Source organism: Enhydrobacter sp., from assembly GCA_025808875.1.
Taxonomy (GTDB): domain Bacteria; phylum Pseudomonadota; class Alphaproteobacteria; order Reyranellales; family Reyranellaceae; genus Reyranella.
This window is the reverse complement of the sequence record CP075528.1, coordinates 4220748-4275889: the sequence shown is the minus strand read 5'-3', so window position 1 is coordinate 4275889 and position 55142 is coordinate 4220748. Positions and strand designations below refer to the sequence as shown.

Annotated in this window: 59 protein-coding genes and 1 riboswitch (1 of these 60 only partly in view); of the genes, 37 read left to right on the top strand and 22 right to left on the bottom strand. The window is 66.9% G+C overall.

Annotated features, from left to right (window positions below; genetic code table 11):
• Window positions 1-8: 8 nt before the first annotated feature.
• Both KIT25_21210 and KIT25_21205 read left to right on the top strand, forming a co-directional pair.
• Window positions 9-299, top strand: coding sequence for a copper-binding protein (locus KIT25_21210; GenBank protein UYN94521.1), 291 nt, complete (start codon window positions 9-11; stop codon window positions 297-299).
• Window positions 300-312: 13 nt separating this feature from the next.
• Complete coding sequence (locus tag KIT25_21205) at window positions 313-762, top strand: cytochrome c (GenBank protein UYN94520.1); 450 nt, start codon at window positions 313-315, stop codon at window positions 760-762.
• 14 nt (window positions 763-776) lie between these two features.
• On the opposite strand, the gene KIT25_21200 is transcribed toward KIT25_21205, so the two are convergent.
• The gene (locus KIT25_21200; GenBank protein UYN94519.1) at window positions 777-1760 is read right to left on the bottom strand and encodes a tripartite tricarboxylate transporter substrate binding protein; all 984 of its coding nucleotides are present in this window, start codon (window positions 1758-1760) and stop codon (window positions 777-779) included.
• A 66-nt stretch (window positions 1761-1826) separates the two neighbouring features.
• Here KIT25_21200 and KIT25_21195 point away from each other — a divergent pair, with 66 nt between their 5' ends.
• Together KIT25_21195 and KIT25_21190 are read left to right on the top strand one after the other, a co-directional pair.
• Window positions 1827-3035, top strand: coding sequence for a CoA transferase (locus tag KIT25_21195; protein UYN94518.1), 1209 nt, complete (start codon window positions 1827-1829; stop codon window positions 3033-3035).
• Window positions 3036-3137: 102 nt separating this feature from the next.
• On the top strand, window positions 3138-4499 hold the full coding sequence (locus tag KIT25_21190) for a DUF3987 domain-containing protein (protein UYN94517.1): 1362 nt from the start codon (window positions 3138-3140) through the stop codon (window positions 4497-4499).
• A gap of 161 nt (window positions 4500-4660) precedes the next feature.
• Here the strand turns inward: KIT25_21190 and KIT25_21185 are convergent, their stop codons facing one another.
• Window positions 4661-5374 (bottom strand): alpha/beta fold hydrolase, encoded by a 714-nt coding sequence (locus KIT25_21185; GenBank protein UYN94516.1) that lies wholly within the window; start codon window positions 5372-5374, stop codon window positions 4661-4663.
• Between the two features lie 60 nt (window positions 5375-5434).
• Here KIT25_21185 and KIT25_21180 point away from each other — a divergent pair, with 60 nt between their 5' ends.
• Together KIT25_21180 and KIT25_21175 are read left to right on the top strand one after the other, a co-directional pair.
• Window positions 5435-6592: an OpgC domain-containing protein gene (locus tag KIT25_21180; GenBank protein UYN94515.1), complete on the top strand. Its 1158-nt coding sequence runs from the start codon at window positions 5435-5437 to the stop codon at window positions 6590-6592.
• Window positions 6589-7329 carry an SGNH/GDSL hydrolase family protein gene (locus KIT25_21175; protein ID UYN94514.1) on the top strand — a complete coding sequence of 247 codons (741 nt, stop codon included), beginning with the start codon at window positions 6589-6591 and terminating at the stop codon, window positions 7327-7329. The genes KIT25_21180 and KIT25_21175 overlap by 4 nt, the downstream gene beginning before the upstream one ends.
• 10 nt (window positions 7330-7339) lie before the next feature.
• Here the strand turns inward: KIT25_21175 and KIT25_21170 are convergent, their stop codons facing one another.
• From KIT25_21170 to KIT25_21160, 3 genes are read right to left on the bottom strand one after another with little or no spacing between them, the layout of a single operon-like run.
• Window positions 7340-8659 (bottom strand): TRAP transporter large permease subunit, encoded by a 1320-nt coding sequence (locus tag KIT25_21170; GenBank protein ID UYN94513.1) that lies wholly within the window; start codon window positions 8657-8659, stop codon window positions 7340-7342.
• On the bottom strand, window positions 8656-9156 hold the full coding sequence (locus KIT25_21165) for a TRAP transporter small permease subunit (GenBank protein ID UYN94512.1): 501 nt from the start codon (window positions 9154-9156) through the stop codon (window positions 8656-8658). The genes KIT25_21170 and KIT25_21165 overlap by 4 nt, the downstream gene beginning before the upstream one ends.
• A 7-nt stretch (window positions 9157-9163) precedes the next feature.
• A complete protein-coding gene (locus KIT25_21160) occupies window positions 9164-10243 on the bottom strand; it encodes a C4-dicarboxylate TRAP transporter substrate-binding protein (protein ID UYN94511.1) in 1080 nt (359 codons plus the stop codon).
• 104 nt (window positions 10244-10347) lie between these two features.
• Between KIT25_21160 and KIT25_21155 the strand changes: the two genes are divergently transcribed.
• Window positions 10348-11124, top strand: coding sequence for a cyclase family protein (locus tag KIT25_21155; GenBank protein UYN94510.1), 777 nt, complete (start codon window positions 10348-10350; stop codon window positions 11122-11124).
• Window positions 11125-11127: 3 nt separating this feature from the next.
• Here KIT25_21155 and KIT25_21150 read toward each other — a convergent pair whose 3' ends face one another.
• The 4 genes from KIT25_21150 to KIT25_21135 form a co-directional block, all read right to left on the bottom strand.
• Window positions 11128-11751 (bottom strand): LysE family translocator, encoded by a 624-nt coding sequence (locus KIT25_21150; protein ID UYN94509.1) that lies wholly within the window; start codon window positions 11749-11751, stop codon window positions 11128-11130.
• A 191-nt stretch (window positions 11752-11942) separates the two neighbouring features.
• Window positions 11943-12491: a carboxymuconolactone decarboxylase family protein gene (locus KIT25_21145; protein UYN94508.1), complete on the bottom strand. Its 549-nt coding sequence runs from the start codon at window positions 12489-12491 to the stop codon at window positions 11943-11945.
• A 33-nt stretch (window positions 12492-12524) separates the two neighbouring features.
• Entirely contained in the window at window positions 12525-13106 is a 582-nt protein-coding gene (locus KIT25_21140) for a hypothetical protein (GenBank protein UYN94507.1), read from the bottom strand.
• 10 nt (window positions 13107-13116) lie between these two features.
• On the bottom strand, window positions 13117-13860 hold the full coding sequence (locus KIT25_21135) for an aldolase (protein ID UYN94506.1): 744 nt from the start codon (window positions 13858-13860) through the stop codon (window positions 13117-13119).
• A gap of 90 nt (window positions 13861-13950) precedes the next feature.
• On the opposite strand from KIT25_21135, the gene KIT25_21130 reads away from it, so the two are divergent.
• Window positions 13951-15333 carry a hypothetical protein gene (locus tag KIT25_21130; GenBank protein ID UYN94505.1) on the top strand — a complete coding sequence of 461 codons (1383 nt, stop codon included), beginning with the start codon at window positions 13951-13953 and terminating at the stop codon, window positions 15331-15333.
• Here the strand turns inward: KIT25_21130 and KIT25_21125 are convergent.
• The 3 genes from KIT25_21125 to KIT25_21115 form a co-directional block, all read right to left on the bottom strand.
• A complete protein-coding gene (locus KIT25_21125) occupies window positions 15287-16033 on the bottom strand; it encodes a DUF1194 domain-containing protein (GenBank protein ID UYN94504.1) in 747 nt (248 codons plus the stop codon). The two genes, KIT25_21130 and KIT25_21125, sit on opposite strands and share 47 nt — an antisense overlap.
• 74 nt (window positions 16034-16107) lie before the next feature.
• Window positions 16108-16749: an RNA-binding protein gene (locus KIT25_21120; protein UYN94503.1), complete on the bottom strand. Its 642-nt coding sequence runs from the start codon at window positions 16747-16749 to the stop codon at window positions 16108-16110.
• Between the two features lie 259 nt (window positions 16750-17008).
• Window positions 17009-17230: a hypothetical protein gene (locus KIT25_21115; protein UYN94502.1), complete on the bottom strand. Its 222-nt coding sequence runs from the start codon at window positions 17228-17230 to the stop codon at window positions 17009-17011.
• Between KIT25_21115 and KIT25_21110 the strand changes: the two genes are divergently transcribed.
• The 3 genes from KIT25_21110 (at window position 17229) to KIT25_21100 (ending at window position 20902) form a co-directional block, all read left to right on the top strand.
• Entirely contained in the window at window positions 17229-18914 is a 1686-nt protein-coding gene (locus KIT25_21110; GenBank protein UYN94501.1) for a thiamine pyrophosphate-binding protein, read from the top strand. The two genes, KIT25_21115 and KIT25_21110, sit on opposite strands and share 2 nt — an antisense overlap.
• 35 nt (window positions 18915-18949) lie before the next feature.
• Window positions 18950-19025: riboswitch (SAM riboswitch) on the top strand.
• Window positions 19026-19070: 45 nt separating this feature from the next.
• Entirely contained in the window at window positions 19071-20285 is a 1215-nt protein-coding gene (locus KIT25_21105; GenBank protein ID UYN94500.1) for an O-succinylhomoserine sulfhydrylase, read from the top strand.
• A gap of 5 nt (window positions 20286-20290) precedes the next feature.
• On the top strand, window positions 20291-20902 hold the full coding sequence (locus KIT25_21100; GenBank protein ID UYN94499.1) for a TenA family protein: 612 nt from the start codon (window positions 20291-20293) through the stop codon (window positions 20900-20902).
• A 2-nt stretch (window positions 20903-20904) separates the two neighbouring features.
• On the opposite strand, the gene KIT25_21095 is transcribed toward KIT25_21100, so the two are convergent.
• Window positions 20905-21348, bottom strand: coding sequence for a winged helix-turn-helix transcriptional regulator (locus KIT25_21095; GenBank protein ID UYN94498.1), 444 nt, complete (start codon window positions 21346-21348; stop codon window positions 20905-20907).
• Window positions 21349-21433: 85 nt separating this feature from the next.
• Here KIT25_21095 and KIT25_21090 point away from each other — a divergent pair, with 85 nt between their 5' ends.
• The 6 genes from KIT25_21090 to KIT25_21065 all read left to right on the top strand — a co-directional run bounded on the left by KIT25_21090 (window position 21434) and on the right by KIT25_21065 (window position 26073).
• On the top strand, window positions 21434-21916 hold the full coding sequence (locus KIT25_21090) for a PaaI family thioesterase (protein ID UYN94497.1): 483 nt from the start codon (window positions 21434-21436) through the stop codon (window positions 21914-21916).
• 193 nt (window positions 21917-22109) lie between these two features.
• Window positions 22110-22502 carry a Co2+/Mg2+ efflux protein ApaG gene (gene apaG / locus KIT25_21085; protein ID UYN98012.1) on the top strand — a complete coding sequence of 131 codons (393 nt, stop codon included), beginning with the start codon at window positions 22110-22112 and terminating at the stop codon, window positions 22500-22502.
• A gap of 36 nt (window positions 22503-22538) precedes the next feature.
• Window positions 22539-23156, top strand: coding sequence for a GTP cyclohydrolase I FolE (gene folE / locus KIT25_21080; GenBank protein UYN98011.1), 618 nt, complete (start codon window positions 22539-22541; stop codon window positions 23154-23156).
• A 15-nt stretch (window positions 23157-23171) separates the two neighbouring features.
• On the top strand, window positions 23172-24341 hold the full coding sequence (gene argE / locus KIT25_21075) for an acetylornithine deacetylase (GenBank protein UYN94496.1): 1170 nt from the start codon (window positions 23172-23174) through the stop codon (window positions 24339-24341).
• 10 nt (window positions 24342-24351) lie between these two features.
• A complete protein-coding gene (locus tag KIT25_21070; protein ID UYN94495.1) occupies window positions 24352-24891 on the top strand; it encodes a GNAT family N-acetyltransferase in 540 nt (179 codons plus the stop codon).
• Between the two features lie 12 nt (window positions 24892-24903).
• Window positions 24904-26073, top strand: a complete 1170-nt coding sequence (locus tag KIT25_21065; protein ID UYN94494.1) for a mandelate racemase/muconate lactonizing enzyme family protein — start codon at window positions 24904-24906, stop codon at window positions 26071-26073.
• Here the strand turns inward: KIT25_21065 and KIT25_21060 are convergent, their stop codons facing one another.
• The 3 genes from KIT25_21060 to KIT25_21050 are packed head-to-tail and all read right to left on the bottom strand — an operon-like array spanning window position 26074 to window position 29184.
• Window positions 26074-26994 (bottom strand): Hsp33 family molecular chaperone HslO, encoded by a 921-nt coding sequence (locus tag KIT25_21060; protein ID UYN98010.1) that lies wholly within the window; start codon window positions 26992-26994, stop codon window positions 26074-26076.
• Between the two features lie 53 nt (window positions 26995-27047).
• Entirely contained in the window at window positions 27048-27986 is a 939-nt protein-coding gene (gene argF / locus KIT25_21055) for an ornithine carbamoyltransferase (protein UYN94493.1), read from the bottom strand.
• A 4-nt stretch (window positions 27987-27990) separates the two neighbouring features.
• Window positions 27991-29184, bottom strand: a complete 1194-nt coding sequence (locus tag KIT25_21050) for an aspartate aminotransferase family protein (protein UYN94492.1) — start codon at window positions 29182-29184, stop codon at window positions 27991-27993.
• A gap of 190 nt (window positions 29185-29374) precedes the next feature.
• Here KIT25_21050 and KIT25_21045 point away from each other — a divergent pair, with 190 nt between their 5' ends.
• From KIT25_21045 to KIT25_21000, 10 genes are all read left to right on the top strand, one after another.
• On the top strand, window positions 29375-31117 hold the full coding sequence (locus KIT25_21045) for a fatty acyl-AMP ligase (GenBank protein UYN94491.1): 1743 nt from the start codon (window positions 29375-29377) through the stop codon (window positions 31115-31117).
• A 9-nt stretch (window positions 31118-31126) separates the two neighbouring features.
• Entirely contained in the window at window positions 31127-32062 is a 936-nt protein-coding gene (locus tag KIT25_21040) for an NAD-dependent epimerase/dehydratase family protein (protein ID UYN94490.1), read from the top strand.
• Between the two features lie 176 nt (window positions 32063-32238).
• Window positions 32239-32469: an acyl carrier protein gene (locus KIT25_21035; GenBank protein UYN98009.1), complete on the top strand. Its 231-nt coding sequence runs from the start codon at window positions 32239-32241 to the stop codon at window positions 32467-32469.
• A gap of 7 nt (window positions 32470-32476) precedes the next feature.
• Window positions 32477-33700, top strand: coding sequence for an aminotransferase class I/II-fold pyridoxal phosphate-dependent enzyme (locus tag KIT25_21030; protein ID UYN94489.1), 1224 nt, complete (start codon window positions 32477-32479; stop codon window positions 33698-33700).
• 10 nt (window positions 33701-33710) lie between these two features.
• Complete coding sequence (locus tag KIT25_21025) at window positions 33711-34631, top strand: metallophosphoesterase (GenBank protein UYN94488.1); 921 nt, start codon at window positions 33711-33713, stop codon at window positions 34629-34631.
• A gap of 8 nt (window positions 34632-34639) precedes the next feature.
• Window positions 34640-35788 carry a dATP pyrophosphohydrolase gene (locus KIT25_21020; protein ID UYN94487.1) on the top strand — a complete coding sequence of 383 codons (1149 nt, stop codon included), beginning with the start codon at window positions 34640-34642 and terminating at the stop codon, window positions 35786-35788.
• Window positions 35785-37032, top strand: coding sequence for an MFS transporter (locus KIT25_21015; protein ID UYN94486.1), 1248 nt, complete (start codon window positions 35785-35787; stop codon window positions 37030-37032). The genes KIT25_21020 and KIT25_21015 overlap by 4 nt, the downstream gene beginning before the upstream one ends.
• Before the next feature lie 420 nt (window positions 37033-37452).
• On the top strand, window positions 37453-38583 hold the full coding sequence (locus KIT25_21010) for a type III PLP-dependent enzyme (protein UYN94485.1): 1131 nt from the start codon (window positions 37453-37455) through the stop codon (window positions 38581-38583).
• 94 nt (window positions 38584-38677) lie between these two features.
• Window positions 38678-40111, top strand: a complete 1434-nt coding sequence (locus KIT25_21005; GenBank protein UYN94484.1) for a homospermidine synthase — start codon at window positions 38678-38680, stop codon at window positions 40109-40111.
• 19 nt (window positions 40112-40130) lie between these two features.
• Window positions 40131-40958, top strand: coding sequence for an FkbM family methyltransferase (locus KIT25_21000; protein UYN94483.1), 828 nt, complete (start codon window positions 40131-40133; stop codon window positions 40956-40958).
• Here the strand turns inward: KIT25_21000 and KIT25_20995 are convergent.
• A complete protein-coding gene (locus KIT25_20995; GenBank protein UYN94482.1) occupies window positions 40936-41859 on the bottom strand; it encodes a LysR family transcriptional regulator in 924 nt (307 codons plus the stop codon). The genes KIT25_21000 and KIT25_20995 overlap by 23 nt on opposite strands.
• 236 nt (window positions 41860-42095) lie before the next feature.
• Between KIT25_20995 and KIT25_20990 the strand changes: the two genes are divergently transcribed.
• The 5 genes from KIT25_20990 to KIT25_20970 all read left to right on the top strand — a co-directional run bounded on the left by KIT25_20990 (window position 42096) and on the right by KIT25_20970 (window position 45832).
• Window positions 42096-43007 (top strand): hypothetical protein, encoded by a 912-nt coding sequence (locus KIT25_20990; protein UYN94481.1) that lies wholly within the window; start codon window positions 42096-42098, stop codon window positions 43005-43007.
• 11 nt (window positions 43008-43018) lie between these two features.
• Complete coding sequence (locus KIT25_20985; protein UYN94480.1) at window positions 43019-43378, top strand: group 1 truncated hemoglobin; 360 nt, start codon at window positions 43019-43021, stop codon at window positions 43376-43378.
• A 10-nt stretch (window positions 43379-43388) separates the two neighbouring features.
• On the top strand, window positions 43389-44411 hold the full coding sequence (locus KIT25_20980) for an adenylate/guanylate cyclase domain-containing protein (protein ID UYN94479.1): 1023 nt from the start codon (window positions 43389-43391) through the stop codon (window positions 44409-44411).
• Window positions 44412-44492: 81 nt separating this feature from the next.
• Window positions 44493-44909: a DoxX family protein gene (locus KIT25_20975; GenBank protein ID UYN94478.1), complete on the top strand. Its 417-nt coding sequence runs from the start codon at window positions 44493-44495 to the stop codon at window positions 44907-44909.
• An 83-nt stretch (window positions 44910-44992) separates the two neighbouring features.
• Entirely contained in the window at window positions 44993-45832 is an 840-nt protein-coding gene (locus tag KIT25_20970; protein ID UYN94477.1) for a universal stress protein, read from the top strand.
• A 12-nt stretch (window positions 45833-45844) separates the two neighbouring features.
• Here KIT25_20970 and KIT25_20965 read toward each other — a convergent pair whose 3' ends face one another.
• Entirely contained in the window at window positions 45845-47263 is a 1419-nt protein-coding gene (locus KIT25_20965) for a sodium:proton antiporter (GenBank protein ID UYN94476.1), read from the bottom strand.
• On the bottom strand, window positions 47264-48040 hold the full coding sequence (locus tag KIT25_20960; GenBank protein UYN94475.1) for an SDR family oxidoreductase: 777 nt from the start codon (window positions 48038-48040) through the stop codon (window positions 47264-47266).
• 40 nt (window positions 48041-48080) lie between these two features.
• Between KIT25_20960 and KIT25_20955 the strand changes: the two genes are divergently transcribed.
• From KIT25_20955 to KIT25_20935, 5 genes are all read left to right on the top strand, one after another.
• Window positions 48081-48773 carry a glycerophosphoryl diester phosphodiesterase gene (locus KIT25_20955; GenBank protein ID UYN94474.1) on the top strand — a complete coding sequence of 231 codons (693 nt, stop codon included), beginning with the start codon at window positions 48081-48083 and terminating at the stop codon, window positions 48771-48773.
• A gap of 120 nt (window positions 48774-48893) precedes the next feature.
• Entirely contained in the window at window positions 48894-50210 is a 1317-nt protein-coding gene (gene ugpB / locus KIT25_20950) for a sn-glycerol-3-phosphate ABC transporter substrate-binding protein UgpB (GenBank protein ID UYN94473.1), read from the top strand.
• 82 nt (window positions 50211-50292) lie between these two features.
• Entirely contained in the window at window positions 50293-51174 is an 882-nt protein-coding gene (gene ugpA, locus KIT25_20945) for a sn-glycerol-3-phosphate ABC transporter permease UgpA (protein ID UYN94472.1), read from the top strand.
• The gene (gene ugpE, locus KIT25_20940) at window positions 51174-52025 is read left to right on the top strand and encodes a sn-glycerol-3-phosphate ABC transporter permease UgpE (GenBank protein UYN94471.1); all 852 of its coding nucleotides are present in this window, start codon (window positions 51174-51176) and stop codon (window positions 52023-52025) included. Before ugpA ends, ugpE begins: the two co-directional genes overlap by 1 nt.
• Window positions 52026-52028: 3 nt before the next feature.
• Window positions 52029-53120, top strand: a complete 1092-nt coding sequence (locus tag KIT25_20935) for a sn-glycerol-3-phosphate import ATP-binding protein UgpC (protein ID UYN94470.1) — start codon at window positions 52029-52031, stop codon at window positions 53118-53120.
• A gap of 7 nt (window positions 53121-53127) precedes the next feature.
• Here KIT25_20935 and KIT25_20930 read toward each other — a convergent pair whose 3' ends face one another.
• The 3 genes in view from KIT25_20930 to KIT25_20920 are tightly spaced (at most 16 nt apart) and all read right to left on the bottom strand, a layout consistent with a single transcriptional unit that may run on beyond the window.
• Window positions 53128-54207, bottom strand: a complete 1080-nt coding sequence (locus KIT25_20930) for a DUF3500 domain-containing protein (GenBank protein UYN94469.1) — start codon at window positions 54205-54207, stop codon at window positions 53128-53130.
• Between the two features lie 16 nt (window positions 54208-54223).
• Window positions 54224-54859, bottom strand: coding sequence for a thioredoxin family protein (locus tag KIT25_20925; protein UYN94468.1), 636 nt, complete (start codon window positions 54857-54859; stop codon window positions 54224-54226).
• Between the two features lie 9 nt (window positions 54860-54868).
• Window positions 54869-55142: the 3' end of a thioredoxin family protein gene (locus tag KIT25_20920; GenBank protein UYN94467.1), read on the bottom strand. The gene runs 1850 nt beyond the window's last position; only the last 274 of its 2124 coding nucleotides appear in the window; the start codon falls outside the window, past its right edge; its stop codon occupies window positions 54869-54871.

Here is a 55142-nt window from a genome sequence, read left to right as displayed (position 1 = left end):
AGACTGACATGCTGAGGAGAATTCTGGCCGCCCTCGCCGCGGTCGCGCTGTTCGCCGCACCGGCATTCGCCCAGGGCGACATGGTGAAGGGTGAAGTCACCAAGGTCGACAAGGCGGCCGGCAAGGTCACGATCAAGCACGGCCCCATCAGGAAGCTCGACATGGACAGCATGACCATGGTGTTCCGCGTCGCCGACCCGGCGATGCTCGACAGGATGAAGCCGGGCGACAAGATCGAGTTCGAGGCCGACCGCGTGAACGGCGCCATCACCGTGACCAGGCTTGGCAAGGGCGGCTAGCGGGACGGGAGCGATGGCGAAACCCATTTGGCTTGTCGTCCCCGTGGCCGCGGTCGGCGTGGCGGCCGCGGTCTGGTACTTTGGTTCAGACCGCGAGGCGGCCGCGACGATGGATCCGCGCGATGGCAGGGCTGTCGCGCTGGGCAAGCAGGTTTACGCCCGCGAATGCGCATCGTGCCATGGCGTCAATCTGGAGGGGCAGCCCGACTGGCGTGTCCGCCTGGCCAACGGCCGCATGCCGGCGCCGCCGCACGACGTGTCGGGCCATACCTGGCATCACAGCGATCGCGTCCTGTTCGACATCACCAAGCGCGGCCCCGCCGCCTATCCGGCCGGCTACGTCACCGACATGCCGGCCTACGCCGAGCGGCTGAGCGACCGCGAGATCGCGGCCGTCATCGCCTATATCAAGAGCACCTGGCCGGCGGATATCCTGAGCCGCCAGCAGCGCGCCACGCACTAGCGTGGCGCCCGCGGTCACTGCGGTTCGATCCTGGCGATCCTGACGTAGTCGGCCCACTTGGCGCGTTCCTCGCGATCCTGCGCGGCGCATTGCGCGAGATCGGAACGACGCGGCGTCAGCGCGAACTCCTGGGTCAGCCGCTTGTGGATGTCGGGCGAATGCGTGGCCTCGACGATCAGCGCGTTGAGCTTCTGCTTGATGTCGTCGGGCACCGCCTTCGGCACGGCGATGGCGAGGAAGCCGGTGGTCGTCATGCCCGGGAAGCTCTCGGCGAGTGTCGGCACGTCGGGATAGAGCGGGCTGCGCTCGGGCAAGGTGATGGCGAGCGGCCGCGCCTTGCCCTGCACGATCTGGCCGCGCGACGCCGTCAGGTCCACGAACATGAAGTCGATGGTGCCGGCATGGAGGTCGTTCCAGGCATTGCCGATCGCCTTGTAGCCGACCGCCTGCCAGTCGACGCCGGCGCGCGCCGCCAGCACCGCCGCCGGCACCTGCGAGCTCGCATTGAAGTAGGCGGCGTTGAGCTTGCCCGGGTTGGCCCTGGCGTGGGCCAGCAGGTCGGCGAGCGACTTGAAGCGGCTCTCCGCCGGCACCACCAGGAAGGCGCCGCTCGAGCCGATGATGCCGACCACCTGGAAGTCCTTCTCCGGGTCGTAGCCCGGGTTCTTGTACATGTGGACGTTGGCGGCGTTGGTCGAGGTGGTGGCGAGCAGCAGCGTGTAGCCGTCCGGCGCCGCGTTCTTCACCGCCAGCGTGCCGACGATGCCGTTGGCGCCCGGCTTGTTCTCGATCACGAAGGTCTGGCCGGTCTTGTCCTCGATGTACTTGCCGACCATGCGCGAGGTGATGTCGCCCGAGCCGCCCGGTGCGAAGGGCACGACGATGCGGACCGGCTTGGCGGGCCAGGCCTGGGCGAGGACGGGAGTGGCCGGCAGCGCCAGAAGCGCGGGTGCCGCAAGAAGCGCACGGCGAGAGAGCGGCATGCGAAACGTGGTCATGCGCGAAAGTCTATTCCAAAGCGGGCGCATGGACAGCGCACCGCACGCAGCCCTACCTTGCATTCCATGCCACAGTCAGGTCGTCCGCCGCTCCAAGGCGTCAGGGTCGTCGATTTCACCCGCGTCATCGCCGGTCCGCTCTGCTCCCAGATCCTGTCCGACATGGGCGCCGAGGTGATCAAGATCGAGAATCCCGACGGCGGCGACGACACGCGCAAGGGCGCCGGGCCGCGCGCCGGCGGCCCGAACGGCGAGAGCCACTTCTTCATGACCTACAACCGGGGCAAGAAGAGCGTGGCGCTCGACTTCACCAAGCCGGACGGTCAGGCGGTCGTGCTGAAGCTGCTCGAGAAGGCCGACGTGCTGCTCGAGAACTTCCGGCCGGGCGTTCTGAAGAAATACGGCCTCGACCATGCCAGCCTGCAGAAGAAATTCCCCCGGCTGATCTATCTTTCGATCTCGGCCTACGGCCAGGTCGGGCCGCTGGCCGACCGGCCGGGCTACGATCCCGTGCTGCAGGGCGAATCGGGCATGATGAGTGTCAACGGCGAGGCGGACGGCGAGGGCCTGCGCCACGCCATCGCCATCGTCGACACCATGACCGGCATCCATTCGGTGGCAGCGATCAACGCCGCGCTCTATGCCCGCCACGACACCGGCAGGGGCCAGTACATCGACCTCGCCCTGTTCGACACCGCGCTCGCCTGCCTCGGCAACATGGGCGCCTATTACCTGATCGGCGGCGAGCAGCCCAGGCGCGCCGGCAATGCCCATTTCGCCTCGGTGCCCAACGCCTCGTTCGACACGAAGAACGGCAAGATCTACATGGCGGTCGCCAACCAGAAGCTGTTCGTCGATACCTGCAAGGCGCTCGGCCATCCCGAATGGGCGACCGATCCGCGCTACTCCACCATCCAGCAGCGCGTCGCCCACCGCGCCGAGCTGACCAAGCTGATGGAGGACGTGCTCAAGACCGACACCAAGGAGAACTGGGCGGAGAAGCTGCGCCATCTGCCGGCCGGTCCGATCCGCACCATGAAGGAGGCGCTCGACAATCCCGAGGTCAAGCGCCGCGGCATGCTCAAGACCTACCGGCACTCGAAGGTCGGCGACGTGCCGATCATCGGTTCGAACTACCGTTTCTCCGACACGCCGGTCGACGACACCCGCCCGCCGCCGGCGCTCGGCGAGCACACCGACGCGGTGCTGCGCGACGTCGCCGGACTGGGCGACTCCGAGCTGGCGAAGCTCCGGGAGAAGAAGGTCGTCGGGTAGTCCTGGCATGGACATCGATTTGTACGAATTGAACGAATAAAATACTATACATACTTCACATACGACGCTATGGTGCGGCTCCTTCAACCCGAGGAGCCATCCATGCCGCTCGACGAGCCAACCGCCGTTCCCGCCGCCGCCGAAGCCCCCGCCGCCGAATGGCCCGAGCTCGATCAGGGCCTGCTGGGCCGCGGACGGCCCGCGGTGCCGCCCTTTCCCCTGTCCCTCCTGCCGACACCGTGGCGGGCCTGGGTCGAGGAGGAAGCGCCTTCCTCTCTGCCGCCCGAATACTTTGCCCTGGCGCTGCTCGGCGCCGCCGCTTCGATGCTGGGAAACAGCGTGCGCATGCATGTCGCGGGGACGTGGCGCGAGCCGCTCATCCTGTGGCCCGCGCTGGTCGGCGGGCCGTCGAGTGGACGGACGCGGGCGCTCGCGAAGGGACGCCTCGCCGTCGAACTGGCGAGTACCGTGGTGGGGGCCCGTCGGACCGAGGATCAGGCCGGCCTCGACCTGCGCGTCTCGACCTTGGGCGACACGACGGCCAAGTACGTGACGCGCGAACTCGAGACGAGCCGGCGCGGCGTATCGCTCTGGCGGGAAGAACTCGCGAACTGGATCCTCGCCGCCGCCTCGGACGAGTGGCGGCCGGCCTGGATCGGGGCCTGGGGCGCGGGCGACGTGACGGTCCATCCAGCACGTCAGATCTGGCCCACCCGTGTCGAGCGCTTCGCGGTCGGAATCTGCGGCGCGCTGGACCAGGAGCGGCTGACCGATATCGTGCGTGAGAGCACCGAGCCTCTCGTCGCGCGCTTCCTTTACGCCTGGCCCGAGCCGCCCGGCCATGCGCCGCTGGTCGCCGGCCCGTCGTCGTTCGATCACGTCGCCTTCAACGCCATGATGATGCGCCTGATGACCTTCTCCGTGCATGGCAGCACCCCCAGGACGTTGCCTTTTGTCCCGGATGCCGTGGCGCGGCTCGACGCGCTGCTGCCGGCCGTGCGGGCGCTGCGGCACGATGCCGATGGCGCCGAAGCCGCCTGGCTCGGCAAGGGGCCGTCCTCCATCGCGCGCCTGGCGGGTGTGCTGCGGATGATGCACTGGGCGAGCCGGGCCGGCGCTGAATCCGACCCCGCGGTTCGGGCCGAGGACGTCGACGCCGCCCATTCGCTGTGGTCCGACTACCTGCTGCCGCATGCGCGCGCCGTGTTCGGCGCGGCGGGCACGACGGAAACCGATCGTCTCGCCCGGCGCGCGGCGCGATGGCTGCGACGACAGCGCAAGGACTGCGTGTCACGCCGCGAGGTTCGTCGCCACGCGCTTGGTCAGGCCGTGGATCTGGAGGGCGTCGACGATGTGCTTGCACAACTCGAGTCGGCCGGCGCATTGCGGGCCATACCAGGTCCGGACAAAGCGCGCAGAGGGCGCCCTAGCGAACGCTGGGCCATAAATCCAGCCTTGCGATGATTTTTGGCATTTTTGGCATTTTTGGCAGGGCGTTTTTTGTTTCGCGAGGTGTTCGATGGGTATCCTCACGACCAAGCCTGTGGCGCCTAGGCCGCCGTCGGCGGTAAACCTCCCATCAGCAAACTCGGCCTAACCGAGGACAACCTGTTGCGACTCCACATCTAGGCAAGCCAGCGCCTCAGGATGGCATTCGTCTCCTCGGGTTTCTCCATGGTGACGAGGTGGCCGCACTGCTCGACCACGATCAGCTCGCTGCCCTTGATCGCGGCCGCCATCTCCTCCGACATGAAGAGCGGCGTGGCGGCATCGTCGCGGCCGCAGACGACGACGGTCGGGCACGCGATCCGGGGCAGGTCGGGGCGTCGGTCGACCCGGATGGCGGCGAGCGCTTCCTGGCGCTTGTAGATCTCCTTGCCGATCTCGCCGCACATCGCCATGACCTCGTCGACCAGCGTCTTGTCGGGCAGGCGGTAGGCCGGGAGGAAGCGCGACATCTGCAGGCCCAGCACCAGCTCGAAATGGCCCTCGTCGGCCAGCCTGATGCGGGCGCGGCGCACCGCCTTCTCGGCGTCGTTCTGGCTTCTCATCCCCGTGTCGAGCAGCGCCAGCCGCGTCACGCGCTCGGGCGCGATCTGCATGATCTCGACGGCCATCATGCCGCCGAGCGACAGCCCGGCGAGCGCGAATTTGTCGGCCGGCGCCTGGCCGAGCACCCAGCGGGCCGCCGTCTCCCAACTGTCCCAGATCGACAGCGGCGCCTTGCGCCAGTCGGGCACGACGATCTCGGCGATGTCCTTCAACGCCGCGAGCTGGGCGGCGTAGAGGCGCGGCGAACAAAGCACGCCGGGCACCAGCAGCAGGGGGGTCTTGGTCATTCGTCTCCTCCTCCGCCACCGTAGCCCAGCCGCCTCGACTGGGATATCAATAGGCGGACCATGGCCGTCTCGTCCGTCCTTCGCCCGGGCCGCGACATCCGCCTCGACCTGTTCCGGGGTCTGGCGCTGTGGTTCATCTTCCTCGACCACATCCCGCAGAACGTCGCGAGTTGGCTGACCGTGCGCAACTACGGCTTCAGCGATGCCACCGAGATCTTCGTCTACATCTCGGGCTACACGGCGGTGATCGCCTATGCGCGCATGATGGAGCGCGAGGGCTGGGTGCGGGCGGCGGCGCGCATCTATCGCCGGGTGTGGCAGCTCTATGTCGCGCACATCCTGCTGTTCGTCGCCTTCTCGGCGCAGATCGCCTGGGCGTCGGTGGCGCGCGACATGCCCTCGCTGATCGAGGAGATGCAGCTCATGGGGCTGGGCGAGAACCCCTACGAGGCGATCCTCCAGGCGGCGCTGCTCAAGTTCCGGCCGGTCAATCTCGACGTGCTGCCGCTCTACATCGTGCTGCTCGCGGCCTTTCCCTTCGTGCTGCCGCTGGTGGTGCACCGGCCGTGGACGGCGATCGTCCTGTCCCTGTTGCTCTATGCCGCGACCCTGCGGTTCGGCTTCAACCTGCCGGCCTATCCCGACAACAAGGTCTGGTATTTCAATCCGCTGGCCTGGCAGGTCGTGTTCCATGTCGGCGCCGCCTGCGCGGTGCTGGTGCCGCGACTGGCCTGGCTCGACCGCTGGCGGGTGCCGATCACGGTGCTGGCGGTCCTCTATCTTGCTCTTGCCGCATTCGTCGCCCTGTCCTGGCAGTTCAATGCGCTCGGCAAGCTGGTACCGGACTGGCTGGGCCGCATCCTCTATCCGATCGACAAGACCAACATCGACGTCCTGCGCCTGTTCCACTTCCTGGCGCTGGCCTGGGTGGTACGGCTCGCCGTGCCGGCTCAGGCGGCGTTCCTGAAATGGCGCGCGCTCGAGCCACTTCGCAGATGCGGCGAGCATTCGCTGCTTATATTCTGCCTCGGCACCTTCCTCGCACTGTCGGGACAGGTGATCGTCGGACAATTCGAGGGGTCATTGCTGTCGCAGGTCCTGGTCAGCGTGGCGGGCATCGCCATCATGTGTGTCGCGGCCTATGTGGCGGCCTGGTTCAAGGGCGGAGATTCGCCGGGCGGCGGGCGCGTGCCGGCCATGGCGCAGGCGGCAGCGTGATGCGCCGCATCCTCGCCCTGGTCACGGCACTGACGTTGCTCGCGCCCGGCGCCGCACCGGCACAGCCCATGGGCGACTGCCGCGCCCGGCCGGAGCTGCTCGACCTCGGCGCGCCGCTCACGGTCGCGCGCAAGGCGATGGCCGAGCGCAAGAAGCTGCGTATCCTCGCCCTCGGCTCGTCCTCGACCGCGGGCTACGGCGTCTCCAATCCGCGCCACGCCTATCCCATGCAGCTGCGCATCGGCCTCGACAAGGCGCTGCCCGACGTCGAGATCGAGGTCGTCAATCGCGGCATCGGCGGGCAGGACGTGCAGGAGATGGCCGCGCGCATGCGCGCCGAGATGGAGGGCAACCTGCCGTCGCTGGTGATCTGGCAGACCGGCACCAATGCCGCCGTGCGCCACATGCCGCTCGACGCCTTCGGGAAGTGGCTGCGCAACGGGCTGAGTGTCGGTCGCTCGCTGGGCGCCGACTTCGTGCTGATGAACCTGCAATATGTGCCGGCGGTGGTGGCGGTGCAGGACAAGGAAGCCTACGAGAGGATCATGGCAGAGGCCGCGCGCGAGCACGGCGCCGGCCTGTTCCGCCGCTACGACATCATGCGTGCCTGGTACGAGGACGGCATGCCCTACGCCCAGTTCGTGCAGCTCGACGGGCTGCATCTGAACGACTTCGGGCAGAAATGCATCGGCTTGCTGCTGACGCAGGCCATCCTGCGGTCGCTCACCCCGCCCTGAGCGGCCACGGCTACTGCAGGGCTTGCGTCAGGATCGGGAAGGCGATCAGCAGGCCGAGCACCGCCAGCATGGCGATGGCGAAGGGCAGGGCGCCGCGGAAGATGTCGCCCAGCCCGACGCGCGGATCGTCGAGCGTGCTCTTGACGACGTAGACCGAGATGCCGAAGGGCGGCGTCAGCAGGCCGATCTCGACCGCCAGCACGGTGACCACGCCCCACCACACCAGATCGACGCCGAAGGCATTGGCGATCGGGATGGTGAGAGGGCAGACGATCAACATGATCGAGCCCGAGTCGATGATGGTGCCGAGCAGCAGGATGATCGCGACGTAGGCGAGCAGGAACGCCGTGTAGCCGAGCTGGGCGTCCTGCATGAGCTGGACCAGCGACTGCGGCAGGCCGGACATGGCGAGCAGGCGGGTGTAGATGCTGGCGGCGATGATCAGGAAGGAGATCGACACCGTGACATGGCCGGTCTCGACCAGCAGCTGCCACAGGCCCTTGGCATCGAGCTTGCGGCGCACGACGGCGAGCACCAGCGCGATCGCCGCGCCGATGGCGCCCGCCTCGGTCGGTGTGAACCAGCCGGCATAGATGCCGCCGATCACCAGCCCGATCAGCAGCACGATCGGGAAGATCCGACGCCCAAGCTCGAGGCCGCTCATCAGCGGCTCGCCGGCGGCGGCCGGCTGCGGCCGTCCCTCGGCATAGACCAGGTCGGGCCGCAGATGGGCCGCGCCGAGGATGCCCAGCGCATAGATCGAGGCGAGCAGCAGGCCGGGCAGGATGCCGGCGATGAACATGGCGCCGACCGACTGCTCGGCGAGGAAGGCGTAGAGGATCATCAGCAGGCTGGGCGGGATCAGCATGCCGAGCACCGACGAGCCGGCGACGACACCGACGGCAAAGCGCGGCGCGTAGCCGAAGCGCAGCATCTCGGGCACCGCCACCTTGGTGAACACGGCGGCCGAGGCGATGGAAATGCCGGTGATGGCGGCGAACACCGTATTGGCCGCCACCGTGGCCATGCCGAGGCCGCCGCGCACGCGGCGCAGCGCCTGGTTGGCGACGACGAAGGCGTCGCGCCCGACATCGGCCACGCCGACCAGCAGGCCCATCAGGACGAACAGCGGCACGACGCCGAACAGGTGCGACTGGATGGCATCCCAGGCGCCGTTGCCGAGCAGGGTCGCGGCGATCTCGAAGTCGCCGCGAATCAGCCAGACGCCGACCAGCGAGATTCCGGCCAGCGCCAGCGCCACCGGCATGCCCGCCCACACGGCGAGCAGCAGGACGAGCAGCGACAGGCTGCCGACGGCGAGGGCAGTCACGGCGCGGGCCACAGCGCGTGGCGCGCGTGGCCGACGGCGAGCAACAGGCACTGCAGCGCGCCGGCCGCCGCGCCCAGCAGCATGAGTGCCCGCACCGGCCAGGTCGGGAAGGTGAAGTCGCCGATCGCGCCGACGTAGTCGCCGATCTCGACGGCCTCGCCGAGCGAGCCGGCGCAGACCCAGGCGATGGTCGCGAGCAGTGCCGCGCCGATCAGCATGTAGGTTGCGTCCATGGCGGCGGCGAGCCGCGGTCGGCGCATCCGCACCATGTCGATCAGCGCCTCGGAGCGCGTCAACCGTCCCGACGCGATGGAGTGGGCGAGCTGCAACCAGACGATGCCGACGATGCTGAGGCCCAGCAGCTCGGTCGTGCCGCGCACCGGAGCATGGAACAGATCGCGGCCGACGACGTCGGCGACGCTGAGCGCCATCAGGCCGAAGATCCAGACCGTGCCGACGGCGCTCAGCAGCCCGGTGAAGCGCGCCCAGGGCGACAAGGAGCGGCTACTCGACCGACCAGTCCCGCGGCACCTTCACGCCCGCCGCCTTCAGCCCGTCCATGTAGCCCTTGAGCACCGCCTTGCCGGGCTGGCCCTTGGCGTCGAGATCGGCCGCCCACTTCTGCGCCACGTTGGGCAGCGCCTTGGCCCAGCGCAGCCGTTCGGCCGGCGCCAGCTCGGCGACCTTGAGCCCGGCGCCCTCCATTGCCTTGAGGCCGCTCACGGCCCGTGTCGTCTGCTCCGCGGCGAAGCGCCTGGTGTACTCGGCGCCGACCTCCGCGAACACTTTCTGCGCTGCCGGCGGCAGGCGGCCGAAGCGCGTGCTGTTGATGACCAGCGCACCGGCGAACATCGCACCGAAGCTCGCCAATGTAAGGTGCGGCGCCACCTCCTGCAGCTTGATCGGCACCGCGCCGGTGACGAAGGTCAGCACGCCGTCGGCCACGCCGGTCTTGATGTTGTTGTAGTACTCCGGCAGCGACGAGGCGACGGCGACCGCGCCGGTGCCGTTGATCCAGTTGGCCGATGGACCGGGCGCCATGATCTTTCGGCCCTTGAGGTCGTCGATCGACTTCACCGGAAAGGTGGTGAAGATGTGGTAGTCGTCGAGCGCCGAGCCGCCGAGGAAGCGCAGCTTGTTGCGGGCATAGGCCTGCTCCATGCTGGGTATGCCGGCCTGCAGCTTCTCGACCACCGCGGTCACGGTGGCGATGTCGGGCGCCCCGAACGGCGTCATGTAGGAGACGTTCTGCAGCGGCATGTGGGCCGCCTGGAACACCGTGCTGATGAAGCCGATGTCGCCGATGCCGTCGCGGATCGCCTCGATCTCGGTGCCGAGCTTGGCGAGTGTGCCGCCCCACGCCCTGGTCCATTCGATCTTCACGCCGGTGTTGCCGTCGGCCAGCCGCTTGTCGACCTCCGGGATGAAGAACTCCTCCATCAGCTTGACCCACAGGAAGACCGGCGGATGGCCGGCGATCGCGGTGAGCTTGACCGTGCTCTGGGCACGCGCGACGCCCGGGGCGCCGACAACGAGGCCGGCGGCGGCGACGCGCCCCAGCATGGTTCTGCGACGAAGCGACATGCGTTCCCTCCCGTTTCTTGGCGCGATCCTAGTACGACGGCGGGGGTTTGACGACCGGCGGCGCGGGCGGCAGGGTTGCGTCGTTCGCGAATCTGGAGACGTTCATGCCCCGCCGCTTCGTCGACCTGTCGATCTACCTGGAGAACGACGTGATCTCCGATCCCGTGCCGTTCGGGCCGAAGATCCAGTATCACAAGCACGAGGATACGGCAGGCCAGATCGCGGGCTTCTTCCCGGGCCTCAAGAAGGAGGATCTGCCGGACGGCCAGGGATGGGCGGTCGAGAACGTCAACCTGTCGACCCACAACGGCACGCATCTCGACGCGCCCTATCACTTCCATCCGACGATGAACAAGGGCGAGCGCGCCATCACCATCGACGAGGTGCCGCTCGAATGGTGCTTCCAGCCCGGCGTGAAGCTCGACTTTCGCGACAAGCCCGACGGTCATGTCATCACCGCCGCCGAGGTCGAGGCCGAGCTCGGGCGCATTGGCCACGAGTTGAAGCCGCTCGAGATCGTCGTCGTGAATACCCGCGCCGGCTCGCGCTACGGCAACAACGACTACGTCAACTCGGGCTGCGGCATGGGCTACGACGCCACCATGTACCTGCTGGAAAAGGGCATCCGGCTGACCGGCACCGACGCCTGGAGCTGGGACGCGCCGTTCTATTTCACCGCCCAGAAGTGGGCCAAGGACCACGACCCGTCGATCATCTGGGAAGGTCACAAGGCCGGCCGCCACATCGGCTACTGCCATCTCGAGAAGCTGCACAATCTCGAGGCGTTGCCGGGCGACGGCTTCACCATCGCCTGCTTCCCCCACAAGATCCGCGGCGCCTCCGCCGGCTGGACCCGCGCGGTCGCGATCTTCGAGGAGTAGAGCTCAGACGCTGGCCGGCCGGCGCGCGAAGAGGAGCAACAGGCCGAGGCTCGCGATCAAGCCGCCGGCACCTTGCCGCAACCGGGAAAGCAGCGTCGGTCGTGTCAGCGCGACCGCCCGTGCCCGGGCGGCCACGAAGGCGACCACCACGTCGACCGCCGTGTTCAGCGTCACCGAGATCAGGCCGAGCAGCAGGAATTGCAGCCATACCGAACCGCTTGCCGGATCGACGAACTGCGGCAGGAAGGCGAGAAAGAAGGCGGCCGTCTTGGGGTTGAGCGCCTCGACGACGACACCTTCACGAAAGGCCTGGCGCGGGCTTGCGCCGGTCCTCGCCACGGCGATGTCGCGACGCGCCTGGCGGGCCGTCTTGATGCCGAGCCAGACGAGGTACAGCGCGCCCGCGATCTTGAGGAGAGTGAAGGCCTCGGCACTCGCCATGACCAGCGCCGAAACGCCGATCGCGCCGGCGGCGACATGGACCAGCCCGCCGACGCCGGTGCCGAAGCTCGAGGCGAGCCCGACCTGCCTGCCGTCCGCCAAGGTGCGGGCGGCGACGTAGAGAATGCCGGGACCGGGCGACAGGGCAATGACCGATGCCGCCGCCAGAAAGAGGAGAAAGGTCATCTATCGCCAATCCAAAGGCCATGATGCCTGAAAAATCTCCTCCCCAGCGTAGCGCAGCCAAGCTGGGGAGGTGGCCCGAAGGGCCGGAGGGGTCATGGGCGCCAACTGCAGCCTATGACCCCTCCGTCGCCGTATGACGGCGACACCTCCCCATCGCGTTCGCGATGGGGAGGAGGACGGTGCGGCGGCCGCTATGCCAAGGGTTCGGGTTCGCCCGGCGGCAGCGGCATCTCGAAGACGTTGAGCGTCATCGACACCAGCATGTAGTAGCCGCACACGCCGACCAGATCGACCACGCCCTGCTCGCCGAAGGCGTCGATGGCCCGCTTGTAGTTCGGCGCGGCAACCCGGTTGGTGTCGAGGTACTCGGTGACGAAGTCGTAGACGACCTTCTCGACCTCGCGCGTGAAGGGCGGCGACTTGCGGGTGCGGATCGCCTCGACGATGTCGGCCGACAGGCCGGCTTCGCGGGCCAGGCGGGCATGGGCGTAGAACTCGAACTGCGCCTTGAAGTGTCGGCCGATTAGGCAGATCGCCAGCTCGCTGAGATCCCTGGGCAGCGAATTGTGGAAGCGGCAGTACTCGCCGAGCTTCTGGGCACGGTCGGCGAGCACCGGACTGCGCAGCCACGGCTCGAACGGACCGCGCAGGCCGCCGCGCGGGCCGGACACGATGGAGTCCGCCACCTTTTTCTGTTCGGGCGTCAGTTTGGCGAGGTCGAGCGGGGCCAGGCGCGGCATTGGGCATTCCTCCGATTCAGTTGTCTTGAAGGGTTAGAGAGGGCAGCCCGCATCGCCGACGCGGTTCTTGTCGGCGTTACCGAAGATGTTGTCGAGCATGGCGACGCCGGCCTGCATCGCGAGATTGGCCTGGGTATAGCAGGAGGCGGTAGCGACCCACAGCACCTTGCCGGTGTCGACGGCGTAGAGCGTGAGGGTGATGCGCAAGGTCGGACCGGTCGCAGGGGCGAGTGAATCGCGGCGCTCGAGGCGGATGCCGGGCAGGTCGGGCCGCGGATTGGCGCCCGGGCCGTCGTACTGGGGGCCGCGCGGGATCATGGTCGGCCCGCTGCCGCCCATCTGTGGACCGAGATCGAAATAGGTCACGTCCATGCGCATGACGTTGCCGCCGCTGAATCCGACCTCGTTGCCGCGGCGCGCGAGACGGATCATCACCTCGCGGCGCAGTTCGCGGGACAGGTGGGTGTCCGACGTGAGCTGGACGGCGACCTTGGTCTTGGGGATCGGCTGATAGGCCTTGATCTCGAGCTCCCCGACCTTGGGACCCTGCTGCGCCAAAGCAGGCGCGACCGCGGCGACGGCGGCCAGGGCAAGCAGGGAGGCGACGATACGCATGTTGTCTCCTTCAGGCGGCGAGCTTGCGCCAGCCCGGCTCGTCGCGATCCAGCATGCGCTTCAGCGATTCGAAGTGCAGGAAGGCCTGCTGTGCCTCGCCGGCGATCTGCTTCGCGGTGTGGTCGGCCAACGAATCGGCGATGTTGTGCAACGGGCGGCCGGTCTGCATCGCCAGCACCTGCACCATGGCGGCACGTTCAAGATAGTAAAGATCATCGTAGGCCTGGGCGACGGTCGGGCCGCTCACGATCACGCCGTGGTTGCGCAGAAACAGGATGTCCTTGTCGCCCATGGCGCGGCACATCCGCTCGCCTTCGTCGTTGCTGAGCGCGACACCGCCATATTCCTCGTCGTAGGCGATGCGGTTCCAGTAGCGGAAGGCGTTCTGCGTGCACATCTCGAGCCGGCCGTCGCGGATCGAGGTCAACGCCGTTGCATAGGGCATGTGGGTGTGCAGCACCACCGCGGCCTTCGTGTTGCCGGCGTGGATGCGGGCGTGGATGTAGAAGGCCGTCGCCTCGACCGGATACTTGCCCTCGATGACGTTGCCGTCGCCGTCCGCCATCACCAGATCGGAGGGCGTGATCTCCGACCAGTGTAGCCCCTGCGGATTGACCAGGAACAGATCCTCGCGGCCCGGCACCACCATGCTGAAGTGGTTGCACACGCCCTCGTTCAGGCCGTGGCGCGAGGCCGCCCTCAGCGCCGTCGTCAGGTCGAGGCGCGCTTGGGTGACAGGATCGTTGGCCAACATCGCGGTAGCTCCCGGCAGGTATGACATGGCGGCGGGCGATGATGCGGCCAAGGCCCCTTGCCGGCCAAGCGAAATCGCCGGTCTCGCCTGATGGACCGTCTGTTCCGATCGCCGATGGGGGCGCTGCTGGCGAGACCTTGGCTCGACAGTGCGGCACTGATGGGACTGAAGCGGTGGTATTTCCCGTTGTCGCGGCTGTGGGCCGCCGCCAACGCCGCCGGCAGCGATACGGTCCGCTTCATGCGGGAGATCGGCGAACCGCTGCCGCACCTGTGGTCGGCCGAGCGCCTCGTGCGCGCCCTCGCGCGCACCGACGAGGCGCGCGGTCGCGCTGTTGCCGCGCGCGCCGCGTGGGAGGAGGGGCTGTTCGGCGGCGACGGTGACATCGCATCGCTGGAGCATCAGCGCCGCCGGACGGCGACCCGCCATCTGGCGGCGCGCGCGAACTTCGTCGGGCAACTGCGGGTGGCGCGCCCGCCGCTGGCACGTTGGCAGATTCCATCTCCCGACGCGATGCGCGATACGCTCGCGGTGGCGACGTGCGATCCAGACAGGTTCCACGCGGTGACCTTCGATACGCGCACGGTTCAGGTGTCGCCACTCTTCGATCTCGGCGGACTACGCCAGCGCTGGTTGCGGGCGCCGACACCGGCGGCTCGGCTCAACCGATGGCCGGCCAGTCGGACGCTCTATGCGCGGATCGTCGAGCCGGTCGGTGACGCCTCGCGAGCGCCGACCGTGGTGTTCGGCAGCGGCTTCGGCCTGGAACTCGACCTGATGTCCGGCGGCATCGATCCCGACCGGCGGCTGGCGGAGCTCGGTTGGCGCGTGGTGAGCGTCGTCTCGCCGTTCCATGGGCTGCGCGCGGAGGCCGACCGCTACGGCGGCGAGCCGTTCATCGCCACCGCACCGCTCGGCACCATCGACCTGATCGCCGGGCAGACGACGGAGGCGGCGATGTTGATCGCGTGGTGCCGCGAACGGTTCGGTGGCAAGGTGGCGCTCGCCGGCATCTCGATGACGTCGTTCGTCGCCCAGCAAGCGGCGAGCCACTGTCATCTGTGGCCGCCGGAGGCGCGGCCCGATGCGGCACTGCTGATCAGCCATTCGGGCCGCATCGAGAACGTCGCCTTCGGCGGCGCCCTGTCGGCGGCGCTCGGTCTCGACCGCGCCTTGCGGGCGGGCGGATGGTCCGCCAGCGATCTTCAGGCGCTGGCGAGCCTGCTCGATCCGACCGATGCGCCGGCGTTGCCTGCATCGCGTATCGTCTCGGCGCTGGGAAGCGCCGACCGCTGGCTGCCCTTCGCCGACGGCCTCGGTGTCGTGGGGCGGTGGAAGCTGCCGCAGGAGAATCTTTTTCGCTATCCGGTCGGCCATCTCGGCATGCCGGTCCAGCTCGTGCGCGATCCTGCGCCCTTTGCGCGTCTCAGGCAGGTGATGTCGGTGGCGAGAGCTGCGAGATCTCGCGGATGAGCTTGTTGCGCACGGCGCGGCTGAAGTCGGCGAAATCCCGCGCCACCACCAGGAACGAGCCGGGTCCGCCGATGACGTTGTCCTCGTAGTACTGATCGAGGGTGAGATCGGGTGGGCGCCCGAAGTTGCTGCGGTTCATCATCACCGGCAGGCCGTTGACGACGATCCCTTGTGCCACCAGTCGATCGCGGATCAATTCCGCCGGCGGCCCGTCGTTGGTGCGGCCGTCGCCCGATATGTCGATGACGCGCCGCCGCGACGCGAAGCCCGAGCGCTCGAAACGGCTGCCGGCATGGATGAGCGCAGCGCCCACGGCGGTCCAGCTCTGCGCGGTGCGGGGTGCCTCGGTGAGCCGGTCGGCGAAGCGTCGCGCCGCCTCCGGGCCGTCGATGACGGTCCAGTCGACGACGACGGCCTGGTAGTGGCTGCCCGCCCACTCGGTGTAGCAGATCGCGACACGCTTGTGCTCGCCCGACATCACCGCCTCGACGATCCGCGGATCGGTCAGCGCGTCGATGTAGCCGCGCCGCTGCAGTTCCGCCTCGACCTCGTCGATCGATCGGGAGACATCGACGGCGAGCACGAGTTGCAGGTCGACCGGCGTGTCGGCGCGGACCGCGGGCGTGCTTGCCAGCACGGCCAACGAGCCCGCCAGCGCGTCGCGTCGTCTCATCCGGCCCTCCTCGTGGTGCGCGAGCATATCACCGCACGTGGGCCGGCAAACAAAAACGCCGGGGATTGCCCCGGCGTTGATGTCGTTCTCGGTGCGACGATCTATTGGTCGTCGTCGAAGCCGCGCTTGCGTGGCTCGTAGTCACGGTCGCGTCGCGCCGGCGCGGCGTCGCGCCGCCGCTGCGGTCGGCCGGCATCGCCGCCGCCGCCGCCTTCAAAGCCGCCGGCGCCACCGCCACCGCCGCCCGAGAAGTCGGCCCGTCGGTCGCGCATCGGCCCGCCGTCACCGGCACCGGCGCCGCCACCACCGGCGCCACGGTAGCCGCCGCCGCCGCCGCCGCCGTAGCCACCGCCACCACCGCCACGGTAGCCACCGCCACCGCCGCCGTAACCGCCGCCACCGCCACCTCCACCATAGGGCGGACGCGGGCCACGCGGGCGGAAGCCGCCGCCACCGCCGCCACCGCCGAAGCCACCGCCGCCCCCACCGCCGGGCTGGCGCTCGACGGCTTCACGGACGGCGATCGATCGGCCATCGAGCAACGCGCCGTTCATGGCCTGCATCGCCGCGGCGCCCTGGTCATCGGTTTCCATCTCGAGGAACGCGAAGCCGCGGCTGCGGCCTGTCTCGCGATCCACGATCACTTTCGAAGAGGTAACGTTGCCGAACTGGGAGAAGGCTTCTTGCAGACGCTCGGACGTGACCGAATAGGGCAGATTGCCCACAAACAATTTACGACTCATTCAAGGCTCTGGGCTGGAGGATGGGTTGAGCGGAGTCCGGCGACCGCTTGCTGGACCGTTGACGTCCGAGCGTTCGTTGACATTGACAGACGACCAAGAAGTTCACGGGGAAGACGTTGACCGGGTATCGCGCTCCGCAACCTATGCCGAAGACTCCTGACGATGCTCTTCGGGCAGTGTCGCTATGCCGCACTTATGCGCTGTTTCGGGCCGTGAGTCCACACCGCCCGAGCGAAGCGCTAACATCGTTCCAGCCACGTCACAGAACGGCAAAGGAGCACGAGAGCGCGATGTCGATCGTCCGTGCGTGCGCAAGGCAGGTGGGCGCACGAGCGCAGTCTCCGGCGTCGTCACCACGCGCCTCGCGCGCCGCGTGATCCGCCACACTTAATTGCAGAAACGCCGAGAATATTGGGAAGCGCTCGAGCAACAAGATATTGATGCCAACCAACGACTCACCCACGAAGTAAGGGAACGCCATGACAACGACACTTCCACGCCGCAGCGGTGCGCAGGTCCTGATCGACCAGCTTCGCATCCACGGAGCCGACACGATCTTCGGCGTGCCGGGAGAAAGCTATCTGGCGGCGCTCGATGCGCTCTACGCCCAGCGCAACTCGATCCGCTACGTCATTTGCCGCCAGGAAGGCGGCGCGGCGAACATGGCGGAAGCCTACGGCAAACTCACCGGCAAGCCGGGCATCTGCTTCGTCACCCGAGGGCCCGGTGCGACCAATGCCAGTATCGGATTGCATACCGGCTTCCAGGATTCGACGCCGATGATCCTGTTGGTCGGCCAGGTGGCGCGCGAGCAGTCCGAGCGCGAGGCCTTCCAGGAGATCGATTACCGCAGGATGTTTGGGCAAATGGCCAAGTGGGTCGCCCAGATCGAGGACGCGCGCCGCATTCCCGAATTGGTGAGCCAGGCCTTCCACCGCGCGCTGAACGGCCGCCCCGGACCCGTCGTGCTTGCCCTGCCGGAGGACATGCTGACCGACGAGGTCGAGGTCGCGGATGCCGGCCCCTACAAGATCGCGCGCGGCGCGCCCTCTGCGGCCGATATGACGACGCTGCGCTCGATGCTCGAACAGGCCAGGCAGCCGATGGTCATCCTCGGCGGCGGTGGCTGGACAGCGGAAGCCTGTGCCGACATCAAGGCGTTCGTCGAGGCCAACAACCTTCCGGTCACCAGCGCGTTCCGCAACCAGGATCTGCTCGACAACCGCCATCCCAATTTCGTGGGCGACCTCGGCATCGGGGTAAATCCACCGCTCGGCAAGCGCCTGAAGGAAAGCGATGTCATCCTGGCCATCGGCCCACGTCTCGGCGAGGCGACGACGGGAGGCTATGCGCTGTTCGACCTGCCGGTGCCGAAGCAGAAACTCGTGCATGTGCATGCCAGCGCCGAGGAACTCGGCCGCGTCTATCAGGCAGCCCTGCCGATCAATGCTGGCATGGCCAACTTCGCTGCCGCGGCCAGGGCGATGAAGCCGGTCGACGGCTCGCGCTGGAAGGCCAACGTCGAAGGTGCCCGCGCCGACTACCTGGAGAACATCGAACCCAACCAGCAGCCCGGCGCTGTCAACGTCACCGAAGTGATCGCCTGGCTGAACAAGAGGCTGCCCGACGACGCCATCGTCACCAATGGCGCCGGGAACTATGCCGCCTTCCTGCACCGCTTCTTCCAGTACAAAGGCTTCAAGACCCAGCTCGCGCCGACCAGCGGCGCCATGGGCTATGGCGTGCCGGCGGCGGTGGCGGCCAAGATCGCGGCGCCCGACCGCATGGTCGTCTCGTTCGCCGGCGACGGCTGCTTCCTGATGAACGGCCAGGAGTTCGCCACCGCCGTCCAGCACGGCGCCAACGTCGTGATCGTCGTCGTCGACAACGGCATGTACGGCACCATCCGCATGCATCAGGAACGCGACTATCCGACCCGCGTGCACGGCACCGAACTGCGCAATCCCGATTTCGCCGCCTATGCCCGCGCCTTCGGTGGGCACGGCGAGACGGTCGAGCGGACGGAGGATTTCGCCGCCGCCTTCGAGCGGGCGGTGGCGTCGGCCCGACCGGCGATCATCCACATGAAGACCGATCCGGAGGCGCTGACCTCGCGCATCACGCTCAGCAAGCTGCGCGAGCAGGCGCTGGCTAGGCAGCATTAGGGGCCTTGCGGCGGGCGGCCTCTGGCGATATAGAGGCCGCACACCGTGGAATTTGAGCCGACCGGCTTGCGGCCACGTTAAACCTCGCTAAAAGGTCGGAGCGCTCGAAAAAGCCCCCGCCCTTCCGGTCGGGGGTTTTTCGTTGTGGAGAGCGACATGGATGGGACCATCGCGAGCAAGAAGAAGCCGGCGGCCGACGCCAGCAAGTGGCGGCCGCAGACCCGGGCGGTGCGCGGCGGCCAGGTGCGCAGCAACTTCGACGAGACGTCGGAGGCGCTCTTCCTGACCTCGGGCTACGCCTACAACAGCGCCGAGGAGGCCGAGGCGACCTTCAAGGGCGAGAGCACGCACTACCAGTATTCGCGCTTCGGCAATCCGACGGTCGGCATGTTCGAGAACCGGCTGGCCGCGCTCGAGGGGGCCGAGGCCTGCCGTGCCACCTCGACCGGCATGTCGGCCGTGTTCTTCGCGCTGCTGGCGCTGCTCAAGGCGGGCGACCGCGTCGTCGCCGCACGCCAACTCTTCGGTTCGTGCCACTACATCGTCAACGAACTGCTGCCGAAGTACGGCGTCAGCGGCGAGTTCGTCGACGGCGGCGACCTCGCCCAGTGGGAGAAGGCGCTGTCCAAGCCGACCCAGGCCGTGCTGTTCGAATCGCCCAGCAATCCCATGCTCGACATCGTCGACGTGAAGGCGGTGTGCGATCTCGCCCACAAGGCGGGCGCCAAGGTTGTCCTCGACAACGCCTTCGCCACGCCGATCCTGCAGCGGCCGCTGGAGTTCGGCGCCGATATCGTCGTCCACTCGGCGACCAAATACATCGACGGCCAGGGGCGCACCCTGGGCGGCGCCATCCTCGGCAGCCGCGAGTTCATCGTCGACAAGCTGCAGCCGATCATCCGCAACACCGGCCCCTCGCTCAGCCCGTTCAACGCCTGGGTGCTGGTCAAGGGCATGGAGACGCTCGGATTGCGCATCGATCGTCACTGCGCCAATGCCGCGAAGGTGGCCGCCGCGCTCGCCGCCCATCCGGCGATCGGTCGCGTGCTCTATCCCGGCCGCAAGGACCATCCGCAGCACGCGCTGGCGGCGCGGCAGATGTCGGATTTCGGCGGCGTCGTCACGTTCGACCTCAAGGGTGGCAAGTGGGCGGCCTTCGAAATGTTGAATCGCCTGCAGCTCGTCGACATCTCCAACAATCTCGGCGACGCCAAGAGTCTGGTCACCCACCCGGCGACGACCACGCACATGCGCATCGGGGCGGAAGAGCGTGCCAAGCTCGGCATCGGCGACGGCACGGTGCGCATCTCGGTCGGACTCGAGGACGTCGAGGACGTCGTCGCCGATCTCGCCCAGGCGCTCGGGGGCTGACTGCGGTGGCGCTCGCCCGCGACCTCTGGTCGGCCAACCGCGACTGGGCGGAGCGCATCCTGGCGCATCGCTTCGTGCAGGGTCTCGGCGACGGCTCACTGCCGTTGCCCGCATTCAAGTCCTACGTCGCGCAGGATGCCTATTTCCTCGAAGCCTTCGCGCGCGCGTACGCCTTCTGCCTCGCCAACGGTACGTCGCACGAGGATTTGCACGAGTTCGCCGAACTCATCGCCGGGGTGGTCGAGGAGCTGAAGTTGCACAAGGCCTATGCCGAACGCTGGCAGGTCGGGCTCATCGGCGTGACGCCGCTGGCGGCGACGCAGGCCTATGTCGGCTTCCTGCTCACCAACGCGCGGCGCGGCAATCTCGGCGACACGATCGCCGCCATGACGCCCTGCATGCGCCTCTATGCCTTCCTCGGCCAGTCGCTCGCGACGCGGCCCGTGGCGCCGCTCTTCGCCGAGTGGGTCCAGACCTACGCCGATCCGGGGTTCGAGGCTCTGGCGACCCGACTCGAAGCGCTGCTCGATCGCCACGCCCGCGACAGCGAGGCGGTCCGCGTCAACTATCGGCGTGCCATGGAGCTCGAATACGGCTTCTTCGACGCCAATCTCTAGGCTCAAAGCGCAGCCAGCTTCTCCATCGAGTGCTCGAGCGCGCCGTGCAGGTCGGCCGTCAGACGGGCGCCCATCGCCGTGCGTACCTCGGTCTCGGCCTGCGACCACAAGGGCAGTGCGCGCTTGAACAGGGCGCGGCCGGCGGCCGTCGCCACCAGTTCGCGCCGCCGCTTGTCGCTCGACGCCGCACGCTCGACCAGGCCCGACGCCAGCAGCGGACGCAGGTTGCGCGTGAGCGTCGTGCGATCGGTGGCGAGCAACTCCGCCAGGCGTCCGATCGACACAGGTCCTTCGGCGGTGATGTAGCCGAGCAGCGAGAACTGGGAAATCTTGAGGCCGGTTTGAGACAGGTGCCGGTCGTAGATCTGCGTCACCCGTCGTGCTGCGCTGCGGATGCGGAAGCATGTGCATTCCAGGGGCGACAGGCGGGGCGGGACGGCCGACATGCGCGCACAGTAGGGCGGTCGCTTGCTGCGGCCAAGCCTCGATGTGTATATGCACGCAACTCGAAGGGAACCAAGGAGCAGGACCATGGCAGCGGCGTCTTCGGAACCCGGCTTCGGCGTGGTGCCGATCGAGCAGGCGCGCACCATGGACGGCATCGTGTTGTTCCAGGAGATGGCGGCCGGGCGTCTGCCGGCCCCGCCGATCTGCCGGACACTGGGCATCCGCCTCGCCGAGGTCGAGCTCGGTCGTGTGGCGTTCGCCTACACGCCGGTGTTCGATCACTACAATCCGCTGGGCTCGGTACACGGCGGTATCGCCGCCACGCTGCTCGACTCGGTGATGGGCTGCTGCATTCACACCACATTGAAGGCCGGCACCGGCTACACGACGGTCGAGATCAAGGTGAACTACGTGCGCGCGATGTCCGACAAGACCGGACCCGTCAAGGCCGAGGGCAAGGTGATCAATGTCGGCTCCCGCATCGCGACCTCCGAGGGCAGGCTGGTCGACGCGGCAGGCAAGTTGCTGGCGCACGGCACCACGACCTGTCTGATCTTTCCGATCTGAAGCAGGCTCCTTATCCTGTCGGCGTGCAGGACGCGGGCGCGGAACAACGGAACCCCGAGCGGTCGATCGGTCCACCTCGATTGGTTCGCCATCGATTTCACGTCCCGGCTCGCGTTGGCTGCGGAACGGCACGAGACGTTTGACCTTTCGCTCCGAAAATCCCATGTCAGGGCGCACCAAGGATAAAGTCGACATGTACTCCGCCACAACCCGTGCCATACGCGTGACCGTCCGCCCCCAATATCTGCCCGACCAGTCGGATCCGGCGAAGTCGCAATATGTCTGGGCCTATCAGGTGCGCATCGAGAACAAGGGCGAAGAGACGGTGCAGCTGCGCAGCCGGCACTGGAGAATCACCGACGGCCTCGGCCGCAAGCAGGAAGTGAAGGGACCCGGCGTCGTCGGCAAGACGCCGCGGCTGAAACCGGGCGAAGCGTTCGAGTACACGTCGGGAACGCCGCTTTCGACTCCCTCCGGCTTCATGGGTGGCACGTATCAGATGGTGAGCGAGTCCGGCGAGAATTTCGACATCGAGATTCCGACATTCTCGCTCGACACGCCGGCCACTCCGCGACAGCTTAACTAGGCGGCATCGGCCACGAGGAGCGCTGCGATGAACAGGATGCTGAAGAGGAGCGAGGTCGTCTCGCTGGCGACGGGGCTCACCCGTCCTTCCCGTGAGGAAGCCGAGGCGGCGGTGCGCACGCTCATCCGCTGGGCCGGCGACAACCCCGACCGCGAGGGCCTGATCGGCACGCCCGATCGGGTCGTGCGCGCCTACGAGGAGTTCTTCGCCGGCTACGACGAGGATCCGGCCGAGATGCTGCAGCGGACCTTCGAGGAGGTCGAGGGCTACGACGAGGTCGTGGTGCTGCGCGACATCCGTCTCGAATCGCACTGCGAGCACCACATGGTGCCGATCATCGGCAAGGTCCATGTCGGCTATCTCCCGGACAGGCGCGTGGTCGGCATCAGCAAGCTCGCGCGCGTCGTCGACGCCTTCGCCCGACGCCTGCAGATCCAGGAAAAGCTCACGGCCCAGATCGCCAATACGCTGCAGGAAGCCCTGCAGCCGCGCGGCGTCGCCGTCGTCATCGAGGCGGCGCACCAGTGCATGACCACCCGCGGCGTCCACAAGTCCGACGTCGCCATGGTGACGAGCCGGATGCTGGGCGCGTTCCGCGACAACGGCGAGACGCGCCGTGAATTCCTCACTATGATCGGCCGCACCTCCATCTGACAGCGCAAGGGTAGTATGGCCGGGGAGATCGTCGATTCCGTCGAAATGCTGCGTCGTCTCGTGGCGTTCGACACCACCTCTCGCAATTCCAACCTGGCGCTGATCGAGTACGTCCAGCAGTACCTGAAGGAGCACGGCATCGATTCGAAGCTCGTGCCGAGCGACGACGGCGCCAAGGCCAATTTGTTCGCGACTGTCGGGCCCAATGTCGCGGGCGGCGTGGTGTTGTCGGGTCACACCGACGTCGTGCCGGTCGACGGCCAACCCTGGGATACCGATCCCTGGACGCTGACCTTGAAGGACGGCAAGTATCACGGTCGCGGCACCTGCGACATGAAGGCGTTCTACGCCATCGCGCTCGCCATGCTGCCGCGGTTCCTCGAGGCGCGGCTCAAGAAGCCGATCCACTTCGCGCTGAGCTACGACGAGGAGGTCGGCTGCATCGGCGCCCACGGCCTTGCCGCGCGTATGGCGGCCGAGGTGCCCAAGCCGCGCGCCATCATCATCGGCGAGCCGACCATGATGACGGTGGTGCACGCCCACAAGGGCGCGCAAATCTACATCACCAAGTTCACCGGCTTCGAGGCGCATTCCTCGATGACCCATCTCGGCGTCAGTGCCATCCATTTCGCCGGCGAGTTCGTCCACTACCTCAACAAGGTGCAGGACGAGCTCGACGCCGCCGCGCCGAAGAACAGCGAGTTCATGCCGGCCGCCGCCACCTTCAACGTCGGCACCATCGTCGGCGGCACCGCGGGCAACATCCTGGCGCGCGAATGCGAGGTGCTGTGGGGCTACCGCGAGCTGCCCAACAAGCCGATCGAGGCGCTGGGCGAGCGCGCCAGGAAATGGCTTGCCGAGGAGCTGTTGCCGAAGATGAAGGCAAAGCACCCGGCCGCCACCATCGAAACCGTACTGCGCTCGTCGACGCCCGCCTTCTCGCCCGAGGGCAACGACGATGCCAAGGCGCTGGCCGCGAGCTGGTCGGGCTCCAATACCGTGGGCAGCGTGGTCTACGGCACCGAGGCCGGCATCTTCAGGAAGACGCTCGGCGTGCCGACCGTGGTTTGTGGGCCGGGCGACATCGCCCAGGCGCACCAGCCCAACGAGTTCATCCTCGCCTCGCAGATCGAAGCCTGCGAAGCCTTCATGGGCCGCATGATGGAGTGGCTGAAGCGCGACTAGAGCCATGGACATGACCGATCCGGGTTCGGTTCGTTTGCAGACCGCTCGTCTGGTGCTGCGACCGACCGCCGCTCGTGATGCCGGACGTGCTTTCGAGATCCAGTCGGATTGGAATGTCACCCGCATGCTGGCGATGGCCGGATTTCCTCCCGATCGCAATGAGATCGACCAGTGGTTCGCGGCACATCCGCATGAGTGGCGGGCCGGCGAGGCCTTCCGCTTCGCCGTGGAGCGCGAAGAAAGGTTGATCGGCGTCGTCGACGTAGACGCCATTTGCGATGGCGGTGGTAGCCTCGGCTACTGGTTCGAGCAGTCGTCCTGGGGCCGGGGCGTGGCGACCGAGGCGGCGCGCGCTGTCGTTGACTTCGCCTTCCGCGAGGTGGGCCTGTCGCAGCTTCGGGCTGGCCATGCCGCCGACAATCCGTCCTCGGGTAGGGTACTCGTCAAGCTGGGCTTCCGACATGTCGACACGATTGAACTGCAGTCACGCTCACGAGGTGAGATCATCGCGCAGTGCCGCTACACTCTGCGCCGGCCGACGCAGCTTTAAGGGAGCAAGCCGATGAAGGTCAAAGCCTACGAGACGTTCCGCTGCGACGCGGGCTGGCGCACCTTCTCCTTCCTCAAGATGACGACCGACGATGGCATCGTCGGCTGGTCGGAATACAACGAGAGTTTCGGCAGCCCGGGCCTCAGCGGCGTGATCGATGCGCTGATGCCGAACGTCATCGGCATGGACCCGATGGACATCGAACTGGTGAATGCCGTGCTCGCCACCCGGTCGACGCAGTCGCGTGGCGGCATCGTGCGGCAGGCGATCGCTGCCATCGAGAATGCACTGCTCGACATCAAGGGCAAGGCGCTGGGCGTGCCGGTCTACCGGCTGTTCGGCGGCAAGCTGCGCGAGCGCATTCCGGTCTACTGGTCGCATTGCGGCTCCTACCGCATGCGCAACGCCGAACTGGTCGGCGCGCCACAGGTGTCGACCTACGACGACATGACCAAGGTCGGCGCCGAGGTGAAGGCCAAGGGCTTCTCCGCGCTCAAGACCAACATCGCCATCGAGATCGACGGCCAGATCCAGGCCTACCGGCCGGGCTTCGTCGTCGGGCGTGGCTTTCCCGAGCGCAACTGGGACGAGTTCATCGCCCGCAGCGCCGCGCGCACCGTGGAGGCCTTCCGCAAGGGCTGCGGACCGGACGTCGGCGTCATGCTCGACCTCAACTTCCACTTCCGCACCGAAGGGTTCCGGCGCATCGCCGAGGCGGTGGCGCCCTACAGGCTCACCTGGCTCGAGCTCGACGCGCACGATCCGCGCTCGATCGCGCTGATCCGCCGCGACGCGCCGTGCCCCATCGCCTCGGGCGAGACGCTGCTGGAGCGTCGTGACTTCAGGCCGTACCTCGACGCCTACGCCTTCGACACCGCCATCGTCGACGTGATCTGGAACGGCTTCTACGAGTCGCTCAAGATCGCCGCGATGGCCGAGGTCTACGAGGTCAACGTCGCGCCGCACAATTTCTACGGCCACCTCGCCAGCGCCATCAGTGCGCATTTCTGCGCCGCCGTGCCCAACTTCCGCATCATGGAGATCGACATCGACAGCGTGAGGTGGCGCGACGAGTTCTTCATGACGTCGCCGACTATCGACAAGGGCGACTACATCCTGCCCACGGGTCCGGGCTGGGGCTGCGAGCCGAACGAGGCGGCGATCCGCGCGCGCAAGGCCTGACTACGCCGCGCTGGCGTAGATCCGGTCGAGGTCCTTGTCGTCGTAGGTGTATTCGGCCGAACAGAATTCGCACTTCACCGAGACGAGGCCGCGCGTGTCGCGCAGGTCGCCGAGCTCGTCGCGCTCGAGCGAGCGCAGCACTCGGTCGATGCGCTCACGGCTGCAGCGGCAGCGCGCGACGAAGGGACGGCGCTCGAACAGCCGCGCCTTCTCCTGGTGGAAGAGCCGGTAGAGCAGCGTCTCGGCCGGCAGCTTGCCGTCGACCATCTCGGCTTCGGTGGCCGAGGCCATCAGGATCACGGCGCGGCGCCAATCGTCCTCGCGCTGCTCGCGGTCGACGTCGATGCGGCCCGCATCGAACTCCGGCATCTGCTGAACCATGAGAGCGCCGGCGCGCCAACGGCCCGCACCCTCGCGCTCGTCGCGGCGCGCCGTGATCTTGATGCCGGTCGGGAGCTGCTCGGACTGGCGGAAATAGGTGTGGGCGCAGTCGGCCAAGGTCGCGCCCTCGAGCGGCACCACGCCCTGATAGCGCTGCGTGTGCTGACCCTGGTCGACGGTGAAGGCGAGGCGGCCACGGCCGAACAGGCGCGGCACGTAGCCGTCCGGTGCGTCGGTGCCGCCGCCCAGCGCGACGGCGAGCTTCCACGAATCGAATTGGGCGTAGCCGCGCAGCGCGCCGTCGGTGGTGAGGTCGGCGACCAGCAGGCGGATCGGGCCGTCGCCGGTGATCTGCAGGGTGAAGATGCCATCGTACTTCAGCGACGTGGCGAGCGCGGCGCACAGCACCATCGCCTCGGCGAGCGGCCGCGCCACGGCCAGCGGGTAGCCATGGCGCTCGATCACCGCGTCGAGCGAAGGCCCGAGTCGGACCAGCCGCCCGCGCACGCCCAGCGCATCGAGCTGGAAGGGCAGGGCCATGTCCCAATCGGGCGCCTGGGGGTCGGAAGGGCGACGGCCTTCCGACGCCACTGTCACGACAGGCACCAGGCGAGGATGCTCTTCTGGGCGTGCAGCCGGTTCTCGGCCTCGTCGAACACCACCGACTGCGGCCCGTCGATCACCTCCGCGGTGACCTCCTCGCCGCGATGGGCGGGCAGGCAGTGCATGAAGATGGCGTCGGGCTTGGCCTGCTTCATCAGGCGATGGTCGACCTGATAGCCGCGCAGCAGATTGTGTCGTCGCGCGGCCGAAGGGCTGTGCGGATCCTCGTCGCCCATCGACACCCAGGTGTCGGTGACGACGCAGTCGGCGCCCTTCACGATCGTCTCGGGATCGTGGCCGATGGTGATGCGGCCCTTCGATTTCTCGGCCCAGCCGACGACGTCCTGCGGCGGCTCGAGCTCCGGCGGACAGGCGATCCTGAGCTCGAAATCGAACTGGACCGCGGCGTGAATCCACGAGGTCGCCATGTTGTTGCCGTCGCCCGACCAGGCGATCGACTTGCCGCGGATCGGGCCGCGGTGCTCCTCGTAGGTCATGACGTCGGCCATGAGCTGGCAAGGATGCGTCTTGTCGGTGAGGCCGTTGATCACCGGCACGGTCGCGTACTTCGCCATCTCCAGCAGCTTCTCCTCGACCGTCGTGCGCATCATGATGATGTCGACATAGCGGCTGAGCACCCGCGCGGTGTCGGCGATGGTTTCGCCGCGGCCGAGCTGGGTGTCGGTGCGGCCGAGCATGATGGTCTGGCCGCCCAGCTCGCGCATGCCCACCTCGAACGACACTCGGGTGCGCGTCGAGGGTTTCTCGAAGATCATCGCGAGCGTCTTGCCCGCCAACGGCTTGTCGTGACCGCCCCCGGGGCCGCCATTGGCGCGCTGCTTCTTCATCGCCTTGCCGTGATCGAGAATCCGGCGAAGTGTCTTGGGATCGACCTGGTCTAGGTCGAGGAAATGCTTCGGGGCCGCCATGGCATCACGCTGCCTTGGCTTTGGCTTCGAACGACTGCGCTGCCTTCGACAGGATCTCGATGCCCTCGTCGAGTGCCGCCTTCTCGGCGATCAGCGCCGGGAAGACGCGGATGACGTTCTCGCCCGCCGGCGGCACCAGCAGCCCGAGCGACTGCAGGGCGTTGACCATGTCGCCGGCCGGCACCGAGGCGTCGCAGCGCAGGCCCTGCAGGAAGCCCATCCCCCGCTGTTCGACGAACACCTTGGGATGCTTCTTCACCAGGCCTTCGAGCTGGCCCTTGAGGTACTCGCCCTTCTTGTGCACCGCCTCGATGAAGCCCGGCTGCAGCAGAACGTCGAGCACGGCGTTGGCCACGCCGGTTGCCAGCGGATTGCCGCCATAGGTCGAGCCGTGCGTGCCCGGCACCATGCCGACCGCCGCCTTCTCGGTCGCCATGAAGGCGCCGATCGGGAAACCGCCGCCCATGCCCTTGGCGATGGCCGCGACGTCGGGCTTCACACCCGACCAGTCGTAGCCCCACATCTTGCCGGTACGGCCGAAGCCGGTGTGGATCTCGTCGTAGAACAGCAACAGGCCGAACTCGTCGCAGATCGAGCGCAGGTCCTTGAGGAATTGCGTGGTCGTCGAGCGGATGCCGCCTTCGCCCTGGATCGGCTCGACCAGGATGCCGGCGGTTTCGTCGTCGATCATGTCGCGCACGACGTTGGTGTTGTTGAGCGGCGCGTGCTTGTAGCCCGGGGCGGGCGGGCCGAAGCCCTCGAGGTACTTCTCGTTACCCGTGGCGGCGAGCGCGTTCAGCAGGCGGCCGTGGAACGCCGCCTGGAAGCAGACGATCTTGTAGCGTTTCGGCTTGCCGTTCATGAACTGGTACTTGCGTATCAGCTTGATGCCGCCCTCGATCGCCTCCGCACCCGAGTTGCAGAAGAACATCGTGTCGGCGAACGACACTTCGGTCAGCCGCTTGGCCAGCTTCTCCCCGTTGCCGATACGGAACAGGTTGGATGTATGCCAGAGCCTCTGTCCCTGCTCGGTTAACGCCTTGACCAGGGCGGGATGGCAATGGCCCAGCGCGTTCACGGCGATGCCCGAGGTGAAGTCCAGGTAACGTCGGCCATCGGTCGCGTAGAGATAGTTGCCCTCTCCGCGTTCGAACACGACGTCCTTGCGACCGTACGTCGGCATCACAGCCGTAATCACAGCCAGGTCCTCCTCCGAATGCAAAAGCCCCGCCGCCCGGCGAATCCGGGAAGGAATTCCGGGTTTTGGCGAGGGTCGAGCACTATCGGACCGGGGTCGGAAGGTGTCAACTTTTGCGGCGCCGTCCGAGCGCGCGCCTTGAGGGGTGCGGACCCCTCTGGTAGAGACCCGCCTTCCCTCAAGCCATCGAATGAACCCGCCTCCCTCCCGCAATTCCCAGCTTGCCTTTCGACGCGCCGGCTTCGCCACGGTGCCGGAAATGCTGGACTATGCTGCCCGGGGGGAGACGGGGATCACCTTCTATAGTGCGCGCGGCGATCAGCTTTCGGCGTTGCCTTGGCGGGAGGTCCGGAACCGGGCCCATGTGGTGGCGCGCAAGCTGATCGGGGCGGGATTCGCGCGTGGCGAACGGTTTCTCATCACCGCCGATACCTGGCCCGGATTTTTCGACGCCTTCTTCGGCGCGCAATACGCCGGCCTGTTGCCGGTGCCGGTCTCCATTCCGGTCGGCATCGGCGGCAAGGAAGCCTACCTCGACCAGCTCCACCGTCAGCTTGCCGCCTCCGGTGCCGTCGCCGCGGTGGGACTCGACGACCTTGCCGGCTATCTCGGCGCGGCGGCGCGGGAATTCCCCGCCGTGCGGCTGCATGGCGGCCTCGATGCGATCGAGTCCCTTCCCGAGAAGCCCGTCGACCTTCGCCCGCTCGGACCGAACGAGCTTTGCTACATCCAGTTCTCGTCGGGCAGCACGCGCCATCCGCACGGCATCCAGATCACGCAGTCGGCGCTGATGGCCAATCTCGACGGCATGACGGGGCTGGCGGGCCTCGGCATTGTGCCGGGCGATCGCGCCTCGAGCTGGCTGCCGCTCTATCACGACATGGGGTTGATCGGCTTCCTGATGGCGCCGCTCTCGACCCAGCTCTCGATCGACTACCTGACGCCGCGCGACTTCGCGCGCCGGCCGATGCAGTGGTTGAACCTGATCTCGCGCAACCGCGCGACCACGTCCTACAGCCCGAGCTTCGGCTACGACCTCGCGGTTCGTCGCGGCGCTGCCCAGGTGCCGTCCGACCTGGATCTCTCCTGCTGGAAGCACGCCGGCATCGGCGGCGACATGGTCCGGGCCGACGTGCTCGAGCGCTTCGTCGAAGCCTTCGAGCCGAAGGGCTTCGATCGCACGGCCCTCATCCCGAGCTACGGCATGGCGGAGGTGTGCCTCGCCATCACTTTCAGCCCGCACGGCGCGGGCGTGCGGACCGACACGGTCGACCGGCCGATGCTGCAGGAACAGCAGCGCGCCGTGCCCGCCGACGCCGCGCGCGATCCGGAGCGCGCGCGCCGCTTCGTGATCTGCGGCAAGGTGCTGCCGGGCCACCGCCTCGAGGTCCGCGACGCGGCGGGCAGGCCGCTGGCCGACCGCGAGGTCGGCCGCATCTTCGTCGAGGGCCCGAGCATCATGCCGGGCTACTTCGGCGAACCGGAGGCGTCGCGCGAGGTGCTGTCCGACGACGGCTGGCTCGACACCGGCGATCTCGGCTATCTGCTGAACGGCGAGATCGTCGTCACCGGCCGTGCCAAGGATCTCATCATCGTCAACGGCCGCAATGTCTGGCCGCAGGACATCGAATGGGCGATCGAGGCGCACAAGGTCGTGAAGCCCGGCGATTCCGCTGCCTTCTCGATCGACACCGCCGGCGGCGAGCGGGTCGTCGTGGCAGTGTTGGCGCGCGTGGCGGACGATGAGGGCAGGGCCGCGCTGAGGCGCGACGTCGCCGGCGCGGTGCGCGAGGCGGTCGCGGTCGATTGCGACGTCGTCCTGGTCCCGCCGACCATGGGCCTTCCCATGACCTCGTCGGGCAAGCTCAGCCGCTCGCGCACCAAGGCCAACTACCTCGCCGGCCTCTACGCGCCCAAGACCCAAGCGGCCTGACGCCGGTCGATGACCCGCCTGGTCGCAGTCACCGGCGCGTCGGGCTTCGTGGGGCCGCATCTGGTGCGCGCACTCGCCGCTCGCGGCTGGCGGCTGCGGCTGCTGATTCGGCGCTGGTCGCCGCTGCCCTCGCTCGCCGGCGTCGATGCCGAGATCGTGTTCGGTGACCTCGACAGCGACGCCGCCCTGCGCGCCCTGACAAACGGCGTCGATGCGGTTGTCCACGCCGCCGGTCTCATCAAGGCCCGCCGTGCCGCGGATTTCGATCGGGTCAATCGCGACGGAACGGCACGTCTGTTGGCGGCGGCCGGGTCCACGCGCGTCCTGCTGCTGTCCTCCCTGGCGGCGCGCGAACCGCAGCTCTCACCTTATGCCGCGAGCAAAAAGGCTGCCGAGGAGGCTGTTGCCCGGCACTCGGGACCGTGGCTGGCGGTGCGCGCCCCGGCGGTCTACGGGCCGGGTGACCGCGAGACGCTGGCCTACTTCAAGGCGGTTGCGTGCGGCCTGGCACCGGAGCCCCGGGTCGCAGGTGCACGACTCTCGCTCATCCATGTCGTCGACCTCGCGCACGCTCTGGCCCTGTGCCTCGAGCACGACATCCCTTCGTCGACTTACGAGATCGACGACGGGCATGATGGCGGTTACGGCTACGGCGACATGGCTGGCGCGGCGGCGGCGGCCCTGGATCGCAAATGCAGTCCCATCACCGTCCCCCGAGGCGTGATGGCCGGAATTGCCGGGTTCAACCATCTGCGGCAGGCGCTCGGCGGTCGGGCCGAAATCCTGACGGCGGGGAAGGTTCGGGAGATGTTTCATCCGGATTGGGTCAGTCACGACCGTCGGCTCGCCGTCGCGACAGGATTTACAGCCCGTTACGATCTAATCGGCGGTTTTGCCGACACCGTAGGCTGGTATCGTCGGCACGGATGGCTGTCCGGCCTGTGAAACACTGCGTAACAAATTGTTATTTCACAAGGAATCTCGGTTTCTGTCACAACCTGCCCATGCCTGACGCCGGTTCCGGGGAGCTCATTTTGCGTACTGCCCAAAAGATGATCGTCGAAAACGACGACGCTGCCGTCGCGCTTGCCATCAGGGGAGACAACCCCCGGCCGCTCGTGATGTCCGAGATTTGCCGGCACCTGGCCCCCTTCCAGCCTAACGGGGCGTCCCGGATCTCGGGCGATACCGTCATCACCAAGGACCTGGCCATCGATTCGCTGGCGGTCATGGACATGGTCATGGAGCTGGAGGACCGGTTCGACGTCTCCATTCCCATGAACGTCGTGGCGGAAATCCACACGGTCGACGAACTGGCCGACACCATCGTGACGCTCAGCGCCCGGCGCTGATTTCCGCATGGGTCTGTTCGACCGCCATGCCGGTCTGCTGGACGCCTATCGCGATGTCCGCACGACGGGTGCAGATCCGTTCCAGATTCGCATGGAGCGGGTCCTGTCGCCGACCGAGGCGATCATCAACGGCCGCAAGACGCTCCTGGTCGGTACCAACAACTATTTCGGCCTGACCTTCGATCCGTCGTGCATGGAGGCGGCGATCGAGGCGATCCGGGCCGAGGGCACGGGCACGACCGGCTCGCGCATCGCCAACGGCAGCTACAGCGAGCACGTGGCGCTGGAACACGAGATCGCCGAGTTCTACGGCAAAAAGTATTGCATGGTCTTCACGACCGGCTATCAGGCCAATCTCGGGGTGATCTCGACCCTGGTCGGGCCGGACGACTTCCTGCTGATCGACGCCGACAGCCATGCCTCGATCTACGACGCCTGCAAGCAGACCCAGGCCGAGGTCGTACGCTTCAAGCACAACGATCCGTCGAGCCTCGACGCGCGATTGCGCCGGCTGGGCGACAAACCGGGCAACCGCCTGGTCGTGCTCGAGGGCATCTACTCGATGCTGGGCGACAGCGCGCCGCTCAAGGAATTCGTCGAGGTCTGCAAGAAGTACGGCGCCTACATCCTGATCGACGAGGCTCACTCGCTGGGCGCCCTGGGCGAGAACGGGCGCGGTCTGTGCGAGAAGGCCGGCGTGCTCGACGACTGCCACTTCATCGTCGGCACCTTCTCCAAGACACTGGGCGCGATCGGCGGCTACTGCGTGTCGAACGATCCCGATTTCGACATCCTGCGCGTGACGACGCGCGCCTACATGTTCACCGCCTCGCTGCCGCCCTCGATCGTCGCCTCGGTTCGCCAGGCGCTCAAGGTGGTGAAGGCACGGCCCGATCTGCGCAAGCAGCTCTGGGACAACGTCGCTACCCTCTATGACGGGCTCGCCGCACGGGGCTTCAAGCTCGGCCCCGAGCACGGGCCGGTCGTGGGTGTGCACCTGCCCGACCGCATGACGGCGATCGGCTTCTGGCGCGCGCTGCTCGATGCCGGCATCTACGTGAACGTCGCCGTGCCGCCGGCGACACCCAACGGCGTGTCGCTGCTGCGCTGTTCGCTCTGCGCCGTGCACACGCGCGAGCAGCTCGAGCACATGATCGAGGTCATGACCGGTATCGGCCGCCAGATGGGCGTGCTGACGCCGCGGCTGCGCGTGGTCGGGGGCGAGCGCTAGGATCGGTTCGATGTTCACCTTGGCGCACCTGTCCGATCCGCATCTGCCGATGCCGTCGGCGCGCCCGGCCGAACTCCTCAACAAACGCTTCACGGGCTACGTGAATTGGTGGCGCCGGCGCGCCCGCCTGCACGTTCCCGAGGCGCTGGCCGGTGTCGTCGCCGACATCAAGGCGCAGCAGCCCGACCACATCGCCCTGACCGGTGACCTGGTGAACATCTCGCTGCCCCAGGAATTTCGGCGGGCCGCCGACTGGCTGGCCGGTTTCGACGATCCGGACCGCATCACCATCGTGCCGGGCAACCACGATGTCTACGTGCCCACCGCGTGGGCCGACACGCTCGGCCTGTGGGGCGCCTACATGGCGAGCGACGATGCACCGCCGGCCGCCGATCTCGGCGTGTTCCCGACCCTGCGGCGCCGTGGCGAGATCGCCCTGGTCGGGCTGTCGACCGGCGTTCCCAAGCCGCCGCTGCTCGCCACCGGGACCCTCGGCGAGGCGCAGATCGCGCGCGCCGAGCGGCTGCTGTCCGATCTCGGCCGCAGCGGCATCTGCCGGGTCGTGCTGATCCATCATCCGCCGCTTGCCGGCGAATCGCGGCACAAGCACCTGACCGACGGCGAGGCGTTCCGGGCCATGGTCCGCCGGGTCGGCTGCGAACTCGTGCTGCATGGCCACAACCACCGCAGCGAAGTAGCGCGCATCGAGGGGCCGGCGGGCGCCATTCCCGTGCTGGGCGTTACATCGGCGTCGGCGGCGCCGGACAGCCGCTACGGTCGTGCGCGCTACCACCTGATAGGTATCGAGCGTGCAGAGGGCGGCTGGGCGTTCACGGTTTCGATCCGCGCGCTCAATGCCGCCTGCGACGGCTGCGAGCCCGACGGCGAACTGGTGTTCCACAGCGGCGGCCGGAGCGGCGTGGTAAACTGACCGTCTTCATGGCTTCTTCCGACATCGCGGTCACCCCGGTCGACGGCAAGTCCGACCTCAAGGCCTTCATCGACCTGCCCAAGCGGCTCTATGGCGGCCACAAGGGCTACACCGCGCATCTCGACGTCGAGCGGCAGGAAGCCTTCTCGCCCAAGAAAAACCCGCTCTTCAAGCACGTCGAGGTACAGTTCTTCCTCGCGCGCCGCGCCGGCCGTGTGGTCGGCCGCATCTCCGCGCAGGTCGATCGCGCCTATCTCGAGCGCTATGCCGACGACACCGGGCATTTCGGTTGCGTCGCCGCCGAGGACGATCCCGAGATCTTCGCCGCCCTGTTCGAAGCGGCGGAGAAATGGCTGAGGTACAAGGGGATGAAGCGGGTCACCGGGCCCTTCAACCTCTCCGTCAACGAAGAGGTCGGGTTGATGGTGTGGGGCTTCGACAGCCGTCCGATGCTGCTCGTGCCCTACGACCCGCCCTATGCCGGGCCGCGGGTCGAGGCCTGCGGCTACGCCAAGATCAAGGATGTCTTCGCCTACGACTACGACGTCCAGAACGCTCCCGAGACGATCGGCGCCAAGCTGATGGCGCGCGCCGGCATGGCCGGGAGGGTCAAGGTGCGCACCGCCAACATGAAGGTGTTCGACGCCGAGGTGCGCACCATCGTCAACGTCTTCAACGACGCCTGGAGCGACAATTGGGGGTTCGTGCCCTTCACCCAGGCCGAGATCGACCATGCCGCCAAGGCCTTCGGGCCGGTCATTGTGCCGGATCTGGCGGTGATCGTGGAGGTCGACGACGAGGCGGTCGCCTTCATCGTGGCGCTCACCAACATCAACGAGGCGATCGAGGATTTCAACGGCCGGCTGGGACCGCTCAGCCTGCTGAAGCTGGTGTGGCGGCTCAAGATCGCAGGCGTCGGCAGCACGCGGGTGCCGCTGATGGGCGTGAAGAAGAAGTTCCGCAACCATCCGCTCATGGGAGCGGGGCTGGCCATGATGGCCATCGACCAGCTCCGGCAGAACGGCAAGCGGCTCGGCAAGAAGACCGCGGAACTGGGCTGGATCCTCGAGGACAACAAGGCCACCAACAACATCATCCGCTCGGTCGGCGGGGTCCACTACAAGACCCATCGCATCTATCAGAAGGCGTTGGTGTGACGCCGCCACCCTCCGGCACCACCCGTCATCCCTCGGCCTTCGCGCCGCTCGCCAATCGCGCTTTCCTCGGTCTCTGGATCGCCAACCTGCTGTCGAATGTCGGCGGCTGGATGCAGTCGACGGGAGCGGCCTGGGAGATGACCAGCCTGACCTCCGAGCCGATCTTCGTCGCCTTGCTGGCGGCCGCGGGAACGCTGCCGATGTTCCTGTTCTGCTTTCCCGCCGGCATCCTGGCCGACCGCTTCGACCGCCGCCGCTACATCATCGGCTGCCAGTTCTGGATGATGGCCGTGGCCGCCACCCTCGCGGCCTTCGCCTTTTTCGGCTGGCTCGACCATTGGAGCCTGCTGGCGCTCGCCTTCTGCATGGGCATAGGCAACGCCATGAACGCGCCGGCCTGGCACGCCGTGGTTCCGGAGATCGTGTCCGGCGCCCATTTGCGCCCGGCCATCGCCCTGAACTCGGCCGGCTTCAATCTCGCCCGGACGGTCGGACCGGTGATCGGCCAGATCGTGCTCGGCCTCGTGGGCGTTTTCCTGCTCTTTGCCATCAACGCCTTGACCTATGTCGGCGTCATCCTGGCGATGCGCCGCTGGCGGCGGCCGCCCGAGGCCAGAGCGGCGCAGCGCCGCGAAGGCTTCGTCGAGGCCGCGCGCAGCGGCATCGGCTTCGTGCGCCAATCGGCCGAACTCAAGGCGGTGTTCGCCCGTGGTCTCTGCTTCTTCGTCCCCGGCATCTCGCTCGGCACCCTGCTGCCGGTGATCGGCCGCTTCGAGCTCGGCCTCGATGAGCTGTCGTTCGGCATTCTCTACGCTGCGTTCGGTGCCGGCGCCGTCGGCGGCGCCATCGCCATGTCGCCGGTGAACCGGCTATTGGGGCCGGATCGCGCCAACATCTGGGCGATGGGCATCAGCGCCGCCGGTCTGCTCGTCGCGGCGCTCGTCATGACACCGGTTGTCGTCGGTGGCGTCGTGATCATCGAGGGCGCCTGCTGGATCACCGTCATTGCCAACAATGGCGCGGCTGTCCAGATGGCGCTACCCAACTTCATGCGGGCTCGTGGCATGGCGGTACACCAGATGGTGTTTTTCGGTGCCATGGTGGTGGGATCGCTCCTGTGGGGAAAGATCGCCAACTTCTGGAGCGTGCAGGCGGCGTTGATCGCCTCGTCGGTCGCGCTCGTGCCGCTCACCATCCTCGCCGCCTCGATCCGGCTGCCCGGCGCGACGACGCCACGCGCATGAGCGCGCCGTGTGTTCCACGCAACACAAGTCCCCCGGAAATTTTGCCGACAGCGCAGAATCTTCTTGTATCGGGGCGCATTAGTTGTAGATACCGATTCAAGACGCCCACGCACGTGCCGCTGGCCCATAGTGGTTACGCAACGACGGAAAGCGTCCTTTTTGGCAGTGCCGGCGCGAAGCCGGGTCCGGGAAGGAGCTTCTGACATGGTTGCTTGCCGCGCGGGGCGTGTTCCCCGCTATCGTGTCGTTTGCCCGGTGCGTTTGGACCGGGCCGCTTCGTTCGACTGTCCGCCCGAGCGGACCTTGTCTCCGTCGAGTATCGGCTGACGCACGCTGCCGCCCTGGTTCCAACCAGCCGGCACCGTCGTCACGTTACTCACTCTTTCGAACAATCAGCGTAAGACGGGGATCCCCCCAGCGATGACCGAGCGTATTTTCCGTTATCTCCGAGAGCAGCAGCTCGAGACGCCATGCCTGGTGATCGACCTGGACGTGGTCGAGCACAACTACCGGCGCATGCGCGAACTCCTGCCTGCGGCCCACATCTTCTACGCCGTCAAGGCCAATCCGGCCGCCCAGATCCTGTCGCGGCTGTCGGGCCTCGGCTCGAAGTTCGACACCGCGAGCCGCGGCGAGATCGAGCTCGTCCAGGCGACGGGCGTGTCGATGGACCGCATCTCCTTCGGCAACACCATCAAGAAGGAAAAGGACATCGCCTGGGCCTATCAGCAGGGCGTACGCCTGTTCGCCTTCGACAGCGAGGCGGAGCTGCAGAAGCTCGCCCGTGTCGCGCCGGGCAGCCGTGTGTTCTGCCGTGTGCTGGTCGATTGCGGCGGCGCCGAGTGGCCGCTCAGCAAGAAGTTCGGCTGCGCGCCGGAGATGGCGAAGGACCTGCTGCGCAAGGCCAAGGATTGGGGCCTCGACGCCTACGGCATCTCCTTCCATGTCGGCAGCCAGCAGACCGACCTCGAGCAGTGGGACAAGGCGCTGGGCCAGGTCTCGCAGATGTTCTTCGCGCTCGCCGAGGAAGGCGTCGACCTGCGCATGGTCAATCTGGGCGGCGGCTTCCCGGCTCGCTATCGCGCCGAGGTCTCGAGCATCGAGGCCTACTGCGAGGCGGTGGGACGTGCGCTGGTCCGTCATTTCGGCAACCGCATGCCCGAGGTCATCATCGAGCCGGGTCGCTCCATGGTGGGCGACGCGGGCGTGATCCAGTCCGAGGTCGTGCTGGTCAGCCGCAAGGCAGCCAACGACCGCAAGCGCTGGGTCTACCTCGACATCGGCAAGTTCTCGGGCCTCGCCGAGACCATGGACGAGAGCATCAAGTACCGGCTGCGCACGGCACGCGACGGCACGCGCGTCGGCCCGGTGGTGCTGGCCGGCCCGACCTGCGACTCTGCCGACATCCTTTACGAGAAGACCGAGTATAAGCTGCCGCTGTCGCTCAAGCCCGGCGACAAGGTCGAGATCCTGTCGACCGGCGCCTATACGACGACCTACTCGTCGGTCGCCTTCAACGGCTTCGCGCCGCTCAAGGCGGTCTGTATCTGAGTCGCGTTGCCTGGGCATATGGAACGACGGGGCCTTGAGAAAGGCCCCGTCGCCATTTATCGACCTTTCATCAACGAAGAACAGGGGCGCTGGAATGGCGAAGAGAGCTCTGCGCAACAGGAAGTACCTCAAGTTCGAGGGCCGCATGCTGATGATCGGCTTCGGCTCGATCGGCCATGGTGTGTTGCCCCTGATCCTGCGCCATATCGGCATCAAGCCCAGCCAGATCACCGTCATTGCCGAGGATGATCGTGGCGGTCTGCCAGAGATCAAGCGCTACGGTGTCGAGTTCATCAAGAAGCGTCTGACACGCGGCAACTACCGCGAGATGCTTGCGCGGCGGCTCCGCAAGGGCGATTTCCTGGTCAACCTCTCGGTCGAGGTGGCTTCGACGTCGCTGGTCGAGCTCTGCCAGGAGCACGGCGCCTTCTACATCGACACCTGCATCGAGCCGTGGCCGGGCGGCTACACCGATCCAAACCTGTCCGTGTCGCTGCGCTCCAACTACGCGCTGCGCGAGGCGATGCTGAAGCTCGTGCCCAGATATCGCGGCGGGCCGACGGCCGTGATCGCCCACGGCGCCAATCCCGGCCTGGTCTCTCACTTCGTCAAGCAGGCGTTGGTCAATGTCGCCAGGGACACCGGCGTCAAGACGGCGGTGCCGACCACGCGCGAGGGTTGGGCGCGACTGGCACAGCGGCTCGGCATCAAGGTCGTGCACATCGCCGAGCGCGACACCCAGGTCTCAGACGAGCCCAAGCGGGTCGGCGAGTTCGTCAACACCTGGTCGATCGACGGCTTCGTCTCGGAAGGCTGCCAGCCGGCCGAGATGGGCTGGGGCACGCACGAGAAGGCGCTGCCGCACGATGGTGCGCGCCACAGATTCGGCTGCGGGGCGGCGATCTATCTGAACCGGCCGGGCCTGCTTACGCGCGTGCGCACCTGGACGCCGCTCGAGGGACCGTTCCATGGATTCATCGTCACCCACAACGAATCGATCTCGATCGCAGACTACTTCACCCTGCGCGAAGGCTCGAAGGTGACCTATCGACCGACGGTGCACTACGCCTATCATCCATGCGACCAGGCGATCATGTCGATGCACGAGATCGCCGGAAAGAACCTCGTCCAGCAGAAACGCCAGCGCTTGATCGTCGATGAGATCAGCTCGGGGCGCGACGAGCTCGGCGTATTGCTGATGGGGCACAAGAAGGGCGCCTACTGGTACGGCAGCCAGCTCGATATCCACGAGACCCGCCGGCTGACGCCTTACAACAACGCGACATCGATCCAGGTCTGCGCACCGGTCCTGTCGGGCATCGTATGGGCTCTGGAAAATCCGGACCGCGGCATCGTCGAAGCCGACGAAATCGACTTCAGGCGCAACCTCGAGATCTGCATGCCCTATCTCGGGCCGGTCGTCGGCAAGTACAGCGACTGGACACCCTTGCGCGACCGCGGCGTGCTGTTTCCCGAAGACATCGACGCCGACGATCCGTGGCAGTTCCGAAACTTCCGTGTGACGTGATGGGTGGCCGGAGATCCGGGTGAAGCTGCCTGTCCGGCAAGGAGTGTGGGCGCTGGCGCGCTGGCTCGGCCGTTGGGTGCTGGGGGTCGCCAATGCCCTGCGCGGACGGGCGCCGCGATTCTGGCGCGTCTCTCCACCATTGATCTCGCGCCAGGTGATCTATGATCGAAGGAACGGCCGCTTCTTCTCGCTGAAAGCGCGGGACTCGGTTGATCTCAACCTCATCGGCCTGATCTTCGACAGGAACGAGTACGGGCTCGAATCGCTCGCGCGGTACGACGAGATCGAGGCGCGTTACCGCGCCATGATCGCGCAGAACGTGATGCCCCTCATCCTCGACTGCGGGGCCCATTGCGGGATCGCCACCAGGTACTTCGCCGAAACCTATCCGCAGGCGCGCATCGTGGCCATCGAGCCGGACGAGGACAACGTCGCGCTGGCGCGCCGTGTCAACGACGAGGACAGGATCACCATCCTGCATGCGGCGGTCGGCAATGCCGACGGAACGGGACGCCTGGAGCGACAGCATCGGAGTTTCGCCCATCGCGTAAGCGCCGCGGCCGGAGGCGAGCTCAGGATCTGGTCGATCAACACGCTGCTCGACGATGAGCGCCGCAGGGGTGCCCGGCCGTTCATCGTGAAAATCGTCATCGAGGGCTCCCAGGACAATTTGTTCGCCGCCAACACCGAGTGGATCGACGCCTTTCCACTTCTGATCGTCGAACTGCACGACGGGATGCTGCCCCGAACCGCCAATGCCCGGAATTTCCTGCGCGAAATGGGCAAGCGCGACCGCGATTTCCTCCATCGCGGCAAGAACGTCTTCAGCTTGTCGAATACCCTGTAGCCGACGATGCGTCGGCTTCGCCGCGCAACAGCGCCGCGTGCGCCCGCGCGGCCTCAGTGATGTGGTCGAGAACCGCCCGTACGCGCGGCACGTGGGCAAGCTCGGCATGTGAGACCAGCCACAAGCCGAGGCTGGGGGGAACCGGTTCGACATCGAGTCGCACGAGACCGTGTCCCTCGGGCGCACCGATACAGGCCAACAGTGAGAAGCCGAGGCCGGCGGACACGGCATGGAGGCGGATGGTGGCATTGCCGCGGAGCACCGGTCGCGCCTTGCTGGCGTGGCGGCGTAGCCAGCCTACCGCCGCCGTGCCGTCCAGCTCGGCCGGCCAGTCGACCAGATCGTGGCCCTCACAACCGCGCGCCGGATCCGGCCTGCCGCATCGAGCGACGTAGTCCGCCGAGGCGTAGAGCGCGTGGCCGATGTCGCCAACGCGTTTGGCGACCAGGTTGCCTTGTTCGGGGCGAAAGAGACGCAGCGCCACTTCGGCCTCGCGGCGCGACAGGTTCACGGGGTCCATGCTGCCGGCGATTACCAGGTCGATACCGGGATATCTGCGCCGGAATTGTTGAAGGGTCGGGATCAGGAAGCCCGCGGCCACCCAGTCGGTGGTCGCCACGGATACGGTACCGGCGGCCTCCGTCGGCGCGCCGGCGAATGCCGCCTGAATGCCGTTGAACTCCGCTTCGACCTTGCTTGACCAATCGAGCAGCCGTTGACCCGCGTCGGTCAGGCGGTAGCCATGCGGTGTGCGCTCGAAGAGCTTGTGCCCGAGGCTCAGTTCAAGCGCCTCGATGTGGCGCCCCACGGTTGCGGTGTTGACGTGCAGAAAACGTGCGGCGGGCGACAGGCCGCCGGTTTCAGCCACCTTGAGAAAATAGCGCAGGTCGTCCCAGTCCACGCCGCCTCCGAACTTCAAGCATAGCACCTCGACTTGTGGCCATCGAGACGACTCGTCGCAGGCTCGCGCAACAGACGAAACGTCACGACGCAGCGGCGACACGAAGCGTTTACCTGCGCCGTCTAGAACGCGCCGCGCCTTGCAGTTCTGCAAAGCCGGTTCGCGAAGCTTCCGGGTTCCGGGCAAGGCTGCGGCGGATCAGTTTCCGTCCCGTTCGACAACCAATGGAGGTTCAGATGAATCACGGCTTCACCTACGCCAGGGCGTTGACGGCGTCACAGAAGGTCAACTGGCGCATCGAGGACATCATCGGCGGCGATCTGAGGCTCGACTTCTCGATGCCGTTCATGCCGGAGTCGCTGGCGCGCGTGAACGGCCTCGACTTCCTCGATGCCCGCGTCCGCCTCACGCTCAACCACATCCGCGCCAACGGATATCTCTACACGTTCGGTCTGGTCGAGGAGTTCATCCTGCCCTTCGTGCTGGACCACGCCCGCCCGATGTTGGCACAGGACGACATGCGCACTCGGGCGTTGCTGGGCTTCGCCAGCGAGGAGGCCAAGCACATCCACCTCTTCCGCACCTTCGAACGCGAATTCGAGGGCGGTTTCGGCACGCCCTGCGACATGATCGGACCCGCAGAGGACGTGGGCAAGGCGGTGCTGGCGCACCATCCGCTGTCGGTGGCCTTGTTGATCCTGCAGGTCGAGTGGATGACACAGCGCCACTATCTCGAGAGCATCCGCGACGATCAGGCGCTCGATCCGCAGTTCAAAAGCCTGCTGCGCCATCACTGGATGGAGGAGGCACAGCACGCCCAGCTCGATACGCTGATGGTCGAGGCGATTGCCGCCACCTGCACGCCGGCGGAAATCGACAAGGCGGTCGACGGCTACCTGGAGATCGGCGGCATGTTCGACGGTGCGTTCAAGCAGCAGGCGGCGTTCGACCTCGATGCCCTGCAGAGGGCCACGGGACTGCGTCTGACGTCGGCCCAGGCGAGCCTCTTCGCCGAGGTGCAGCACCAGGCGATGCGCTGGACCTACCTCGGCTCCGGTCTCAGCCATCCCAACTTCCTGGCCAGCGTCACGGCCTTGTCGCCCGCTCAGGCGGACCGGCTCGCCGAGGTCGCCAAGGCCTTTTCCTAAGAGGAATCGACATGGCACAGACAGTGCTGGCGCGCTCGGGCGGATTCGCCCGGGTGCGCCACGTGGTGGCGGCGATCTACGACAAAGCACTCGATCACGAGATGCTGCAGAGGCATTTCATGAACGTCGACATGGCACGCCTGATCGACCACCAGACGAAGATGATCACCGGCATCATGGACGGCGACAGTGCGTTCGACGACGACACGCTGCGTCGTGCCCATGCCCGCCTCGGCGTGACGGCGCCGGAGTTCGACGAAATGGGAAGGATCCTCCGGGAGACGCTGGAGGACTTCGCCTTCCCGCCTCACGACGTCGATCACGTCTGCCAGGAGTTCGCTCGCCGTCGACATCTTGTGGTCGCGACCTGAGGAGAGTGGCATGGACGGCTCGATATCGAGTGCGCCCGCCGATGCGGTGGAAGCGATGGCGACCGGCATTGCCGTCGTCCTGCCCAAGGACTGGTCCGTGCTCTACGCCAATCCCGCGTTCGCACGGATGTTCGCTCCGGCGGTCGAAGTCTGCGGCTTGGCCGAGCAGATGGCCGACGTCGACCTCGCGCTGGTGCGGCGGAGACTGGAGGAGCGGGGCCACCACGCGTTCGAGATGGAGCGCAAGGTCGGCGCTCGCACGCTTCACCTCGAGATGACGATGCGTGCGCTGGCCGGTGGCGCTCTGCTGATCGAGGCCCGTGATGCGAGCAGACGCCGCCAGGCCGAATTGATGCTCGACTCCTACTCACGCCTCGCCGAGAAGAACCTGCGCGCGCTCGAGCAGGAGAAGGCGCGGGTCGAGCGCCTGTTGCTGAACGTCATGCCGCGTGCCGTCCTGCAGGAGATGCGGGAGTTCGGTACGGTATCGCCGCAACGGTTCGAGGCGGCGACGGTGCTGATGCTGGATTTCGTCGACTTCTCCGAGATGGCGATCGTACGCGATCCGGCGGCTCTCGTCGCCGAGTTGAACGACATCTTCTCGGCGTTCGACCGCATCTCGGAGATGTTCGGTTGTGAGCGTATCAAGACCAATGGCGACTCCTACATGGCCGTGTCGGGCATGCCGGAGGTCGCCGCCGAGCACGCCGCCAACGTCGCGCGCGCGTCGCTGCGCATGCGGGGCTATCTGGAGCGCCGCAACAATGCCAACACGAATCGGTGGCGCTGCCGCATCGGGATCGCCACCGGGCCGCTGGTGGGATCGATCGTCGGCGTGAACAAGTACGTCTACGACATCTTCGGCCCCGCGGTGAACCTGGCGGCGCGCCTCGAGCGGGTGGCGAGTCCGATGCAGATTCTCGTCGCCCAGGAGACCGTCGCCGCGCTCGGCGCCGACTTCAGGTGCGAGCCGCGCGATGTCTGCAAGCTCAAGGGCTTCGGCGACCTTCGAGTGCATGAGCTCGTGAGCTGACGCAGCGGTCACGCCGGTGTGACATGGATTGAGTTCGGCCGCTTCAGCCCGTCGCTATAACGGACCCGGATCGGGGGGACGATGGGTTTCATCGATATCTGGCGGGTGAGGCTCGATTCCTTCCCGCAGTCGTTGCTGCAGCTTCTGATGCGCTTCGCCATCTTCTGGGTGTTCTGGCGCTCGGGCCAACTCAAGGCCGACAACATGGAACAGGCGATCGAGCTGTTCCGCGAGGAGTACAAGGTCCCGATCCTGTCACCGGAGATCGCGGCGTGGCTCGCCACCGTCGTGGAGCTCGGTGCGCCGTTGTTGATCCTTGTCGGGTTGTTCACACGCCTTGCCACGCTGCCGCTGATCGGCATGACGCTGGTCATCCAGTTCTTCGTCTACTGGAACGACTATCCGTCCCATCTGTTGTGGCTGGCGATCCTCGTCTTCATCCTCACTCGTGGGCCGGGGCCGTACTCACTCGACGCTTTGATCTTCCGCAAGCGCTGAGTCGTTGCCCGGGCGCGGCTGTCCCCCCTAGGATGGAGCGTTCGGGGCCGGAGGCCGGATTCCCGACTTCACGGGAGGCAGGCGTGCGCTCGATTCTGATCACACTCGACAAGACTCCGTCCTGTGCAACGGCCCAGGCGTTGGCGATTGGCCTGGCGCGCAGGAACGGCGCCATGCTGAAGGGCGTGATTGCGACGGATATCAGCGACCTCGAGGCGATGGAACCGGCACCGATCGGCGGGATGGAGCGGGCCTACGAACGTATGGTGCTTCGCCGGCGACGAGCCGACGAACGCCGGCAGATGGCGGCGCAGCTTCCAGACGCGTTCGAGAACGCATGCGCGGCCGAGGGCCAGAACTGCAGCGTCACCAGGCTCGGGAGCGCAGTGGAAGTCGGCCTGTTGCGGTTGATCGAGACAGTCGATCTGGTGGTGACGGGCCGCGACGCCCAGTTCCACTTCGAAGCCTCCGACGGCGCCGCGCCCCTCCTGGACGTCATCATCGCGCGAGGAGCGCGTCCTGTACTGGTGACAGGGGAAGGCAGCATCGATGGGGGGCCAGTGCTGGTCGCCTATGACGGGAGTGCTTCGGCGGCAAGATCGCTCCAGCTCGCCGTCCTGTTGGGCATGTTCGCCGGCAGGGCCGTGCAGGTCGTCAGCATCCGAAGGCATGCTGCGTCGGCGCGGAAGACTGCGATGCGAGCAGCGGCTTTTCTGGAGTCACACGGCATTGGGGCCGCCATCGAACCTCGCGAATTGTCAGCGGAACCCGCAGAGCTGCTGATGAAACACGCCGACAAGGTACGGGCGAGCCTTCTGATCATGGGTGCTTTCGGCAATCGCGGCCTTCGCGAGATGCTCTTCGGGTCGTGCACCCGGCGAATGTACGATGCATGTTCGACGCCGCTCTTCATCAGCCGGTGACGCCTGCACGGCCTAGAAGAACAGGAAAGTGATCAGGACGAACAGGGGTAGGAGGATGACGCACGACCACGCCATGTAGCCGAAGAAGGACGGCATGCGGATACCGGCGTCCTCCACGACCGCCTTCACCATGAAGTTGGGCGCGTTGCCAATGTAGGTGTTGGCGCCCATGAACACCGCGCCGCAGGAGATCGCCACCAGCGTCGAGGCGAGCGCCCCCATCAGAACCTGGGCGTCGCCGCCGGCCAGGTTGAAGAACACGAGGTAGGTCGGCGCGTTGTCGAGGAAACTCGACAGGATGCCGGTCAACCAGAAATACCAGACGTCGTTGGGACGGCCGTCGGCGGCGCTGACCATCGAGACCAGCGGTGCCATGTCGCCCTCCGGGCCGGCGCGCAGGATGGCGATCACCGGCGCGATGGTGATGAAGATGCCGGCGAAGAGCTTGGCGACCTCGGCCATGGGGCCCCAGCCGAAAGCATTGTCCTGGCGGATCTGCTTGCGCGTCAGCTTCAGGGACAATCCGCAGATGGCGAGCAGCGCGAGGTCGCGCGTGACGTTCTGTAACTCGACCGTCACGTGAAAGATCGTGAACTGCACCCCTGGCTTCCAGGTGCCGCTCATCAGAACGGCGGCGACCACGGCCATCAGCAGGATGATGTTGATGCCGCCCTCGACACGGATCGGTTGGTCCGGCGTCGGATCGACCTTCAAGTGGCCTTCCTTGCGATACCAGTAGACGTCCAGGGCGTAGAACAGCGCCAGCAGCACGATCGCGCAGACCAGCATCTCGAAGAACAGATTGGTGGTGGTCCAGAAGAAATCCACGCCCTTGAGGAAGCCCAGGAACAGCGGGGGATCGCCGAGCGGCGTCAGGGCGCCGCCGATGTTGGACACCAGGAAGATGAAGAAGACGAAGACATGCACCTTGTGGCGCCGGTCGTCGTTGGCGCGGATCACCGGCCGGATCAAGAGCATCGAGGCACCGGTCGTGCCCATCCAGCCGGCGAGCACCGTGCCTATCGCCAGCAAGGCCGTGTTCATCGAGGGCGAGCCATGCAGGTTGCCGCGGATGTGGATGCCGCCGGTGACCGTGAAGAGGGCAAGCAGCAGGATGATGAACGGGATGTAGTCGAGCAGCATGAGATGCACGACTTCGTAGAGAGTCACCGCTGGACCGAACACCAGCGCGAGCGGCACCAGCAGGAGGATGGCCCAGGCGGCGGAAACCTTGCCGAAGTGATGGTGCCAGAAATGAGCCGCGACGAGCGGCAGGATGGCGATGGACAGCAGGATTCCGACAAAGGGAACGCCCCAGAGCAGGCTGACCTTGCGACCGTCGAGCGCGGGAGCATTCGTATCCGCCCCCAGGGCGGGCATCGCGGCGAAGAGGGCGACGACAATAACCGCGCACAGCCAGGAGCGTTTCATTCAGGCAAGGTACGTTGCCGAAACGCCGCCGTCGACAGTCAGTGTGTGACCGTTGACGAAGGACGACGCTTCCGACGCGAGGAAGAGCGCGGCGCCCGCGATCTCCGAGGGCGCCGCCCATCGCTTGGCCGGACAACGCAGGCGCAGCACCTCGCCGGCGGGCGAAGCCATGAGCTGCGCGTTGGTTTCCGTGGCGAAGAAACCCGGCGACAATGCATTCGATGTGACGCCCTTGGATCCGAACTCCGCGGCAAGGGCGCGCGTCAGCGCGGCGAGGCCGCCTTTGGCGGCGATATAGGATGAAGCGTTGGGCACGGCGAGTTCGCCGACGATCGACGTCACCAGTATCAGCCGCCCCCATCCGCGCTCGACCATGCCGGGAACCACGAGCTTCACCAGCGCATGGGCCGCGACGAGGTCGACGTCTATCAGGCGGGAGAAGTCGGCCGCTTCGATTTCGGCGAAGGGTCTGCGGTCACGTTCTCCGACATTGTGGATCAACACGTCGATCGGTCCGGTCGCCGATAGGGCTTGCCGCATGGCGGCACGATCGGCCATCTCGAAAGCGACGCCGTCGGCGGCGTGTCCCATGCCGCGCAACTCGGCGAGCCGCGCGTCGATGCGCTCCGGCGTGCGGCCGTGGAGCAGCACACGCGCGCCGGCTTCGGCGAGACCCCGCGCTATCTCCCAACCGAGACCGCGCGCGGATCCGGTGATCAGGGCGGTACGGCCGTCGAGGCGGAACTTGGCGGGCAGGGTCGACAGGGGGTGGGGCATTCGTCTATCTCAGCGACCCGAATTAGCGTTGTATTGGTGAATGCTGCAACTGCCCAAAGTCATCGGCCATCGCGGCGCGGCGGCCTATGCCCCCGAGAACACGCTGGACTCCCTGCGTGAAGCCAAACGGCGGGGCGCGCCTTGGGTCGAGATCGATGTCAAGCTGACGTCGGACGGCGTGCCGATCCTGATGCACGATCCGTCGCTCGAGCGGACCACAGGGGTCGATCGCCTGGTCGCCCAGACGACACGAGCCGAGTTGCCGGCGTCGGTGCCTACCTTCGAGGCGGCCATCGCCTGCCTGACCGAGCAAGGCCTGGGATGCAATGTCGAGATCAAGCCTTGCGATGGCCGTGAGGTCGAGACGGCAGAGGTCACCGTGGCGACCCTGCGTCGTTGCTGGCCTTCGTCCTTGCCGCCGCCCCTGTTGTCGAGTTTCAAGGACGTGTCGTTGGCTGCTGCCCAGGCGGCGGCGCCCGAGTTCGATCGCGCCATCCTGATCAACGAGTTGGGCGACGACTGGCTCAACCGCGCCAGGGCCGTGGGCGCCGCGGGTGTCAACACCAATGGGCTGCGCTTGAGCATCGCCCGGGCGACAGAGGTGCGGCGGGCCGGCTATGCGCTCTCCGTCTACACGATCAACGACGCCCGCCACGCGCGACTGCTGGTCGAGATGGGGGCCGATTGCGTCATTACCGACGCCCCCGACATCATCCTGTCGGCGCTTGCCTGAGATAATTGGGGTTGCCAGCGGGGGATAGTCTTGCTGGACTGTAACGAGACTGTAATAAAACACTCACATCGCAGTCTCAGCACCCGCGGATACATCGCGAGGTCCAAACGGGAGGTCTAGATGTCACGCATTCTTCTGTCGTCCGTCGCTGCAGCGGCGATCCTCGCCGGCGCGCCCGGCGCCCATGCGCAGACCGAGATCCAGTGGTGGCACGCCATGGGTGGCAACCTCGGGGAGACGGTCAAAGCGCTGGCCGAGGAGTTCAACAATTCGCAGACCGCCTACAAGGTCAATGCGATCTACAAGGGCTCCTACACCGAGACCCTGACTGCCGCGATCGCCGCCTTCCGCGCCAAGCAGAACCCGCACATCGTGCAGGTGTTCGAGGTCGGCACCGCCAACATGATGGCGGCAAAGGGTGCGGTCTATCCGATCTACCAGCTCATGGCCGACGCCGGCGAGCCGTTCGATCCCAAGGGCTTCATCGGTCCGGTCACCGGCTACTACTCCACCACCGACGGCAAGCTGCTCTCCATGCCGTTCAACTCGTCGACCCCCGTGCTCTACCGCAACAAGGAGTTGATGCAGAAGGCCGGGCTCGATCCGGAGAAGCCGCCGACCACCTGGCCGGAGCTGGGCGAAATGGCCAAGAAGGCGGTCGCGGCCGGCGCCAAGTGCGGGTTCACGCCGCAGTGGCAGACCTGGACGATGATCGAGAATTTCGGCGCCTATCACAACCTGCCGTTCGCCACCAAGCAGAACGGCTTCGGCGGCATCGACATCGAGCTCAAGTTCAACGACGCCGCCCGCGTCAAGCACATCCAGACGCTGGCCGACTGGAGCAAGGACAAAACCTTCGTCTACGGCGGCCGCGAGGGCCGCTCGACGGCGCTGTTCAACGCCGGCGACTGCGTCTTCCACATCGCCTCCTCGGCCTCGGCCGCCGCGATCGAGCGGGCGCTCGGCAAGGACAAGGTCGGCATCGCCATGATGCCCTACTACCCCGACGTGATCGCCAAGCCGCAGAATTCGATCATCGGCGGCGCCACCCTGTGGGTGCTGCAGGGCAAGCCCAAGGAGGAGTACAAGGGGGTCGCCAAGTTCATGACCTTCCTGTCGAGCGGGCCGGTGCAGGCCAAGTGGCACCAGCAGACGGGCTACGTGCCTGTCACCCTGGCCGCCGCCGAGATCACCGAGAAGGCCGGCTTCTACAAGACCAATCCAGGCCGCGACATCGCCGTCAAGCAGCTCACGCTCAACCCGCCGACCGACAACTCCAAGGGTCTGCGCATCGGCAATTTCGTCCAGATCCGCGACATCGTCGACGGCGAGCTCGAGGCAGTGTGGTCGGGCAAGAAGGACGCCAAGGCCGCGCTCGACGACGCGGTCAAGGCGGGCAACGAGCAGCTCCGTCGCTTCGAGGCCGCCAACAAGTAACAAGCCTGCACGACCTCCCCCGCCACGCGGCGGGGGAGGCCCAGTGGAGGCCCTGTGGGCGGGGCGGAGCGATAGCGGGGAAATGGAAAAGCGCGTCACCTTCAACGAGCGGTGGCTGCCCTACCTTCTGGTGGCGCCGCAGATGGCGATCACGCTGGTGTTCTTCTTCTGGCCGTCGGGCCAGGCGATGTACCAGTCGGTGCTGCTGGAGGACGCGTTCGGCGGCAACACCAAGTTCGTCTTCCTCGACAACTTCATTCATCTCTTCAACGACCGGGATTACTACGCATCGGCTCGCGTCACCTTGGTGTTCAGCATCCTGGTGACGGTGATCGGTCTGTCGCTGTCGTTGCTGCTGGCGGTGATGGCCGATCGCGTCATCCGCGGCGCCACCGGCTACAAGACGTTCCTGATCTGGCCCTACGCCGTGGCGCCCGCAGTCGCCGGTGTGCTGTTCGGCTTCCTCTTCAACCCATCCATCGGCATCGTCGCCTGGCTGCTCAAGGGGGTAGGCATAGAGTTCAACTACGTCATCGACGGCAACCAGGCGCTCCTCCTGGTCGTCATCGCTTCGGTGTGGAACCAGCTCAGCTACAATTTCCTGTTCTTCCTGGCCGGCCTGCAGTCGATCCCCAAGTCCCTGATCGAGGCGGCGGCGATCGACGGCGCCGGTCCGGGCCGGCGTTTCTGGGACGTGATCTTCCCACTGCTCTCGCCGACCGGCTTCTTCCTGCTGGTGGTCAACATCATCTACGCCTTCTTCGGCACCTTCGGCGTCGTCGATTCGCTGACCAAAGGTGGCCCCGCCAAGGCGACGGAGATCCTGGTGTTCAAGGTCTACAACGACGGCTTCCGCGGTCAGGACCTCGGCGGCTCGTCGGCGCAGTCGGTGATCCTTATGGCGATCGTCATTCTGCTGACCGTCGTGCAGTTCCGCTTCATCGAACGTCGGGTGCACTACTGATGGTCGAGAATCGTCCCTATCTCACGGCGCTCAGCCACCTCGTCGTTTTCATCGGCGTGCTCGTCATCGCCTTCCCGGTGTGGATGACCTTCGTCGCCTCGACGCACGACCAGCAGACCATGCTGCGCGCGCCGGTGCCACTGCTGCCCGGCACGCACCTGGTCGACAACTACTCGCGCGTACTGTTCGAGGGGTTCGGCCGCGGCTTCGGCGGTGCGCCGGTCTGGCTGATGCTGACCAACAGCCTGATCATGGCGCTGGGCGTCGCCATCGGCAAGATCGCCATCTCGATCATTTCCGCCTTCGCCATCGTCTACTTCCGCTTCCCCTTCCGCATGTGGTTCTTCTGGGCGATCTTCATCACCCTGATGCTGCCGGTCGAGGTGCGCATCGTGCCGACTTACGGCGTCGTGGCCAGCCTCGACATGCTGAACTCGTACTCCGGCCTCATCGTCCCGCTGATCGCCTCGGCGACTGCCACCTTCCTGTTCCGCCAGTTCTTCATGAGCGTGCCCGACGAGCTCACCGAGGCTGCCCGCGTGGACGGTGCCTCGCCGATGCGCTTCTTCTGGGACATCCTGCTGCCGATGAGCCGCACCACGATCGCCGCGTTGTTCGTCATCCAGTTCATCTATGGCTGGAACCAGTATCTCTGGCCGCTGCTGATCACCACCAAGGAGAGCTTCTACACCACGGTCATGGCGGTCTCGCGCCAGGCCAATGTCGTGGACTCAGTGCCGAGCTGGAACCTGCTGATGGCCATGGCGATGCTCGCCATGCTGCCCCCAGTCCTGATCGTCGTCTTCATGCAGCGCCAGTTCGTGCGCGGTCTCGTCGAAACGGAGAAGTAGCCGATGGCGCAAGTCCACCTGCGCGGCGTCAGGAAGACCTACGACAACAAGGTCGAGGTGATCCACGGCATCGACATGGAGATCGAGGACGGCGAGTTGATCGTCATCGTCGGCCCCTCAGGTTGCGGCAAGTCGACTTTGCTTCGCATGGTGGCTGGACTGGAGAAGATCACAGGCGGCGAGATCGCCATCGGCGAGCGCGTGGTCAACCAGCTCGAGCCCAAGGACCGCGACATCGCCATGGTGTTCCAGAACTACGCGCTCTATCCGCACATGAGCGTCTACCAGAACATGGCCTACGGCCTGAAGATTCGAGGCATGCCCAAGGCCGAAATCGAGCGGCGCGTGCAGAAGGCGGCCAAGACGCTCGAGCTCGGGGCGCTGCTGCAGCGCACGCCGCGCCAGCTTTCGGGCGGCCAGCGTCAGCGCGTCGCCATGGGGCGCGCCATCGTACGCGAACCCGCCGTATTCCTGTTCGACGAGCCGCTCTCCAATCTCGACGCCAAGCTGCGCGTGCAGATGCGGCTCGAGATCAAGCGCCTGCAGCGCGAGCTCGCCGTCACCTCGATCTACGTCACCCACGACCAGGTCGAGGCCATGACGCTCGCCGATCGGCTGATCGTGATGAACGCCGGCATCGCCGACCAGATCGGCACGCCGATGGACGTCTACGAGCGGCCGGCGTCTGTCTTCGTCGCGGGCTTCATCGGCTCGCCGTCGATGAACTTCCTCGCCGGCCGCGTCGCCGGCGGCCGGACGGGCGTCGAGCTGGCGGGTGCGGCCGCCGCGCAAGTCGTGTTGCCGATCGCCCAACCCACCTCGGCCCAGCCGGGAACGTCCGTCGCCGTCGGCATGCGGCCCGAGCACCTGCGCCCGGCCGCGGACGGACCGCTCGAGTTCGAGATCGAGCTGGCCGAGCCGCTCGGCGCCGACACGCTGCTGCACGGCCGTTTCGGCGAGGCACGCGAACTGGTGACGGTGCGTCAACCCGGCCACGTCCTCGCCCGGCCGGGCGAACGCCGACGCTTCGAGGCGGATGCGGCTCATCTGCATCTCTTCGATTCCCAGACCGGCAAGCGCATCGCCGAAGCCTGATTGCGCCTCAACGATGCGGCTGACGACGATAGTGGTCGGCCAGCACGTCGTTGCCGAAGTCGGCCGCGAGATCGCGCCAGATCGAGTGGATGTGATTGGTGCCGTTCTGCGTGTTGTCGTGCTCGATCAGCGTTGCCGGCCCGTGGACGCGGAAGTAGTGCGCCTCGCCGGGCGACAGCGAGCCCGCCCAGGCGAAGCGGAAGCGGGCGAACTCCTGCTCCAGGACGCGTCTCTTCTGTGCAGCGGCGAGGTCGGGTGCCAGCGCACCGAGGAAGCGGTCGAGCAGGGCATCGACCAGGTTGCGGCTGACGCCGTCCATCGCGCCGACTTCGAGCCCGCGCGGCCGGCCGAGGTCGCGCTCGCGCTGCGGGCTGGCCACGATCTCGCCGAACGAGCGATCGGCGATGATGGCGCCGCGCCGCGCTTCCTCGGGCAGGCCGGCCATCAGCTGGCGCGCCAGATCCTCGGCGTCGCCCAGCGCCCGCATTCCGCGATGGGGACCGCCGCGCACGGTGGCCGGATTGGCGCCGACGAAGAACGGGGTCGCCGCGACGTGTCCGGGCGCCGGCAGGGTGACGTTGATCGAGAGGTGATGGCCCTCGACGCGCCACCCCCAGGGGAAGCGCCCGGGAAGGCCGAAGATCGTCACGTAGTATCGGTCGGGATCGCGCCAGCTGCCCTGCTGCTCACGCAGGATGCTCTCGAGAACGCGCACGTCGTCGATCATGCGCAGGCCACGGTCGTTGAGCGTGCTGGCAAACAACGCGCGCGCCGCCTGTTGCTGCGCCGGGCGCATGGCGCCGAGCGGCAGGCCCTGGCGGCTGCGCGGCACGTAGTGCCAGTCCAGGCGGTTGGCGGAGTCGAAGGCGATCAGGGCTCGGCGGCGCTGGCTTTCGTCGAGGGCGGCGAGAAAGCCGTTGGCGGCCTCGGCGATGCGCCGGCCGGCGTCCTGCGCCAGCGCACCGACGGCGCCGAACGGCAGGAAGGCGGCCGCCGCCAGCACCAGCCGTCGCCGCGGCCGGTGCGGCTCGACACCATGATCGTGCCCCCGATCGGGGCCGTGCGGATGCCAACCGTCGTGCGGCACGGCGCCCGCCCGCCCGTCAGGCCGCGTTCTTGCCGTACTTCAGGCTGCAGCCATAGGCCCGCGTCGACGCTTCGCTCACCGGCTTGCCGGCCAACACTTCCTCGAGTGCCACGCGCACGTACTGCGTCGCCTTGGGAATGTCGGACGGGTTGCTCGACCGGATCGAATCGATGCCGCCCTTGTAGACCAGCCGACCCTGCGCATCGATGATGTACATGTGCGGCGTCACCGTGGCGTCGTAGGCGCGCGCGATCCTGCTTTGCGGATCGAGCAGGACCGCAGCCGGCGCGGCATTGCGGTCCCTGGTGAGCGCGTTGGCTTGCGCGGCATCGACATGGCCCTGCTCGCCCGGCGCCGAGGAGGCGACGGTCAACCACACCACGCCCCGGGCGGCAGCCTCGCGCTGCTGGTTCTGCATGTTGTTGGAGACGTAGTGCTTGCGCACGTAGGGGCAGTCGTGATTTGTCGTCTCCAGCACCACGACCTTTCCGCGCAGGTCGGCGAGCGACCAGGTCTTGCCGTTGCTGTCGGTGGCGGTGAAGAGCGGCGCCGGTTGGCCGAGATCGGCAGCGGCGAAGGCGGTGGCCGGCGCCAGCGCGAGCGCTGCCGAGCCGGCGAGAACGAGACGACGCGGCATGACGAACTTCGACATACGTGCCTCCTAACGTGATGCGGATTGCTTGGCAGTCAGGGTGGAAACGACGATCGCCTCGGTCAGGACCTGCGGCAGGATTGTCGGCCGGTCGGCGCCGGCCGACCAGTAGAGATAGAGCGGCACGCCGGCGCGGCCGTGTTCCTTGAGCATAGCGGTGATCTCGGGATCGCGGTTGGTCCAGTCGCCCTTGAGCTTGACCGTGCCGGTCTGCTCGAAGGCCCGGCGCGCGCCCGCCGTCTCGAGCGCCACGCGCTCGTTCACCAGGCAGGTGATGCACCAG

What these genes read in the sequence shown, in the direction of transcription:
- KIT25_21125 (UYN94504.1), bottom strand. Translation starts at nt 16,033, where the DNA reads ATGCTCGCGCACCACGAGGAGGGCCGGATGAGACGACGCGACGCGCTG.
- KIT25_20975 (UYN94478.1), top strand. Translation starts at nt 44,493, where the DNA reads ATGGGTTTCATCGATATCTGGCGGGTGAGGCTCGATTCCTTCCCGCAG.
- KIT25_21005 (UYN94484.1), top strand. Translation starts at nt 38,678, where the DNA reads ATGGCGAAGAGAGCTCTGCGCAACAGGAAGTACCTCAAGTTCGAGGGC.
- KIT25_21095 (UYN94498.1), bottom strand. Translation starts at nt 21,348, where the DNA reads ATGTCGGCCGTCCCGCCCCGCCTGTCGCCCCTGGAATGCACATGCTTC.
- KIT25_21020 (UYN94487.1), top strand. Translation starts at nt 34,640, where the DNA reads ATGGCTTCTTCCGACATCGCGGTCACCCCGGTCGACGGCAAGTCCGAC.
- KIT25_20990 (UYN94481.1), top strand. Translation starts at nt 42,096, where the DNA reads ATGAATCACGGCTTCACCTACGCCAGGGCGTTGACGGCGTCACAGAAG.
- KIT25_21040 (UYN94490.1), top strand. Translation starts at nt 31,127, where the DNA reads ATGACCCGCCTGGTCGCAGTCACCGGCGCGTCGGGCTTCGTGGGGCCG.
- folE (UYN98011.1), top strand. Translation starts at nt 22,539, where the DNA reads ATGCTGAAGAGGAGCGAGGTCGTCTCGCTGGCGACGGGGCTCACCCGT.
- KIT25_21060 (UYN98010.1), bottom strand. Translation starts at nt 26,994, where the DNA reads ATGGCCCTGCCCTTCCAGCTCGATGCGCTGGGCGTGCGCGGGCGGCTG.
- KIT25_21105 (UYN94500.1), top strand. Translation starts at nt 19,071, where the DNA reads ATGGATGGGACCATCGCGAGCAAGAAGAAGCCGGCGGCCGACGCCAGC.
- KIT25_20985 (UYN94480.1), top strand. Translation starts at nt 43,019, where the DNA reads ATGGCACAGACAGTGCTGGCGCGCTCGGGCGGATTCGCCCGGGTGCGC.
- KIT25_20960 (UYN94475.1), bottom strand. Translation starts at nt 48,040, where the DNA reads ATGCCCCACCCCCTGTCGACCCTGCCCGCCAAGTTCCGCCTCGACGGC.
- argF (UYN94493.1), bottom strand. Translation starts at nt 27,986, where the DNA reads ATGGCGGCCCCGAAGCATTTCCTCGACCTAGACCAGGTCGATCCCAAG.
- KIT25_20965 (UYN94476.1), bottom strand. Translation starts at nt 47,263, where the DNA reads ATGAAACGCTCCTGGCTGTGCGCGGTTATTGTCGTCGCCCTCTTCGCC.
- KIT25_21190 (UYN94517.1), top strand. Translation starts at nt 3,138, where the DNA reads ATGCCGCTCGACGAGCCAACCGCCGTTCCCGCCGCCGCCGAAGCCCCC.
- KIT25_21045 (UYN94491.1), top strand. Translation starts at nt 29,375, where the DNA reads ATGAACCCGCCTCCCTCCCGCAATTCCCAGCTTGCCTTTCGACGCGCC.
- KIT25_21145 (UYN94508.1), bottom strand. Translation starts at nt 12,491, where the DNA reads ATGCCGCGCCTGGCCCCGCTCGACCTCGCCAAACTGACGCCCGAACAG.
- KIT25_21205 (UYN94520.1), top strand. Translation starts at nt 313, where the DNA reads ATGGCGAAACCCATTTGGCTTGTCGTCCCCGTGGCCGCGGTCGGCGTG.
- KIT25_21120 (UYN94503.1), bottom strand. Translation starts at nt 16,749, where the DNA reads ATGAGTCGTAAATTGTTTGTGGGCAATCTGCCCTATTCGGTCACGTCC.
- KIT25_21010 (UYN94485.1), top strand. Translation starts at nt 37,453, where the DNA reads ATGACCGAGCGTATTTTCCGTTATCTCCGAGAGCAGCAGCTCGAGACG.
- KIT25_21070 (UYN94495.1), top strand. Translation starts at nt 24,352, where the DNA reads ATGACCGATCCGGGTTCGGTTCGTTTGCAGACCGCTCGTCTGGTGCTG.
- KIT25_21025 (UYN94488.1), top strand. Translation starts at nt 33,711, where the DNA reads ATGTTCACCTTGGCGCACCTGTCCGATCCGCATCTGCCGATGCCGTCG.
- ugpE (UYN94471.1), top strand. Translation starts at nt 51,174, where the DNA reads ATGGTCGAGAATCGTCCCTATCTCACGGCGCTCAGCCACCTCGTCGTT.
- KIT25_20925 (UYN94468.1), bottom strand. Translation starts at nt 54,859, where the DNA reads ATGTCGAAGTTCGTCATGCCGCGTCGTCTCGTTCTCGCCGGCTCGGCA.
- ugpA (UYN94472.1), top strand. Translation starts at nt 50,293, where the DNA reads ATGGAAAAGCGCGTCACCTTCAACGAGCGGTGGCTGCCCTACCTTCTG.
- KIT25_21160 (UYN94511.1), bottom strand. Translation starts at nt 10,243, where the DNA reads ATGTCGCTTCGTCGCAGAACCATGCTGGGGCGCGTCGCCGCCGCCGGC.
- KIT25_21150 (UYN94509.1), bottom strand. Translation starts at nt 11,751, where the DNA reads ATGACCTTTCTCCTCTTTCTGGCGGCGGCATCGGTCATTGCCCTGTCG.
- KIT25_21090 (UYN94497.1), top strand. Translation starts at nt 21,434, where the DNA reads ATGGCAGCGGCGTCTTCGGAACCCGGCTTCGGCGTGGTGCCGATCGAG.
- KIT25_21210 (UYN94521.1), top strand. Translation starts at nt 9, where the DNA reads ATGCTGAGGAGAATTCTGGCCGCCCTCGCCGCGGTCGCGCTGTTCGCC.
- apaG (UYN98012.1), top strand. Translation starts at nt 22,110, where the DNA reads ATGTACTCCGCCACAACCCGTGCCATACGCGTGACCGTCCGCCCCCAA.
- argE (UYN94496.1), top strand. Translation starts at nt 23,172, where the DNA reads ATGGCCGGGGAGATCGTCGATTCCGTCGAAATGCTGCGTCGTCTCGTG.
- KIT25_20980 (UYN94479.1), top strand. Translation starts at nt 43,389, where the DNA reads ATGGACGGCTCGATATCGAGTGCGCCCGCCGATGCGGTGGAAGCGATG.
- KIT25_21110 (UYN94501.1), top strand. Translation starts at nt 17,229, where the DNA reads ATGACAACGACACTTCCACGCCGCAGCGGTGCGCAGGTCCTGATCGAC.
- KIT25_21135 (UYN94506.1), bottom strand. Translation starts at nt 13,860, where the DNA reads ATGTTGGCCAACGATCCTGTCACCCAAGCGCGCCTCGACCTGACGACG.
- KIT25_20955 (UYN94474.1), top strand. Translation starts at nt 48,081, where the DNA reads ATGCTGCAACTGCCCAAAGTCATCGGCCATCGCGGCGCGGCGGCCTAT.
- KIT25_21035 (UYN98009.1), top strand. Translation starts at nt 32,239, where the DNA reads ATGTCCGAGATTTGCCGGCACCTGGCCCCCTTCCAGCCTAACGGGGCG.
- KIT25_20935 (UYN94470.1), top strand. Translation starts at nt 52,029, where the DNA reads ATGGCGCAAGTCCACCTGCGCGGCGTCAGGAAGACCTACGACAACAAG.
- KIT25_21200 (UYN94519.1), bottom strand. Translation starts at nt 1,760, where the DNA reads ATGACCACGTTTCGCATGCCGCTCTCTCGCCGTGCGCTTCTTGCGGCA.
- KIT25_21155 (UYN94510.1), top strand. Translation starts at nt 10,348, where the DNA reads ATGCCCCGCCGCTTCGTCGACCTGTCGATCTACCTGGAGAACGACGTG.
- ugpB (UYN94473.1), top strand. Translation starts at nt 48,894, where the DNA reads ATGTCACGCATTCTTCTGTCGTCCGTCGCTGCAGCGGCGATCCTCGCC.
- KIT25_21140 (UYN94507.1), bottom strand. Translation starts at nt 13,106, where the DNA reads ATGCGTATCGTCGCCTCCCTGCTTGCCCTGGCCGCCGTCGCCGCGGTC.
- KIT25_21195 (UYN94518.1), top strand. Translation starts at nt 1,827, where the DNA reads ATGCCACAGTCAGGTCGTCCGCCGCTCCAAGGCGTCAGGGTCGTCGAT.
- KIT25_21180 (UYN94515.1), top strand. Translation starts at nt 5,435, where the DNA reads ATGGCCGTCTCGTCCGTCCTTCGCCCGGGCCGCGACATCCGCCTCGAC.
- KIT25_21030 (UYN94489.1), top strand. Translation starts at nt 32,477, where the DNA reads ATGGGTCTGTTCGACCGCCATGCCGGTCTGCTGGACGCCTATCGCGAT.
- KIT25_21065 (UYN94494.1), top strand. Translation starts at nt 24,904, where the DNA reads ATGAAGGTCAAAGCCTACGAGACGTTCCGCTGCGACGCGGGCTGGCGC.
- KIT25_21130 (UYN94505.1), top strand. Translation starts at nt 13,951, where the DNA reads ATGGACCGTCTGTTCCGATCGCCGATGGGGGCGCTGCTGGCGAGACCT.
- KIT25_21115 (UYN94502.1), bottom strand. Translation starts at nt 17,230, where the DNA reads ATGGCGTTCCCTTACTTCGTGGGTGAGTCGTTGGTTGGCATCAATATC.
- KIT25_21185 (UYN94516.1), bottom strand. Translation starts at nt 5,374, where the DNA reads ATGACCAAGACCCCCCTGCTGCTGGTGCCCGGCGTGCTTTGTTCGCCG.